The 57,671-nt window shown below is 37.3% G+C and carries 46 protein-coding genes (2 of these 46 cut by a window edge); 16 read left to right on the top strand and 30 right to left on the bottom strand.

Going from position 1 to position 57,671, the window contains the following annotated elements; translation table 11 throughout:
- Window positions 1–453: the 3' portion of a nucleotide-binding protein gene (locus GQR38_RS14260; RefSeq protein WP_010552897.1), read on the top strand. The gene continues 348 nt to the left of window position 1, outside the view; the window shows 453 of its 801 coding nt (coding positions 349–801); its start codon lies off the left edge, out of view; its stop codon occupies window positions 451–453.
- A 56-nt stretch (window positions 454–509) separates the two neighbouring features.
- Window positions 510–890, top strand: a complete 381-nt coding sequence (locus GQR38_RS14255) for a hypothetical protein (RefSeq protein ID WP_010552898.1) — start codon at window positions 510–512, stop codon at window positions 888–890.
- A 226-nt stretch (window positions 891–1,116) separates the two neighbouring features.
- Here GQR38_RS14255 and GQR38_RS14250 read toward each other — a convergent pair whose 3' ends face one another.
- The gene (locus GQR38_RS14250; RefSeq protein WP_002959229.1) at window positions 1,117–1,617 is read right to left on the bottom strand and encodes a lactoylglutathione lyase family protein; all 501 of its coding nucleotides are present in this window, start codon (window positions 1,615–1,617) and stop codon (window positions 1,117–1,119) included.
- 114 nt (window positions 1,618–1,731) lie between these two features.
- Here GQR38_RS14250 and GQR38_RS14245 point away from each other — a divergent pair, with 114 nt between their 5' ends.
- Window positions 1,732–2,607, top strand: a complete 876-nt coding sequence (locus GQR38_RS14245; RefSeq protein WP_165721996.1) for a LysR family transcriptional regulator — start codon at window positions 1,732–1,734, stop codon at window positions 2,605–2,607.
- 61 nt (window positions 2,608–2,668) lie between these two features.
- Here GQR38_RS14245 and GQR38_RS14240 read toward each other — a convergent pair whose 3' ends face one another.
- Both GQR38_RS14240 and GQR38_RS14235 read right to left on the bottom strand, forming a co-directional pair.
- Window positions 2,669–3,346 (bottom strand): haloacid dehalogenase type II, encoded by a 678-nt coding sequence (locus GQR38_RS14240; RefSeq protein ID WP_024591580.1) that lies wholly within the window; start codon window positions 3,344–3,346, stop codon window positions 2,669–2,671.
- Between the two features lie 80 nt (window positions 3,347–3,426).
- Window positions 3,427–4,203: a class III extradiol ring-cleavage dioxygenase gene (locus GQR38_RS14235; protein ID WP_165721997.1), complete on the bottom strand. Its 777-nt coding sequence runs from the start codon at window positions 4,201–4,203 to the stop codon at window positions 3,427–3,429.
- A gap of 106 nt (window positions 4,204–4,309) precedes the next feature.
- On the opposite strand from GQR38_RS14235, the gene GQR38_RS14230 reads away from it, so the two are divergent.
- Complete coding sequence (locus GQR38_RS14230) at window positions 4,310–5,212, top strand: LysR family transcriptional regulator (protein ID WP_165721998.1); 903 nt, start codon at window positions 4,310–4,312, stop codon at window positions 5,210–5,212.
- Window positions 5,213–5,249: 37 nt separating this feature from the next.
- Here GQR38_RS14230 and GQR38_RS14225 read toward each other — a convergent pair whose 3' ends face one another.
- Window positions 5,250–6,131, bottom strand: a complete 882-nt coding sequence (locus GQR38_RS14225) for a LysR family transcriptional regulator (protein WP_165721999.1) — start codon at window positions 6,129–6,131, stop codon at window positions 5,250–5,252.
- Window positions 6,132–6,221: 90 nt separating this feature from the next.
- Between GQR38_RS14225 and GQR38_RS14220 the strand changes: the two genes are divergently transcribed.
- A complete protein-coding gene (locus GQR38_RS14220) occupies window positions 6,222–6,650 on the top strand; it encodes a PACE efflux transporter (protein ID WP_165722000.1) in 429 nt (142 codons plus the stop codon).
- A gap of 460 nt (window positions 6,651–7,110) precedes the next feature.
- Here GQR38_RS14220 and GQR38_RS14215 read toward each other — a convergent pair whose 3' ends face one another.
- Together GQR38_RS14215 and GQR38_RS14210 are read right to left on the bottom strand one after the other, a co-directional pair.
- Window positions 7,111–8,277: an aldo/keto reductase gene (locus GQR38_RS14215; protein ID WP_010552904.1), complete on the bottom strand. Its 1,167-nt coding sequence runs from the start codon at window positions 8,275–8,277 to the stop codon at window positions 7,111–7,113.
- Window positions 8,278–8,627: 350 nt separating this feature from the next.
- Window positions 8,628–9,866, bottom strand: a complete 1,239-nt coding sequence (locus GQR38_RS14210; RefSeq protein WP_165722001.1) for an NADH:flavin oxidoreductase/NADH oxidase family protein — start codon at window positions 9,864–9,866, stop codon at window positions 8,628–8,630.
- A gap of 100 nt (window positions 9,867–9,966) precedes the next feature.
- On the opposite strand from GQR38_RS14210, the gene GQR38_RS14205 reads away from it, so the two are divergent.
- Entirely contained in the window at window positions 9,967–10,374 is a 408-nt protein-coding gene (locus GQR38_RS14205; protein ID WP_165722002.1) for a MerR family transcriptional regulator, read from the top strand.
- Between the two features lie 412 nt (window positions 10,375–10,786).
- Here GQR38_RS14205 and GQR38_RS14200 read toward each other — a convergent pair whose 3' ends face one another.
- The 5 genes from GQR38_RS14200 to GQR38_RS14180 all read right to left on the bottom strand — a co-directional run bounded on the left by GQR38_RS14200 (window position 10,787) and on the right by GQR38_RS14180 (window position 19,746).
- On the bottom strand, window positions 10,787–10,978 hold the full coding sequence (locus tag GQR38_RS14200) for a DUF3185 family protein (RefSeq protein ID WP_007583678.1): 192 nt from the start codon (window positions 10,976–10,978) through the stop codon (window positions 10,787–10,789).
- Window positions 10,979–11,039: 61 nt separating this feature from the next.
- Complete coding sequence (gene rmuC / locus GQR38_RS14195) at window positions 11,040–12,506, bottom strand: DNA recombination protein RmuC (RefSeq protein WP_165722003.1); 1,467 nt, start codon at window positions 12,504–12,506, stop codon at window positions 11,040–11,042.
- A 1,450-nt stretch (window positions 12,507–13,956) separates the two neighbouring features.
- Window positions 13,957–17,103: a DEAD/DEAH box helicase gene (locus tag GQR38_RS14190; RefSeq protein WP_010552907.1), complete on the bottom strand. Its 3,147-nt coding sequence runs from the start codon at window positions 17,101–17,103 to the stop codon at window positions 13,957–13,959.
- A 426-nt stretch (window positions 17,104–17,529) separates the two neighbouring features.
- On the bottom strand, window positions 17,530–18,492 hold the full coding sequence (locus tag GQR38_RS14185) for a transcriptional regulator (RefSeq protein ID WP_165722004.1): 963 nt from the start codon (window positions 18,490–18,492) through the stop codon (window positions 17,530–17,532).
- 15 nt (window positions 18,493–18,507) lie between these two features.
- Entirely contained in the window at window positions 18,508–19,746 is a 1,239-nt protein-coding gene (locus GQR38_RS14180) for an AAA family ATPase (protein WP_007583176.1), read from the bottom strand.
- Window positions 19,747–20,518: 772 nt separating this feature from the next.
- Here GQR38_RS14180 and GQR38_RS14175 point away from each other — a divergent pair.
- Window positions 20,519–21,733, top strand: coding sequence for a hypothetical protein (locus GQR38_RS14175; protein ID WP_024591590.1), 1,215 nt, complete (start codon window positions 20,519–20,521; stop codon window positions 21,731–21,733).
- 69 nt (window positions 21,734–21,802) lie between these two features.
- Here GQR38_RS14175 and GQR38_RS14170 read toward each other — a convergent pair whose 3' ends face one another.
- Window positions 21,803–22,678, bottom strand: a complete 876-nt coding sequence (locus GQR38_RS14170) for a DNA replication terminus site-binding protein (RefSeq protein ID WP_165722005.1) — start codon at window positions 22,676–22,678, stop codon at window positions 21,803–21,805.
- 1,004 nt (window positions 22,679–23,682) lie between these two features.
- Between GQR38_RS14170 and GQR38_RS14165 the strand changes: the two genes are divergently transcribed.
- Window positions 23,683–25,032 carry a 3-deoxy-7-phosphoheptulonate synthase class II gene (locus GQR38_RS14165; RefSeq protein WP_008167282.1) on the top strand — a complete coding sequence of 450 codons (1,350 nt, stop codon included), beginning with the start codon at window positions 23,683–23,685 and terminating at the stop codon, window positions 25,030–25,032.
- Between the two features lie 59 nt (window positions 25,033–25,091).
- On the opposite strand, the gene GQR38_RS14160 is transcribed toward GQR38_RS14165, so the two are convergent.
- Window positions 25,092–25,901, bottom strand: coding sequence for a pyruvate, water dikinase regulatory protein (locus GQR38_RS14160; protein ID WP_007583184.1), 810 nt, complete (start codon window positions 25,899–25,901; stop codon window positions 25,092–25,094).
- Window positions 25,902–26,058: 157 nt separating this feature from the next.
- Here GQR38_RS14160 and ppsA point away from each other — a divergent pair, with 157 nt between their 5' ends.
- Both ppsA and GQR38_RS14150 read left to right on the top strand, forming a co-directional pair.
- Entirely contained in the window at window positions 26,059–28,434 is a 2,376-nt protein-coding gene (gene ppsA / locus GQR38_RS14155) for a phosphoenolpyruvate synthase (protein ID WP_165722006.1), read from the top strand.
- Between the two features lie 737 nt (window positions 28,435–29,171).
- Complete coding sequence (locus GQR38_RS14150; RefSeq protein ID WP_165722007.1) at window positions 29,172–32,219, top strand: FAD-binding and (Fe-S)-binding domain-containing protein; 3,048 nt, start codon at window positions 29,172–29,174, stop codon at window positions 32,217–32,219.
- A 184-nt stretch (window positions 32,220–32,403) separates the two neighbouring features.
- Here the strand turns inward: GQR38_RS14150 and GQR38_RS14145 are convergent, their stop codons facing one another.
- Together GQR38_RS14145 and GQR38_RS14140 are read right to left on the bottom strand one after the other, a co-directional pair.
- Entirely contained in the window at window positions 32,404–33,597 is a 1,194-nt protein-coding gene (locus GQR38_RS14145; protein ID WP_002962135.1) for a cation:proton antiporter, read from the bottom strand.
- The gene (locus tag GQR38_RS14140; protein WP_007583195.1) at window positions 33,597–34,808 is read right to left on the bottom strand and encodes a tyrosine-type recombinase/integrase; all 1,212 of its coding nucleotides are present in this window, start codon (window positions 34,806–34,808) and stop codon (window positions 33,597–33,599) included. The genes GQR38_RS14145 and GQR38_RS14140 overlap by 1 nt, the downstream gene beginning before the upstream one ends.
- Window positions 34,809–34,957: 149 nt before the next feature.
- On the opposite strand from GQR38_RS14140, the gene GQR38_RS14135 reads away from it, so the two are divergent.
- Complete coding sequence (locus GQR38_RS14135; protein WP_165722008.1) at window positions 34,958–35,521, top strand: YSC84-related protein; 564 nt, start codon at window positions 34,958–34,960, stop codon at window positions 35,519–35,521.
- Window positions 35,522–35,643: 122 nt separating this feature from the next.
- On the opposite strand, the gene GQR38_RS14130 is transcribed toward GQR38_RS14135, so the two are convergent.
- The 6 genes from GQR38_RS14130 to GQR38_RS14105 all read right to left on the bottom strand — a co-directional run bounded on the left by GQR38_RS14130 (window position 35,644) and on the right by GQR38_RS14105 (window position 42,813).
- The gene (locus GQR38_RS14130; protein ID WP_165722009.1) at window positions 35,644–36,582 is read right to left on the bottom strand and encodes a DUF2971 domain-containing protein; all 939 of its coding nucleotides are present in this window, start codon (window positions 36,580–36,582) and stop codon (window positions 35,644–35,646) included.
- Between the two features lie 52 nt (window positions 36,583–36,634).
- A complete protein-coding gene (locus GQR38_RS14125) occupies window positions 36,635–37,684 on the bottom strand; it encodes a patatin-like phospholipase family protein (RefSeq protein WP_165722010.1) in 1,050 nt (349 codons plus the stop codon).
- Window positions 37,685–37,822: 138 nt separating this feature from the next.
- Window positions 37,823–39,229 carry an alanine/glycine:cation symporter family protein gene (locus tag GQR38_RS14120; protein WP_076924661.1) on the bottom strand — a complete coding sequence of 469 codons (1,407 nt, stop codon included), beginning with the start codon at window positions 39,227–39,229 and terminating at the stop codon, window positions 37,823–37,825.
- Window positions 39,230–39,642: 413 nt separating this feature from the next.
- Window positions 39,643–40,656, bottom strand: coding sequence for a patatin family protein (locus GQR38_RS14115; protein WP_165722011.1), 1,014 nt, complete (start codon window positions 40,654–40,656; stop codon window positions 39,643–39,645).
- 282 nt (window positions 40,657–40,938) lie between these two features.
- The gene (locus tag GQR38_RS14110; protein WP_165722012.1) at window positions 40,939–41,928 is read right to left on the bottom strand and encodes an LLM class flavin-dependent oxidoreductase; all 990 of its coding nucleotides are present in this window, start codon (window positions 41,926–41,928) and stop codon (window positions 40,939–40,941) included.
- Between the two features lie 141 nt (window positions 41,929–42,069).
- Complete coding sequence (locus GQR38_RS14105) at window positions 42,070–42,813, bottom strand: siderophore-interacting protein (protein WP_165722013.1); 744 nt, start codon at window positions 42,811–42,813, stop codon at window positions 42,070–42,072.
- Window positions 42,814–43,372: 559 nt separating this feature from the next.
- On the opposite strand from GQR38_RS14105, the gene GQR38_RS14100 reads away from it, so the two are divergent.
- The 3 genes from GQR38_RS14100 (at window position 43,373) to GQR38_RS14090 (ending at window position 45,534) form a co-directional block, all read left to right on the top strand.
- Window positions 43,373–43,792, top strand: a complete 420-nt coding sequence (locus tag GQR38_RS14100; RefSeq protein ID WP_007583213.1) for a MarR family transcriptional regulator — start codon at window positions 43,373–43,375, stop codon at window positions 43,790–43,792.
- Window positions 43,793–43,873: 81 nt separating this feature from the next.
- Window positions 43,874–44,287 carry a S24 family peptidase gene (locus tag GQR38_RS14095; protein ID WP_165722014.1) on the top strand — a complete coding sequence of 138 codons (414 nt, stop codon included), beginning with the start codon at window positions 43,874–43,876 and terminating at the stop codon, window positions 44,285–44,287.
- Window positions 44,275–45,534, top strand: coding sequence for a Y-family DNA polymerase (locus GQR38_RS14090; protein ID WP_165722015.1), 1,260 nt, complete (start codon window positions 44,275–44,277; stop codon window positions 45,532–45,534). The genes GQR38_RS14095 and GQR38_RS14090 overlap by 13 nt, the downstream gene beginning before the upstream one ends.
- Before the next feature lie 20 nt (window positions 45,535–45,554).
- Here the strand turns inward: GQR38_RS14090 and GQR38_RS14085 are convergent, their stop codons facing one another.
- The 5 genes from GQR38_RS14085 to GQR38_RS14065 all read right to left on the bottom strand — a co-directional run bounded on the left by GQR38_RS14085 (window position 45,555) and on the right by GQR38_RS14065 (window position 47,752).
- Complete coding sequence (locus GQR38_RS14085) at window positions 45,555–46,016, bottom strand: hypothetical protein (protein WP_165722016.1); 462 nt, start codon at window positions 46,014–46,016, stop codon at window positions 45,555–45,557.
- Window positions 46,017–46,463: 447 nt separating this feature from the next.
- The gene (locus GQR38_RS14080; protein ID WP_007583221.1) at window positions 46,464–46,982 is read right to left on the bottom strand and encodes a DUF4240 domain-containing protein; all 519 of its coding nucleotides are present in this window, start codon (window positions 46,980–46,982) and stop codon (window positions 46,464–46,466) included.
- Complete coding sequence (locus GQR38_RS14075) at window positions 46,982–47,173, bottom strand: YwbE family protein (RefSeq protein ID WP_007583223.1); 192 nt, start codon at window positions 47,171–47,173, stop codon at window positions 46,982–46,984. Before GQR38_RS14075 ends, GQR38_RS14080 begins: the two co-directional genes overlap by 1 nt.
- 68 nt (window positions 47,174–47,241) lie before the next feature.
- The gene (locus GQR38_RS14070; protein WP_007583225.1) at window positions 47,242–47,523 is read right to left on the bottom strand and encodes a hypothetical protein; all 282 of its coding nucleotides are present in this window, start codon (window positions 47,521–47,523) and stop codon (window positions 47,242–47,244) included.
- 16 nt (window positions 47,524–47,539) lie between these two features.
- A complete protein-coding gene (locus tag GQR38_RS14065; protein ID WP_007583226.1) occupies window positions 47,540–47,752 on the bottom strand; it encodes a hypothetical protein in 213 nt (70 codons plus the stop codon).
- A gap of 100 nt (window positions 47,753–47,852) precedes the next feature.
- Here GQR38_RS14065 and GQR38_RS14060 point away from each other — a divergent pair, with 100 nt between their 5' ends.
- Window positions 47,853–48,662, top strand: a complete 810-nt coding sequence (locus tag GQR38_RS14060) for an ion transporter (RefSeq protein WP_010552921.1) — start codon at window positions 47,853–47,855, stop codon at window positions 48,660–48,662.
- Window positions 48,663–48,750: 88 nt separating this feature from the next.
- Here the strand turns inward: GQR38_RS14060 and GQR38_RS14055 are convergent, their stop codons facing one another.
- Complete coding sequence (locus GQR38_RS14055) at window positions 48,751–49,875, bottom strand: DUF748 domain-containing protein (RefSeq protein ID WP_165722017.1); 1,125 nt, start codon at window positions 49,873–49,875, stop codon at window positions 48,751–48,753.
- Between the two features lie 486 nt (window positions 49,876–50,361).
- On the opposite strand from GQR38_RS14055, the gene GQR38_RS14050 reads away from it, so the two are divergent.
- The gene (locus GQR38_RS14050) at window positions 50,362–51,525 is read left to right on the top strand and encodes a GGDEF domain-containing protein (protein WP_165722018.1); all 1,164 of its coding nucleotides are present in this window, start codon (window positions 50,362–50,364) and stop codon (window positions 51,523–51,525) included.
- A 233-nt stretch (window positions 51,526–51,758) separates the two neighbouring features.
- Here GQR38_RS14050 and GQR38_RS14045 read toward each other — a convergent pair whose 3' ends face one another.
- From GQR38_RS14045 to GQR38_RS14035, 3 genes are all read right to left on the bottom strand, one after another.
- Window positions 51,759–53,648 carry a bifunctional diguanylate cyclase/phosphodiesterase gene (locus GQR38_RS14045; RefSeq protein ID WP_206006223.1) on the bottom strand — a complete coding sequence of 630 codons (1,890 nt, stop codon included), beginning with the start codon at window positions 53,646–53,648 and terminating at the stop codon, window positions 51,759–51,761.
- A gap of 339 nt (window positions 53,649–53,987) precedes the next feature.
- Window positions 53,988–55,127 carry an aspartate-semialdehyde dehydrogenase gene (gene asd, locus GQR38_RS14040; protein WP_033012476.1) on the bottom strand — a complete coding sequence of 380 codons (1,140 nt, stop codon included), beginning with the start codon at window positions 55,125–55,127 and terminating at the stop codon, window positions 53,988–53,990.
- Window positions 55,128–55,347: 220 nt separating this feature from the next.
- Window positions 55,348–57,671, bottom strand: partial view of a TonB-dependent receptor gene (locus GQR38_RS14035; RefSeq protein ID WP_024593984.1) — the 3' portion only. Its footprint extends 379 nt past the window's final position; only the last 2,324 of its 2,703 coding nucleotides appear in the window; its start codon lies beyond the right edge, outside the window; it ends in the stop codon at window positions 55,348–55,350.

Below are 57,671 nucleotides of genomic sequence, written 5' to 3'. Positions count from 1 at the left end.
GTTCCTCGTAACAAACGGAAAGTGTTTATTGTTCATGGACATAACAACGAAGTAAAACAAGAAGTAAGTCGCTTTGTCGAGCAACTTGGTTTAGAAGCTATTATCCTGCATGAGCAAGCTAACGCAGGAATGACAATTATTGAAAAAATTGAACATTATTCAAATGATGCTGATTTTGCTCTTGTTTTATATACTCCATGTGATTTAGGGAGAGCTATAACAGAGCCAAACCCTCCAAAAAATAGAGCACGACAAAATGTAGTGTTTGAACATGGTTACCTTATTGCGAAGCTTGGTCGAGAAAATGTCTGCCCTTTAGTTAAAGGGGCTCTTGAAACTCCAAATGATATAAGTGGTGTTTTATATGTCACTATTGATGATCCTGGTGCATGGAAAAACCAAGTAGCAAAAGAGTTAGTTCAATGTGGCTACACTTTAAAATCATTTTTCTAATAAGTATCAAAGACTAACGCTTACACAGGCGCTAGGCACTGGAGAAGGTTTAATAGATGGAACCAAATTATTCAGAATATTCTATTACTGAATTGCAAGAAGCTATCACGTCTATTGATAGGGCTTTGTACCCTGAACGCTTTGAGCTATTAAAAGCCGAACTATTAAATAGAGACGAGGAAGAGCATAATGCTTCTCAATTAGTAAGTCTTTCATCAAAGGACTTACTTATTAAGCTCAGCAATGCATTTTTTGTAATTCCGTTGATGATCTATGTAGGAGTAGATGCACTTAATAGCGGTGAAATACTCCTTAAAGGAGCAGCTATATCAAAAAATGAAAACTTTATATTATTTACATTAAGCGTAATGTTTTGTTTTTTAATCTCAGCGGTACTTACATGTAGCCTGTTTGTGGATAAGAGCAAAAGTTCCTGACAAATACATTATGTCGTTCATAAATTCACTAGGACACAGTTCGATTGGTAGTGTTTTTCTCGAGGTTGATAATATTTTCAACTCAGGGCAAAACATGCTGCACAAGCTAAGCAAAAACAAGTTATAGAGAATAAGAAGACGGTGAAGTGTATTTAAAAACTCTATAACTGAAACAAAAAGGCCGCAGTAATAAATACTGCGGTCTTTGTTTTTAGCTAAGTGCTATTTAGTAAGCGCCTGCGCTGTAAATAAGCTCGTAGCTGTGGCTGTAAATCTCAAGGATGTTACCAAACGGGTCTTCCATGTAGATCATGCGATACGGCTTTTCACCCGGGTAGTAATAACGAGGGGCTTCCATACGTTTTTTACCGCCAGCTTCTACAATACGCTCAGCTAAACCTTCTACATCAGGGTCTTGAACACAAAAATGGAAGATGCCTGTTTTCCAATATTCAAAATTGTCTTTTGGGTTTTCTTGGTTTTTAAATTCGAAAATTTCGACACCAATACGATCCCCTGTAGATAGGTGCGCTATTTTGAATTTTTCCCACTTTTCGCCAAATACTTCTGTGCACATTTCGCCGATTGGGCTTTTGTCTTCGGTAATTAAAGTCGGTTCCATTATGGTGTACCAACCCATAACCTTAGTGTAAAACTCGACTGCTTTTTCAACGTCGGGAACCGAAATACCAATGTGCGAAAAACTACGTGGATATGTATGACTCATAATGCTTCCTCTTTAACTTGTGACTTATCTTGTGACTAGTTGATGGAGTTAGTTTACGAATCGACCAACATTAAGTAAAATTATCATTAATCATCATTTTGAGTACGTTTTGTAATGATAAATCCAACATGGTTAAATACGTTTTGTACTTTGGTTGAGGTAAATCATTTTACCCAAACAGCTGAGCGCCTTTATATGACCCAATCTGGTGTAAGCCAGCACATTAAAAAGCTAGAGCAACAAGTTAACTGCGCTTTGCTTGAGCGCCATGGTAAGCAGTTTTCGCTCACCCCTCAGGGTCAAAACTTATATCAGCAGGGTAGCCAACTTATCAAAGACTGGCAGTTTTTAGAGCAGCAATTAAAAGATGATTCACCGTACAGCGGAGCGGTAAAGATTCAATCTCCGGGCAGTTGTGGTTTAAAGTTTTATAATCAATTATTAGCACTGCAATCTGAGCATAAAGAGCTGATTATTGATTACCGCTTTGCGCCCAATGTAAGTGTTGAACAAGCTGTAGCAAACCATAGTGCCGACATCGGGTTTTTAACTCAAGCTCCAACATTTAGCGAACTAACCAGCCATAAAATAAGCCAAGAGCCACTACTACTTGTAACGCCTGCAGGTATAAACATGCCTAATTGGCAAACCCTGTGTGAGCTAGGGTTTATTGCTCATCCCGATGCAAGCCATCATGCGCAGCTACTACTAAGCGAAAACTACAGTGAGTTTGAGCATATTGACCAAATAAGACGTACGGGATTTTCTAACCAAATTAGTTTAATACTAGAACCTGTAAGCTTAGGACTGGGTTTTACGGTATTACCTGCTCATGCTGTTGGCGCATTCAATAAGCCCGCGCTTATTAAAACGCATCATTTAGAATGTCCGGTTAGTGAATCTATTTATGTGTGCCATCATCGAAATAGGCCGTTGGCAAAACGTATGAATACAGTAATTGAGCTAATAAAGGCGGGAGTAAATAGTTAAAACGTAAACCCCCTTTACACCCACGGCACTTAATACCATAAGCAAAAGGGGGTACAGAAAATTAGTTAACGCTTTCTAATTTTGCTTTTAAATCGAGTAAATCGGTTGCAATAGTATTTGGCTGTATTTCCCACGGATCGAAGATTGAGTCTTTAGATCGTTGAATCCACGCCGCGCGCATGCCGTGCGATATGGCACCGGTTACATCAAACGGGTTGCTTGATACAAGCCACGTGTTTGCGCCTGTTGAATTGGTTTCGCGTAAAAAGTGGCTATAAACCCCAGGGTTTGGTTTAAAGGTTTTAACGTCGTCGGCACTTACTACCCCTTCAAAAAGCTCACTAATGCCAGCGGTTTCTAATAAGGTATGAACTGCGTCGGCAGCGCCGTTTGAAAATGCAAACAAACGGTAATCCTTCGCTTTTAATTGCTCAAGGCCTGCTTTTACATCGTCGAACGCAGGAAGCGTTTTATAAAGCTCTAGCAGTTGCCCTTTTTGATCTTCACTTAGCTCGGTTTTGTGCGCTAAGCAGGCGTAATCGAGAGCGTGTTTTGTACATAGCGAAAAGGGAATATAATTTTGCATTAATCCACGTCTAAATGAATACTCTAATTGCTTTTCGCGCCATGTATTTGAAAATGCTTGGGCGTTATCGCCAATCATGTCGTCGAGTAAGGACAGTACGCCGTGAGTGTTTATTAGCGTACCGTATACGTCAAATGCAAGTGTAGTTGCCATGTTTGCTCCGCAATAAAATAAATTAAGTTGGTTTTAGAGTACTTGCTTACAGCTTAACTTAATTTGAACGAACGCTCAAATTAATAAAACTTATAAGCATCGAGTGCTAAAATATCCATTTCTATATCTTCATGTATTTTTTTTGCTTTACCGTCACTACTTCCAAGCGCTGCAAAAAGAGGTAAAAAGTGCTCCTGGGTAGGGTGATTAAATAAAGCATGGGGTGCTTCATTTAAATAGTTAAGTAACGCTTGGGTGTTTTGCGCTATTAATTTTTGCTCAACCCAATGAGTAAACTCATTAACCATTTGAACACGATTAGGTGTAGCAGGGCTTTTAAATATTTCACGTAGATTGTGACTAATACCGCCGGAGCCAATAATTAATACGTTATCGCTGCGCAGTGGTGCAAGTAACTGCCCGTATTTATACATCGCCTGAGCGCCTAAACGCGTGTTAATAGACACCTGAACAATGGGAATATTAGCTGTTGGGTACATTAAGCGCAGCGGGATCCACACACCATGATCCCACCCTTGATCTGCATTTTTCACCGTTTTAATCCCCGCTTTGTAAAAGTACTCACTAATAGTATTAGCAAGCTTAGGGTCTCCTGGTGCGGGGTATTGAATTTCATACAGGGGCTTGGGGAAGTTATAAAAGTCGTGAATAGTATGCGGCGCATCTCCTGATGTAATAACTATATCGTGCTCTTCATCAAAGTGGGCAGAAAACACCACAATAGCACGAGGCTTACTAAGCGTTTGACCTAATGATGCAAAAAAATCTGACGTAGCCGATTGCTGAACAGCCATCATTGGCGAGCCGTGAGATATAAATAAAGCAGGCTGAGTCATACTAAAACCTTAAACAAATAAACGTGTTATAAACACTATATAAGTTTCTAATTTGACGATAAATATGATACTTATTTATACATTATCAACAAAGCATTGTTAAAAAATGGATAAGCTCACCACCATGAAGACCTTTTTAGCCGTTGTGCAAGAAGGCTCGTTTTCAAAAGCGGCCGATAAACTCGATATTTCGCCGCAGTTAGTCAGCAAATATATTTCTGCATTGGAAGATAATCTACGCACGCGTTTATTACATCGTACAACGCGAAAAGTAAGTGTTACAGAGGCTGGAAATCAATATTATCAGCGTTGTCAGCAGGTGGTTATTGATATTGAAGACATGGAAAACTCACTAAACAACTTAAGCGAAAATGTATCGGGTGTGCTTAGTATTAGTGCGCCTATGTCGTTTGGTACTAAGCATTTAGCAGGTTTGTTGGTTGATTTTCAAAAGCAGTATCCAAATTTAAAGTTAGATTTACGGCTCACAGACCAATATGTAGATATAGTAGAGCAGGGTATTGATATTGCTCTGCGCATTGGTGTATTAAAAAACTCAACATTGATAGCTAAAAAAATTGCACCTATACACCTAGCGGTGTTTGCATCACCCGACTATTTAGAACGCCATGGCACGCCACAAACGCTTTTAGATTTACAGTCACATAATTATTTACGCTATTCCCACAGTGAGCCCACAAAACGACTATTTGGAGTTAATGAGTTAAAAAGCGAACTAAAGCTTGAAAGTAACTTTGTGGCTAACAATGGTGATTTGCTACTAAATACAGCCATTGCGGGTGGTGGTATTGCTATGCAGCCAACATTTATAGCAGGGGAAGCACTGGCTCAAGGTAAAGTAGTGCGCATTTTAAAAGACTATGAACCCGAGCCAATGGGGCTTTACATGGTGTATGCAAACAGACAGTTTTTACCCAGTAAAGTACGTGCGTTTGTTGATTTTGCAAGTGGCTATTATGGCGATACACCTTACTGGGATTTAGCGTAATAAAAAGTAAACCGCCTAACAGGCATTATATAAAAAGCTAAATTTTTAAAAAATTCCGTAGTAAATTTCTTAGTACTTTAAACACCTCTTGATTACTGTGTTGCTGATGCTGTAATACATCAACATTAGCCAACCAACCCATTTCTTCAAACTCAAGAGGAAGTTTAACCAGCTCCCCACTTTGTACTGCATCTACAGCTACATGGTTTGGTAATAAGCACCACCCGTTACCTTGTATTGCTAGCTCGAGTAATACAAAGTAATTATCGGCATACCAAATCTCTGGGCTAATTTTTAGCTGAAAGCTACTTGTTTGCGTATTGCGAGAACGAAGAAGAAGTTGTCGATGTAGCCGAAGGCCATCCATATTTTCACATCTGATCCCCGCTAAAGGGTGCGATTTAGCAACATATAAATCAAATTTTACTGATCCAATACATTCATAGTCTAAGTAGCTCGGTATATTTAATTCACTAAAAATAATACCCGTTATAGGCTTTTCGCTGTTTAGCATGTCAATTATGTCATGGCTGGATGCACTTAAAAACTCAAGCGATACGTAAGGATACTTACTTTGCAGCTTGCTAATAATACTCGCGATAGTTTTAAACGGGATCCCTTCGTCAAGTGCGATAGTGATTTCGGTTGGTGTTTTTTCATTTAGTGCTAATGCAGAGTTTGTTAATCGCTGGTATTGATTAAGCACGGCTTTAGCCTGGGGGAGTAACTGTTTACCGGCTTCGGTTAATTGTGGATAGCGCCCTGTGCGCTCAAATAATGTCGCATTACAGTCTATTTCTAAATTAATAATATGCTGGCTTATTACCGACTGCGCTTTACTTAAACCGCGCGCAGCAGCTGAAAACGATCCAGCTTCAACGGTAGCCACAAATGCTTGAAGCTGTTCAATACTAAACATATCGCTTTTCCCGATACTAAGTAACTAACACATATCTTTATAATGAATGAAAATACAGCCATCGTCATCAACTTAAGAAGTTATTTATATATGAACACAGCAGAACGTATTTTTCAGGCGCTAATATTTGAGATGATAGCATTATCTTTTATTGTACCTGCATCAGTTTATTTTGGTGGGTTTGCAACAGGAAAAATGGCAATAGTAGGTATTGGTTTATCAATCTTCGCCATGCTTTGGAATTACATTTATAACATAGTGTTTGATAAAATAGTTGGGCATAACCGAATCGAGCGAGGTTTAGTAACTCGCATTACGCATGCATGTGGCTTTGAGCTGGGTATGTTAGTAATAACGCTGCCAATACTTGCTTGGTATTTAAATATTACATGGCTAGCCGCTACAGCATTAGAAGCTGGCTTTTTAGTTTTTATACTTATATACACGTATATTTTTAATGTGTTGTACGATAAGTACCAACCTTACAAAAAATGGGTTAATAAATCGCAATGTGCTTGATATTTTTAAGTTTATAAAAGCAAAGTTGTGGGGTATTGAGATCGTTTTGGCAAAAGCGCAATGGCAATAAATAACGGTAAATGTGGTTTTTAATTAAACCAATTAGCACTGCTCAATTGACTAAGTAGTGCTAATTTACTATTTGTACAATTTACCGGCTAACTGTAATGGGGGTTTACAGTAACTTTTTGCTTTATATATTTAGCTCTTTCAATATGTTCCACACGCTCTCACCACTAGGATGAAGTGCAGCATGATACCGATACACTTAATATGTAATAGGCACGTAATAATGCTTTTGACTACCTAATAACTAAGTTTAAAAACTTCGTTTTCAAACGCCAGCAAGCTGCGCTTATATAAATGCCCAACAAACAATATACTTACTACTAAGCGTTGCTTAAAAAATAACCACACTGACTATAGCTAGGTGTGCCAAGCAAATGGCACACCTATTTTGTTATGCAGGTATGGGGGCGTTTTCTGCAATAAGCTGTTTAGATTTCAATTCACTCCAAAATTCGCTTGGTATGGTAACTTTCATTGAGGCTACATTAGCTTTAATTTGATCTGCCGTGCGTGCGCCAGGAATAATTGAGGATACCGTTGAAGGCGCCTCTGCGAATTGCAGTGCAGCTGTTTTAATATCAATCCCATGTTTAGATGCAATGTCGCTTATTGCATTAAACTTTTGCTGCATAGGCCCAGGAATTTTAGGTGAATAATTAAAGCGATTACGACCGGCTAAAAAACCACCATTAAGCGGAGCACCAATGACTGCTGAAACACCTCGTTTATCAAGCATAGGAAAGGTTTTATCAAGTGCCTGCTTATGATCTAAAATTGAATATTGCAGCGCTAGTAAGCAAATATCAGGGTCTGACATATCAAGCGCTTTATAAATAGCATGAGGTGTATTTACTCCAAAACCCCAGCCTTTAATTATTCCTTCATCACGCATTTTAGTTAACTCAGGAATAGCCCCTTTTGCTGCCTGATCAAAATACTTAAGCCAATCATCTCCCATATCACTATTTTGCGGTGATAAATCGTGAATATAAACAATATCGAGTGAAGCTACTCCAATACGATGCAACGTGTCTTCTATTGAACGGCGCGTACCTGATGCAGAGTAATCATATTTATAATGAAAAGGTGAGTGATCAGCCCAATGCCAACTATTTTCTAGAGGCTCTGCTGAAGGGGTAAGAAGGCGACCTACTTTTGAGGATAAAACATAATCTTCACGCTTTTTGTTTCGAAGTAAATCACCGAAGCGCCTTTCACTTAAACTCAAGCCGTAAAAAGGTGACGTATCAAAATGACGAATACCAGAATCCCATGCTGCATTTAGCATTGTTAAAATTTCTGCATCGCTTGATATAGTATTAAAGCCATTCCCAGCGGCAAGACCGCCTAAGCCCATTCTTGATTCAGGCCGGTAATGCTTAGCGTTAGTAACATCGTTTGTGGGCAGAGCAGCGCTTTTATCTATTGCTCCTTTAGTTTGCATAACACTGCCGTTAGACATTTTTACCTTTAGTTGTTCAGCCAAAGCTGAAGCACTAAAAATAGAGCCTAAACTTAAAGCAGCGCCTGCTTTAATAAAATTTCTGCGAGATACCATGTAACTATTCTCCTTGAGTAAGGTTAAATATCTACGCTATAACCTAGTATAAATACCAACCAAATTCAAGCGAACAAAAAGCAATAAACATCAACATTATCAATAAGATGATTAAATTAACGAGCGCTGAACACGTACTTTAATTAACATTTAGGAATGATTATTTTCTTTACTCGTACAGTACTTTAAAGTGCACAAAATAGTGCACTTTAATAGCTTGATAAAAAAGCAAACTTCCAAATTGGTGCACGCCTTAATACTCATTTATACAACATAAAAATGGTTACATTTATTCATGTGTACAAATTAGTAAACAAAACCTAATAAATAAAAAATATGAATACTAAAGCTTAGTTAATCTCACTAGCAAAGCGATTGCGGTAACGCTTAGTTAATTTAACCGAACGTAGTTGGTCGCTGATTAAAGTAAATATTGGTGAAGCATTTGTTTTTACAGGTTTGCCTTGGCCTACACGGCGTATTTGCCTTTTTACCAGTGCCATAGTGGCAAGCCCTGCTAAGGTTTTATCTTGCCAAGTAACACTGGGTAATACGGCTAGTTGCAGTGGCTCGTTTTGCCATTTGTTTACTAAATTTGGTTGGTATGCAAGCGCAGTGGCAATACCCACGAGGGCCACTCCACTTTCAATCACGTTGTTGGCTATAGATAAGCGACTAATGCCGCCGGTGGTCATTATTGGGATTGATGAGCGGTGGCTAATCGCTTTTGCAAACTCTAAAAAGTATGCTTCGCGGGCAAGTGTGCGTTCGTCACCTGTTTTACCTTGCATTGCAGGTGCTTCGTAGCTACCACCCGATAACTCCACAAAATCAACATTGAGTTCATTCAATAAATCCACTACAACTTGCGCGTCACTGGGTTCAAACCCACCTCGCTGAAAATCAGCAGAGTTTAACTTTACCGAAACCGAAAGGGTGGGGGAACAAACCGCTTTAATACTGCGGGTTATTTCGAGAAGTAAACGGGCTCTATTTTGTAAACTTCCCCCCCATTTATCGTTGCGCTTATTGGTAAGTGGCGATAAAAACTGGGCAAGTAAATAGCCATGCGCTGCATGTATTTGTACGCCATTAAAACCGGCTTTTTCGGCTTGTAGTGCAGTTTGTGTAAAGCGGGTAATAACATCGTCAATGTCGGTTTGCGTCATTGCCTTTGGTACGCCAAATAAGTGCGAGTGCTTACCCATATTAAGTGCAACACTTGACGCTGATAGAGCCTTTCCACCCATTTTTTTAAATACTTGCCTACCAGGGTGATTAATTTGCATCACCACTTTGCAATTATTTTGCTTTGATAAACGAGCAAGCTCTGCAAAGGCAGTAATATCGGTACTTTGCTCAAGCACAAGGCCACCAGGGCCTGTCATCGCTAAATGATCAACCATTACATTGCCAGTAATAATTAGCCCTGTACCGCCTTTAGCCCATGCGCTATAAACGTTTTTAAGTGCTTGGGAGGGCGTTTGGTCCTCTTGTGCTAGGTTTTCTTCCATAGCGGCTTTGGCAATACGATTTTTTAATACTAAACCACTTGGCAAGGTAAAGGAGGTAAACACAGGGTTGCGCATAATTATTGGCTAATTAAATTGACATTAAAACAACTATAACCTTAAAGTTAGCTTGAAGGTCAACCTACTAAGTTTATGTAAAGTGGAGTTATTATTAGTTATGAAAATAGGCGAACTTGCAAAACTTACCAACATACCTGCCAGCACTATTCGTTTTTACGAAAGCAAAGGGTTATTAACACCAACCACTCGCAGTGCTAATGGTTATAGGCTGTACACCCAACAAAACTTGGAAAAACTGCAATTAATTAAATTTTCACAAAGCTTGGGTTTTTCACTCAACGAAATACCTTTATTACGTAACGAAAACGGCGAGCTAAACCACACAATAATAATCGAGCGTTTAGAAAAAAAACAAAAAGAAGCTGACATTTTGATTGAGCAAATGCAGAAAAAGTCACAGCGTATTGGCAGTTTAACTGCGTTACTAAACTCTTATTGGGATAAAGGCGAATGCCTACCAGAAAGTAAATTAAATGAATTACTAGAAGTAATTGATTACAAATAAACTAATACAGCTTATTCAGGGCCTGTTTATCTTTTGAGGTTAAATTTGCAGCAGTATGTTTGGTATTTAGGCAAGGCAGAGTCTATGTAGTGTGGTTATTCCCCATAAACAGACGATAACGTAGTATAAATGCCAAACATGCGCTGCCCTGGTAATACCCCCTAAGGGTTCTGCCTAGGGGCAATTTACTCTTTGTTGCCTACATGGATGTAGGTAAGGGGCGAGAGCAGGACGCGGAAGCTTTGCTCGGTTTTTACTTATTATTACATGGATGTAAGCCATTAGAATAACGCAGGAGCAGTTATCGAGCCCACTAAATTACAAACCTCGCGCCGCGATTAAATAGCCCCTAGATTGAACAAATTTTATCCTGAAAGGTCAACAAGCCCCAGTAAGCTGTATTTTATTTATGTTACTTAAGCTTTTTAATGCCAATTAACACACAGATGGCACCGCCAATAATACCCGCCCATGCTTCTATTGGTGTATCACCACTAAATGCACGGCTTAGCTGCGAAGCCGCCGCATCATACACGTCATATCCCCACATAATTAAAGCGATACCTATAACGATTAAAACAATACCTATAATCTTATTATTCATAAACACCTCTGGTTTCTAACGTACATTATTTAACATACTTAATTGAAAACACTTAATAAATCTAATCAAGCTCTAGCTGCGCACGTTCAACGCTCTCACTAGGTAACTCTTTTTGTACCGATACACCAAGCTCTTTAAACTCTGATGCTTGTTTAATTAAATTACCTTTACCACGGTATAATTGCGAGAACGCTTTGTCGTAACTTTCTTTCGCTTTATCAAGCTGCTTACCTACGCCTTCCATACTTAATAAAAAACCATTGAGCTTGTTATAAAAACGCTCAGCCCGATTTGCCAGCTCTTTTGAGTATTTGGTTTGCTCTTCAAAACGCCAAAGCTGTTTAACAATATTTAAACTAGTAAGCAGGGTAGTAGGTGTAGCTACCAGTATATTTTTTTCGATTGCTTGTTGGTAAATATCACTTTGATATTTAAGTGCTTCTACAAAAGCTGATTCTATTGGTACAAACATAACCACAACTTCAGGCGAATTAAGCCCTGGTAAACGGTCGTACGATTTACTCGCAAGCTCATTAATACGTGCTGTAACGGCGTTTACATGCTCTTTAATTGCTTGATTAGCATCTAGCTCATTTTCAGCGTTCACATAGCGTGTATAAGCATTTAATGATGTTTTAGCATCAATGACTAAGTGGCGGCCTTGTGGTAAGTAAACAACTACATCAGGGCGTAAGCGGCCATCTTCAGTGTTAAACGACACTTCGCGCTTATAATCAACGCCAGCACGTAAGCCAGCGCTATCTAAGACGTTTTCGAGCATGAGTTCGCCCCAATTACCTTGGGTTTTCTTTTGCCCTTGTAACGCGTTGCTGAGCTTGTCGGCTTGATCTGTTATAGCTTGGCTTTTAGCTTGCAAATGCAATAGCTCGGTTTTAAGCGCGGTTCGTTGTTTTATGTCTTCAACATGTATTGATTCCATTTTTTCTCTAAAGCCTTTTAGCTCGCCTTGAACCGGTTTTAATAATTGTTCAATGCTTTCTTGATTTAAGGTTTTAAAGCTTTGTGATTTTTCTTCTAGAATCTTATTGGCTAGGTTTTCAAATTCTTTTTTGAGCATATTTTTACTTTGCTCAATTTGCGCGAGTTGCTCGGTAAAGCTTTGTTGTTTTTGCTCGAGGGTGGTGCGCATATTATTATATTCAACATCGCGTTGATTATATTGCTCACGAAGCGCTGCAAGCTCGCCTTCGGCTTTACGCCAAAAGTGATTGTATTGAATGCTTTGTTTTTCTTGTTCGCTAAAACGCGTTTTAAAATACTGGGCTTCATCGCGCTGTTCTTGGTGAGTATGTTCTAGCAGTTCGTGATCTTCTTGCAAGGCACTATATTGCAGCTCTTTATTATCAAATTGATTTTGTAATAGGGAAAGCTGTTGCTGCTGTTCGCTTATTTGTAGATGTAGCTTTTTGCGAAGCTGTGTTGATACAACGCCGTAAAATACAACGCCTAACGCAACACCAGCACCGGCGCTTAGCCAATCAATATTAGTGAGTACTTGAGTGAGCATAAAATAAACTTATAAAATTTAGAGACATGCCATCATAACCAATAACACGCAATAGAAGTAGGGGAGCAAAGAAATTACAGACATAAAAAAACCAGCTCAAAATAAGCTGGTCAAATATTACTAAATTAAGTAATCAAAGGGAAAATCAACATGTGCCCGAGTAAGCTGCAACTTAAATACATAATCACCAAAATAACTAATATTACTGGGTGAGGCTATATAACAACAGGCATTAGAGTAGACCGGAAAACAAAATAATTAATTCAAATTAATTTACGAAAGATCATTTATTTTTATTCGGGTTGATTTAAACAAATCAAATTATGGGCATAAAAAAAGCCAGTTCAAAATGAACTGGCTTAATCATTACTAAAATTAGTAATCAAATAGGGGGAAATCAACATAAAACCTGTATTAACTGCAATTAATCAACAAGCATAATAGTAGACGCCGCTCTTTGAATTAAGTTCATAAAAAGATCAAAACTTTTAAAATAAAAATTGAATGCTAAATTTAGGCATAAAAAAAGCCAACTCAAAATGGGCTGGCTCAATCATTACTAAAATTAGTAACTAAATGGGGGGAATCAACATGAAAACTTGTATTAACTGCAATTAATCAACAAGCATAATAATAGACGCCACTTTTTTAATTAAGTTCATAAAAAAATAAAAACTTTTAAAATAAGTACTGCACACTAAATTTTGGACATAAAAAAAGCCAACTCAAAATGGGCTGGCTCAATCATTACTAAAATTAGTAACTAAATGGGGGGAATCAACATGAAAACTTGTATTAACTGCAATTAATCAACAAGCATAATAATAGACGCCACTTTTTTAATTAAGTTCATAAAAAAATAAAAACTTTTAAAATAAGTACTGCACACTAAATTTTGGACATAAAAAAAGCCAACTCAAAATGGGCTGGCTCAATCATTACTAAAATTAGTAACTAAATGGGGGGAATCAACATGAAAACTTGTATTAACTGCAATTAATCAACAAGCATAATAATAGACGCCACTTTTTTAATTAAGTTCATAAAAAAATAAAAACTTTTAAAATAAGTACTGCACACTAAATTTTGGACATAAAAAAAGCCAACTCAAAATGGGCTGGCTCAATCATTACTAAAATTAGTAACTAAATGGGGGGAATCAACATGAAAACTTGTATTAACTGCAATTAATCAACAAGCATAATAGTAGACGTCCGTTTTTTAATTAAGTTCATAAAAAAGTAAAAACTTTTAAAATAAGTGCAGCACACTAAATTTTAGGCATAAAAAAAGCCAACTCAAAATGGGCTGGCTTAATCATTACTAAAATTAGTAACTAAATGGGGAATCAACATGATGCTTGTGCTAACTGCAATTAACCAACAAGCATAATAGTAGACGTCCGCTTTTTAATTAAGTTCATAAAAAGATCAAAACTTTTTAAATCAATTTAGTTTTTAATTAGCGATAACATTTGTTGTTCATCAAACTTTGTAAAGCTCATTGATTTATCAGTAAATAACGCATCTACAAGGGCTTGTTTATCTTGTTGCATTTTAAATACTTTTTGCTCTATTGAATTACTCATTATGAGCTTATACACAAATACAGGGTTAGTTTGGCCAATACGGTAAGCTCTATCAGTCGCTTGCTTTTCTACAGCAGGGTTCCACCATGGATCAAAGTGAATAACTGTATCGGCTTGTGTAAGGTTAAGGCCTGTACCGCCGGCTTTTAAGCTAATTAAAAACACAGATGTTTTACCACTGGTAAACTCGTCGATTACTTTATCTCGGTGGCGCGTTTGGCCCGTAAGCATACTAAAGTTAATGTTTATTTCTTCAAGGCGTTGGGCTATTAAATCAAGTGCCGATGTGAACTGACTAAATATAATAATTTTACGACCGAGACTTAACATAAGCGGTAAGTGTGTTGTTAACCATTCAAGCTTAGCTGAGCCTGCTTGAGTGTCTGGATCTATTAATTTAGGGTGGCAACAAATTTGCCTTAACTTTAAAAGTGCCTCTAAAAATGCAAGTTTACTTTTTTGTGCGCCTTGTTCGGCAAATAAGTCTATTAGCTTCTCTTCTAATGAACGTGTAATACCTTGATACATTTCTTTTTGCTTAGGCTCAAACTCAAACTCTTTAGTTAGCTCTGTTTTTTCAGGCAGCTCTTGCGCTACTTGTGCTTTAGTGCGGCGCATTATAAAAGGCATAATTAACGCTTTTAACTGCTCAGCTCTCTCCATATCAGCTTCACGCTCAATAGGCGTTTGAAAGTGCTGCTTAAAGTGGGCTTGAGACCCAAGTAACGATGGCATAGCAAAATCGAGTAACGATTTAAGCTCAAGTAAATTATTCTCGATTGGAGTACCACTTAAACAAAGTTTAAAGTCGGCATTTAAGCGTTTAACTAATCGCGAAACCTGTGCGGTATCGTTTTTAATGTATTGTGCTTCGTCGAGGATTATATTTTCAAAATATAATGGCGAATAATATGCAATATCACGCTTTAAAAGTGGATATGTAGTAAGTATACACTGCGCTTGCGCTAAGTGCTGTAAAGGATCGTTACGGTTTGAACCAAAAATAGTGGTGACTTTTAAGCTTTTAGCAAACTTAATAATTTCGTTTTTCCAGTTACTCACCAAACTAGTTGGACACACTATAAGTGTAGGGCCCGCTTGCGGGCGGTTAAATGTACTGGCTAAAAATGCAATAACTTGCAAGGTTTTACCCAGGCCCATGTCATCAGCTAAAATACCACCTAATTGGTGACGTTTTAAAAAGCTAAGCCAGTCAACACCTTGCTGTTGGTACTCACGAAGTGTTACTGAGTCATTTAAGCCATGTAATGAAACCTTAGTAATTGCTTTATCGGGACTATTTAGCTCTTGTAAGTATAGCTCTAATGAGTCGTCGTGAAGCTCTACGTTTATAGCAGTGTGCTTTACTAATTCAGGTAAATACGAAAGCGGAATATTAAATTCGTCTCGTGTTTTTACAAATTCAAAACGCTCTTTAAATTCATTTAATAAGTTAATTGCTGACTTATTAATAACCCCAAATTCACGACCAAGCGGATAGTAGTAAAATAGTTCACTTTGGCGATTTAATGACTGATATAGCGGGTCAGTATTAGTAAACAACAGCGATGCCTTAGCATCACATAGCAATACTTTGCAGTGCATTTGATGCCCTGCTGCGCGGTGTACATGTAAACTAACTTCACACTGCGGATTAGGACTCGTTACTTTACTTACACTTACTTGCCAACCGCGTTGCTTAAAGCCAGGGAATACTTCGTATATTAGCCAATGCAAATGGATTGAAGACTGCTTTGTAAATACCAGTTCACTTTGTAAACCCCCTTTACAAAATTCAAATCCTAAGTTAATTAGCTCGTTAGTTACAGTATTTTCAAATGCACTATTAATCGTACTTGCAGGTGCAGCACCTGCTAAATAGTTTTTATTTTTATACTTAAATAACAACGAAAGAGATAAACCTTGATCGCCCATAGTTACTTTTAAAACAGCATTACTAGAGATTTTAGGCAATGTTGGCTGTAAATTAGTAGGGTGGGGTATTACACCTGCACCAAAGTTATCGGCAAGCTGCTTGTATATTCTATCAAAGTTAGCGTCATGCAAAGCAGGCATAGTTTGTAAATGTGCTATTTCGTCTGCACTCAATGGGGTGCGAAGACGGCCCGCTTTTAAATGATCTAAATCGAGGTAAGTAGGTGGTGTTGTTTTTAATAAAGCCCAGTTTTGTGTTTGCTCAAGCTTAATAACTAATTGTGAGAGATCTTTATCTTGCTCCCAACTAAAACTTAATGCTTGGCCCGATTGCGCCTTAATTGGCACTCGAGAACGCTGGAAAAACAGGCGTTCTGTAGCTATCAACTGTTGTAAGGCACTAAAACCCCACTGGCCTTTTAGCTCAATACTTCCCACTGCATTTTGTGAGCGTATCCAACTAAATAATCTAAAATCACTTTCGAGTAAGTCACTCGGCGTTACAAAACTATTTAACTGCTGCTCGGTCAGGTTTCGACCTAGCGTGTAATTCTTTTTAGTCTCAACATTCGCTATTTTAGGTGTTAAGAATACTTTGTTATTTTCAATATCTAATACAAATAATAATACTTGCGATGGCGTGTTTTGATCACCACTTTTAAGTGCGCTTAATTCGCTAAACCAGTCATTAATAAAGTAATCTTCACCATATTCACCAGAGTGCTCTATTTTGAGCTTAAATAAAATAGCAGCTAAGTGTCGGCATTTAGTTTTTGCATTACACGTACAATGCGTATCAACAGAATAACCAGTTGGTACTTTACTGATCTCAATACGTTGATTAAACGATGATCCATTATCCACTTGTACAGTAGAGTCGACTACAGAAAAATTAGGGGTGTGTTCTAGCCAAGTAATTTGACCTTTCTTGTAATATTCTTTTCCTTTATCTAAAACATTTTCACGGAAAAGTTTTTTAATAAAGCGTTCAGACAGAGGAAACTGGGTAGCCTGCTCATTTTTAATTTCTTCAAAAATAGCCATTAAATCATTTTTTGATAAGTTAGCAGACATGTCACTCTAAGCATTAAATTTTAAAAATAATCCTGCCAGTATATGCCTTATGTGCTCTGAGCTAAAGCACTATTAACAAGATATAAACTGGTTGGAGCTGATAACTTAGTAAAAAATCGGTTTGTAAGTAAAAATAAGCATCCAATTTTACAAAATAATATTTAAAACAACTGCAATGGTAGAAGTTACATATAGTTAGAAACATAAAAGTAGGCATTACAGATCACGATTTTACTAACAATAATAATAAATGAAGGAATGTAGCTAAAAAGAGGAGATTAGTTAGTAAAAAAGTGATCTTGAAGAAGGAATATGATTATTTAAAGAGGAAATAGGCCAGTAAAGATCAGATTTTTACTAACAAAACAATCTGCCAGATCACTATTTAACTAAGTAAATATGCCTGACAGATCATTATTTAACTAACTAATTAAAGGCACTTAATAACTTAGTTAATTGCTCTAAGCGCTTGTCTGTCATTACTTTATTATCAATTTTGATAGAGACATCACCGCTTTTTAAATTGCGTTGAACCGATATAAAGTTATTTTCTAGTACAGCTTCGCGCTTAACAGCTACTTGTGGCTCTGAAGTTAGGCATTTAGTGATCGCCATTGCACGCTTGTCGTCGCTTGTAATCGCATTTAACTCTTCATCACTAGCAAGGGCACTAACAAGTTGATTAAACGCCTCTTCGTCTCGCTCCTTTGCGTTAACAAGCTTTTTAGCGACTTCGCGACCTACGTGATTAGCAGTAGGGTAAAGCGCAATGACATCAGCAGGAATTTGCTCATAAGCTTTAATTGCATCTGCAATTGCAGTATGCGATACACCTTCTACCGCGGCAATCTCTCTGTAAGATCCTTTTTTACCTTGCTCAATAAGTTCATTTTTAGTTTGTTGGTATGCTTGGCCAAGCTCCCATAAACTAGGAGCAATGTATTGATCTGAAGATACCGCTAAAATTTTTGCATCTTGATCAGTAAAATCGCTTGAACTAAGTACTAAATAATCTGCGTTACCTAAAATACAGGCCATACGACGACGTGAACCTGCCAGAACTAAACTTTTGTCACCTTGATCCCAAAGTAGGGCAGGATGTTGATTTCGGCCATCCTCACGAATTGCAGGAAGAATGTCTGATACTGACTTTTCGTTTAGAAGTGCTTGTACACGACGATTTTTGCCATATACACCAGTGGTAGATTCAATATCAGCATGTGCGATCACTTTACAAACAAGCGTAATTTGACGAGCAGGGTCACTCGGTGCAGGCATTCTAATTACATCGCCAGCATTCGCTTGTTCTAGTAATGCATCAAGACTACTGCTGCCTACAGCAGTTGCAAATGGATCTAAGCGGGTGTCATTTTTACGTTTTTTAGCCATTTTTATTTAACATCCTTACTTAGGGGTATTGAGTGTTGATTGAGTTGACTGCCAATTTGAACGAATAAGCATTTCTAGCTCATCGACCACATCTTTAATATTTTCTTGAGCGCGCATTAATGACTCACGACTTGCTAAGCTGTCTGATGCTTTTTGATCAAAAATAGTGTTGAAAGACGATGAACTAGCGGTAATCGCGGAGCTGTGATTGATTGGGTAGCTCATTACTTGGCGACCAAATGCACTACGAACATCTTTAACGATATCGCGCTGTGAGTGATTACCTTTCACATAGTTGGTCACTAAAAATTGCATAAAGTCCCAGCCCTCATGGCCAAGTGCTGCAACTGTATGGTAAATCTCACCTAGTCGTTTTAAATATTTGTTATTAGCATCAAAATCTACAGCTTCCGGATGAACAGGAATAAGCATCGCAGTAGAGGCCATTAATGCATTATAAAACATAAAGTTAAGGGTAGGTGCTGTGTCAATTAAGATAATATCAAACTCGTCTTTAACGGGATCAATTACTTTCTCAAGTAACTTGTGGTAATGGCGAGTTTGCTCATAATTTGAGGTATCTTTGAGCAATGTTGCCGTTTCGTGCTCAAAGTAAAAGTCATCCATACCCGATGGTAATACACGAATATTTGGGATATGCGTTGGTAAAAATGAGTTAGACACAAATTCAGGCCATGTTTCACCCTCGTCTAAATCTATGCAATCACGCATTAAATCACCAACAGTAATCGGATCGTGCTCACTTGAAGGAAAAAAGCTTGAAGAAGAGCCTTGTGGGTCTAAATCTATAATACCAATGCGATAACGTTTAATATTTGTAGTTGCAAGCGCTGCCGCTATATTAACCATACTGGTAGTTTTACCGCAGCCGCCTTTGAGAGAATTAATTACAATAACTTGCAGTTTGTCATCACCAGTACGATGATCTGGTTTAATGTCCATAATATCGGCCATAGCAAAAATATTTACTAATGTGTAAGCATAGTGACCGTTAGCACCGCGTTTTATGTTTAAATCATCGAAGTCGCCATTATCATGACGTCTTTTTAAAGTACGATTATTACAACCTAATAAATCAGCAGCTGCTTTTTGTGTATACGTTCTTAATTCTTTTTCTTCTGATTTAAGATGGGCACGGTAGTGCTGAATACGTCCTTCTAATGATTTTTCAGCAACTTCAGCTGTGGCTTTCAAAAGCCGATAGGTACTTAATGCGTTATTGTTGATAGACATACTTTCTTCCTCAAAGTTAGGCAGTTAGTATAATGTCCATTCAAATAGCTGTAAACAACTATTTAAGACGACATGCATTTTAAAAACAAGACATCTAAAAATATTTTTACACCTTTAATATTGCTTAGTATAAATAAAGAAGTTTAAAGGTGGTTAAATATATAGGTAATAAAGGTTAAGGGTGTAAAAAAAGCACATAACATTATGATTTATATGAATAATATTTAAAAAAGCAGATCAGGTTTATACTTGGTTAAGATCAGATCTTTATCTACCTGCGGATCAGCTTTTTACTAAGGTCTATTTTAAATATAGAGTTATGCACAGGTTACGCATGAAGTTATGAACAAAAAGAGCCCTGCAGATCAGTTTTTTACTAAGTAAATTATAAAGTTATGCACTAGTCGCAACATCAAAATACGCTTTTAATTAGTATAGATCTGATCTGTACTTGGTACAGATCAGATCTATTCTAACTCGATAAGGCTTTATCCACAGGGGAATATATTTTTTGGTGTATTTGTCGTGCTTAATTTTAAAATTAAGCCATTGTAATGGACAAAATAACAGCTGAGTTAGTAAAAATTAGATTTGTGATAGTCCACTTAGTATAAATATGATCTGAAATCGTAAGTAATGTACATCACTTAGTATAATAGTGATCCAAACGTTTTATTTAAAGTCAGATCACTTTTATACTAACTTAAACATTTAACTTTTGTTGCTTAATGTGTTGTTATTAGCTGTCGCAATAAAAATGGAAATAAGAACAATGAGCCGAAAGGTCAACATCTCGGTAGATAACTTGCCCGATACACTTAGGGGCCAAATCCACGGGGTGGAAAGTGCAATAGATAACGAAAGTTTAGCACTATTTACAGACAACAAAGACGTGCGAATTTCTATTGAAAACGCAGCACATGGATTACGTGCATATTCAAACACGTTTAATCACTATGATTTGTGGGGACGCTTTGTTCGCTCGGGCTATAAAAAATTGCCACTTGAAGAAGCGCCTAAAAAAACAATTATTACGCGTAAAATATCTGAAAAAGTAGATGGTATTTTGTACGATGGCGAAATAAAAATAACGCCAGCTGTTGTAAGTACACGCAAAGATGGCGAAGATGTTGAATACCTTGTTTGGCCATCAGATAGAGAAGAAAAAGTAGAGCGAGCACTTATTCGTTTAGCTTCTAAAGGCAAAATAGTTAAAATTAATTTTAAATCCGGTATTCAATACGCGGTTGTTTTTTCTATGAACGAATTAGCACAAGAACTCAAAGCGGTAGGGCAGTCAATGCCATATCCTGCAATAAAAGAGTCACTTGAAGCATTGCAAGGTTCTAAACTTTCATTTAAATATTCGGCAACAGATACTAAAAATTCTGATATAGATGATTCGTTTTACGAGTCAAACATGAACTTTTTATCGTCACTGCATTTTAGTGGCAAAAAAGGTCAGGGTGGCAATGTAAAATGTGTTGCCTGTTTAAATGCATTTGTTCATAACATGATTGATAACCTTGAATACAAAGGGTATTACTTTAATAGCGCTCAAGAATTAAAACGTGGATTATCGCGTTGGATGATGCTTCGTTTGTATCACCTTTGGCGTTATGCAGCACCAGGTAAAACGTACCATTTTAGATTACTTTCTATTATGGAAAAATACGGATCTATTTATTCAACTGATGATATTACCGAAAATAAATTAAAAGCACTTCGTCGTGATATGACCACCACAATGAAAGATTTGATTGAAAAAGGTGCAATATCAGAATACAGCATTACAAATGTTAAAGATGACAAAACCGGTAACATTATCGATTACACATACGAAATGCACCCGTCTGATCAGTTTTGCGATGAAATACTTACATTGAACAAACACAATAAACGCATTGAAATCCAAGGCGGTAAACGCATTGTTGAAAATGCCGTACTGATTGATGAAGATAAAATTGAAGAAATAGTAGAAAAATAATAACCGTTATTTTAAATACTGTACGGATAACTAAAAAGGCCACACTATGTGGCCTTTTTAACATAATGACTACCGCTCAACCTGTTCTAAATATAACCTATCAACCAAAAAATCATACTCGCGCTTACGAGGGTGAGTTTCGGGTTTTTGATAATCAGGTAATATACCTAATTTTACGTCTGGTTCTGGATTAATTAGAATAAAGGGTAATGCAGCACTCACATGATAGCGATTTTGCGCCGTATATCTCACATTGACCTGTGGACTCACTCGAGTAGGGCGGCGAATTCTAAGTTTTTCCTTTTCGCCTAAACTAGCAACCCGTAATTGTTCTTGAGCTACAAGTGATTGCCATTTTTTTTGATCTATCATTCTTGGATTTCGATAACTGGCCGATTTGTCGAGCATTTCGAGAGCCATTTTTTTAGTCAGCGTTTTAGTTGCGTGTTTGTGCATCCAAGTAAACCTAACCGAAAATGGCGATTCGCTTTCACTATGAATTTTACGATATGCAGCAAGCGTTATTAAATTTGGTATAGCATTGTGAACTGCTTCAAATCGAGCATCGTTGCTATCAATAGCTAAAATACATTCTTTAAACGTAGTTTTAGCTTTATTTACTTGAGCTATACGATTATTTAAAGCTTGTTTATCTGCATTTTTAATGACGAGCAAACCAGGGTGTCTTTTTAAAACACGACTGCTTAATCCTGATTTTTTATACATGTCTGAAAAAGAGTTTAGGATTGCTTTTTGAGCAGGTACTCCAGTGATTTTAGAAACAAGTATAGATTCTGGAACTTTACTCTCATCGAGACTACTTACATCTGGTAATTGATAATATTCCGCTTTGGAGAATTCACACTCTTTTAGTTCTTCAATCAACCTCAAAGTTAATTCGTTCATTAAATCAAACTGACTTCTAATTTGTACCTTAGTTACCATTACACACCTCAAAGAACACATCTTACTAGCCTTATATTATTACATGCACTTTGCTTTGTCTAAATAAATAACAAATAGTACTCGGTGCTTATAGTAATATTATACTTAAATTAAGTATGATGTGTTCTTTGTAGTGGGGATATATAAATGAAGAAAGATTGAAACTCCTTACTAATTCATATGACATTGGAGTTTTTACTTTGTCGTATATAAAAAGGCTAATACGCCAAGTGCTAGATTATCTACGTAGTAGGTGGTAAAACTAAGTTTAGAAAAATGAGTTAAGCGGAGTTATATAATTTTCATATATTTATCTAACCGTCTTAGCATTCATTATTATTTATAATTACTGACTAATATTACACCGTGTTGGGAGTACGGTGATCAGCCTAAAGGTTACAATGACTACAAATGCTTTTTGATATCAGTTCCCCTTTAAAGGTACTTCTAGCAGTAGGGGCTTTAATCATGATTAATTGTAAATTAGCACTATCACTTTGAAGAGAAAACTTAATGGCCTACCACGCCTTTAAGTTGTGGCACTTGTGAATATAGTCCTGCATACGAGTGCTATCCTAGACTATGCGTCTAGGATTTAAAGCGCAGATAAATGATTACCACAAACGCTCTTATCATACATTAAGGTCTGCACATAGCATTTGATAGCTTTTAATTAATTACCCGCGTAAAGTTAAGGTTACAGAAGCTGCCGTTTAAGTATGATGTGTTCCTATCTAAATTACGTATAACATACCCTTATGTACTATTTATTCTCAATGCGTTAAAATTGTAAATAGTTAGCTCTAAACTCATGTATTTAAACACTTTAGTTTCTTCGAAATAAAACTAAAGTGTATGTTATATAACCATCTAGGTTAAGTAAGATTACTATTATACTTAACTCATAACTAAATAATTGGAAAATAGTGAATTTAGTCCTTGAACATAGGGGCCTGCATACGTTAATTTCTTCTTATCAGGTAATGTAGGAATGAGGAAAAATTATGCAATCGTGGAACCCAAATAGCTGGAGAGAGCTGCCAATACTGCAGCAGCCACAGTACCCGGATCAAGAAATACTTAAATCAGTAGAAAGCCAATTAAAAACGGCACCACCTTTAGTTTTTGCTGAAGAAACAAGAAGCCTATTCAAACAACTTGAAGATGTGTGCGAAGGGCGTGCTTTTTTACTTCAAGGTGGTGACTGTGCAGAATCATTTAGCGATTTTAATGCCGCTAACATTCGCGATACATTCAAAACAATCTTACAGATGGCTGTTGTTTTAACTTACGGCGGTAAATGCCCTGTAGTTAAAATAGCGCGCATGGCTGGTCAATACGCTAAACCTCGTTCAGCAGACTTAGAAACAATTAATGGCGTGTCTTTACCATCTTACCGTGGCGACATTATTAATAATATCGAGTTTACAGAAGAAGCACGTATACCCGATCCACAACGCTTAATGACTGCATACCATCATAGTGCCGCTACGTTAAACTTATTACGTGCTTTTGCACAAGGTGGCCTTGCCGATCTTCACCAGGTAAACCGTTGGAACATGGGCTTTGTTGCTGCAAATCCACTTAAAGAAAAATACCAACAACTTGCTGATAAAATTCAAGACGCACTAGAGTTTATGGAAGTGTGCGGAATTAACTCTACAATTGCGCCAAGCTTAAAGGAAACCGATTTATACACTTCTCACGAAGCGTTACTACTTGGTTACGAAGAGGCGCTTACTCGTCGCGACCACTTATCTGGTGATTGGTACGATTGTTCTGCTCACTTTGTTTGGATTGGTGAACGTACTCGTCAACTAGACCATGCACATATTGAATTTTTTAAAGGCATTAAAAACCCAATTGGTGTTAAAGTTGGCCCAGGTATGGACCCAGATGACCTAATTCGTTTAATTGATGCATTAAACCCAGATAACATTCCTGGTCGTTTAACGCTAATTACGCGTATGGGTGCAGATATACTTCCTGAAAAACTTCCAGCACTAGTAAGAAGAGTTCAACAAGAAGGCCGTAAAGTAATTTGGAGCTCAGATCCAATGCACGGTAACACTGAAAAAGCGACATCAGGTTACAAAACACGTAACTTCGACAATATTATGCGCGAGATCAGTCAGTTCTTCGCTGTACACAAAGCTGAAGGTTCATACGCAGGTGGTGTTCACCTAGAAATGACAGGCCAGCACGTTACAGAGTGTACTGGCGGTGCTTACGGTTTATCTGACGATGACCTAGCACAGCGTTACAAAACGCAGTGTGATCCACGCCTTAATGCCGACCAAGTATTAGAGTTAGGCTTTTTAGTAGCTGATTTACTAAAAGACGCACGTAAATAATATTTATTGATACAAAAAAACCGCTTAGTTGCGGTTTTTTTATTTCTTTGATGAGTAAGTTAGTACTTACGTCGCTCCAAGTCTGTTTCTATCAATATTTTTGCAGATATTTCTTCAACAGAATGATGCGTAGAATTAAAGTAAGCAATTTTATGACGCTTATACAACATTTCCACTTCGCGGACCTCAATACGACACTGTTTAATTGAAGCATACTTAGAGTTCGCCATACGTCGATGCCTTATAGCCGCAAGCCTCTCAGGGTCAATCGTCAGTCCAAATAACTTATGTTTATAAGGGACTAAACATTTAGGCAAACCTTCATTATCTAAATCTTCTTCTGTAATAGGATAGTTAGCTGCTTTAATGCCGTACTGCAGTGCTAAGTATAAGCTTGTCGGTGTTTTACCACTTCTGCTAACACCAATTAAAATGATGTCTGCTTCAGAAAAGTTTTTAATATTTCCGCCATCATCATTCATAAGTGCATAGTTAACCGCATCAATTCTAAAATCATAACTTTTTTCGTGGATAGAATGCGTACGATGCATTTTAGGAACTGGGGCTACATTGAGTTCTTTTTCTATTTTTTCGCTATATGTAGTTAAAAAGTCATACGTGACTGCATCAGCCGATTTTATAATTTCACTTAAATTGTGGTTAACAAAAGTAAAAAAAACAAATGGCTTTTCGCCTGTTTTTGCAGCGGTTGCATTAATTAATGCTTTAATTTCGTGCGCTTTCTCTTCAGTTTCTACAAATGGAATTGTTTTATGATTAAAATCGATAGGAAACAACGACAAAGTCGCATGCCCAAATACCTCTGAAGTAATAGCGGTTCCATCTGATATATAAAAAGCAGTTCTCATAATTAACCTTTTTATTGCGTTTAAATCCCTAAAATGGGTTTCTCACGGTTTACGTGAGGACTATTGCCAGTGTAGAATGATGATGACCTTTATAAAAGGTTTTCTTTCTTAACTCTCACAGTTAGACCTACAATTTGTTTTTTTTGGAGAAAGATCCGTGCAAGAATACGTTCTCTGGTATCAAGAGCTTGGTATGCAAGATGTTCCTCGAGTTGGCGGTAAAAACGCTTCACTTGGTGAAATGATTTCAAACCTAGCAAACGCTGGTGTACAAGTACCGGGTGGTTTCGCAACTACCGCAGATGCTTTTAATGAGTTTTTAGATCAATCAGGACTCACAGCAAAAATTCACAACATTCTAGATACACTCGATGTTGATGATGTAAATACACTCGCTAAAGTCGGTGCCGACATCCGCCAATGGATAATCGACACACCATTCCAACCAAACCTAGATCAAGCCATTCGCGACGCATATAGCCAACTCCATGGCGATACTGCAGCAGATGTATCATTCGCAGTACGTTCATCAGCTACTGCTGAAGATATGCCAGATGCATCATTCGCAGGCCAGCAAGAAACTTTCCTTAACGTTGTTGGTATCGATTCAGTCATGGTCGCTATTAAACACGTATTTGCTTCATTATTTAACGACCGTGCAATCTCATATCGTGTTCACCAAGGTTACGATCACCGTGGTGTGGCCCTATCAGCGGGTATTCAGCGCATGGTACGTTCAGATAAGTCAGCATCTGGCGTAATGTTTAGCATTGATACAGAGTCTGGTTTTGAAGACGTTGTATTTATTACATCAAGCTACGGCTTAGGTGAAATGGTTGTACAGGGCGCAGTTAACCCTGATGAGTTTTATGTTCATAAACCAACACTCCTTAAAAATAAACCTTCAGTAGTACGTCGTAACATTGGCTCTAAAGCCATTCAAATGATTTACTCAGAAGATAAAGCACACGGTAAGCAAGTAGACATCGTTGATGTTGCCCCTGAGCTTTCAAATAAATTTTCGATTACAGATGAAGAAGTGCAAGAACTTGCCAAGCAAGCTGTAATCATCGAAAAACATTACGGTCGTCCTATGGACATCGAATGGGCAAAAGACGGTAACGACGGCAAACTATATATAGTTCAAGCACGTCCAGAAACTGTACGCTCAAACGAAGACTCTAACGTAATGGAACGCTTTCAATTAAATGGTACAAGCAACGTTGTTGTTGAAGGCCGTGCAATTGGTCATAAAATTGGTAGCGGTGTTGTTCGTGTTCTTGATTCAATCAAAGAAATGGATCAGGTACAAGTAGGCGATATTTTAGTTACCGATATGACCGACCCTGATTGGGAACCAATCATGAAACGTGCAGCAGCGATTGTTACAAATCGTGGTGGACGTACGTGTCACGCGGCAATCATTGCACGCGAACTTGGTATTCCGGCAGTGGTAGGGTGTGGCAACGCAACTGATTTAATTAAAGCGGGCCAAGAAGTAACAGTATCGTGCGCCGAAGGCGATACCGGCTTTATTTACGAAGGTATTTTAGATTTTGAAATACTAACGTCACGCGTTGATAAAATGCCAGAACTACCAATGAAAGTTATGATGAACGTGGGTAACCCCGATCGTGCATTTGACTTTGCACGCTTACCGCATGCAGGTGTTGGCCTTGCGCGAGTTGAATTTATTATCAACCGTATGATTGGCGTTCATCCTAAAGCGTTATTAAATTTTGATGCTCAAACAGATGTATTAAAAGCAGAAATTACTGACATGATTGCCGGTTACGAATCACCAGTAGAGTTTTACATAACAAAACTGGTTGAAGGTATTTCTACTCTAGGGTGTGCATTTGCACCAGAGCGTGTAATTGTTCGTATGTCTGATTTTAAATCTAACGAATACGCAAACCTAGTTGGCGGTCAGCAATACGAGCCAGAAGAAGAAAACCCAATGATTGGTTTTCGTGGTGCCGCACGTTATATCTCTGAAGACTTCCGCGATTGTTTTGCATTAGAATGTGAAGCTATAAAACGCGTAAGAAATGACATGGATATGGCTAACATAGAAATCATGATCCCATTCGTACGTACCCTTGAAGAAGGCAAACGCGTAATTGAATTACTAGAAGAACATGGCCTTAAACGCGGCGATAATGGTCTTAAAGTAATCATGATGTGTGAGCTACCTTCAAATGCATTACTTGCAGATGAATTTTTAGAAATGTTTGATGGTTTTTCTATCGGCTCTAACGATTTAACACAGTTAACGCTTGGTCTTGACCGTGATTCTGGTTTAATCGCACATTTATTTGATGAGCGTGACCCTGCAATTAAAAAGCTACTTTCTATGGCAATTAAAACAGCTAAAGCAAAAGGAAAGTACGTAGGTATTTGTGGCCAAGGGCCTTCAGATCACGAAGACTTTGCAGCATGGTTAGTAGAGCAGGGTATTGACTCTGTTTCACTAAATCCAGATACAGTAATAGAAACATGGTTATACCTAGCTAAAAAATTAGCAAAGTGATAAATATGTAGGCTATAAAAATGCCAGCAATGTATTGCTGGCATTTTTTTATGCTCAATTAAAAGTAAATTAACGGGCTAATTTTTTATCTAAATAAGCACATGATTTAGTTAACGTCTTTTGACAAAGTGATAAATAATGTCGCGCTTTAGGGTAGTAAAACGAAAAACACAATAAACCCGCCATAAAAAATATAAGTGAAGGCTAAGGGCGTGTTGATCTTTGTGGATTGAAATTTGTTCAATCTAGGGGCGATTAAATCGCGGCGCGAGGTTTGTAACCTAGTGGGCTAAGTAAAAACCGAGCAAAGCTTCCGCGTCCTGCTCACGCCCCTTACCTACATCCATGTAGGCAACAAAGAGTTAATCGTCCCTAGAAAGAACCCATTGGGCAGCGCATGTTTGGTATTTATGCTGCGTTATCGCCTATTTATGGGGAGTAACCACACTACATAGGCTCTGCCTTGCCTAAAAACCAAACATACTGCTGCAAATTCAACAACGAAAGGTCAACACGCCCTAGGTACAACCGCAAAAAATAATCCTAGCAAAATAAATAACACGCCACTGATCTGTAATAGTAATTTTTTCATATAACACACCTCATTACTTGTTAACTTGAGTATAATTTAAGCTGCATTAAAATCGACTAAAAGAGTGTTACAAACTGTAAAATCTTCAATTTCTATTCGCCATCACCATGATATAATTAGTCAAATGCCCTAAAATATCGCCGTCATGATAGCAACAATTACACAGCAAGATGCCGCGACAGAACTTGTCGCAAACTACCTAAATACCATTGCAAACCAAGGTTTTACCGGAGATACCGACGCAAGTTATGCAACGCGTATTACCGCTTCAACCGATAACAGTGTGTATCAGCAAATACCGCAAGGTGTTATTTTTCCAAAAAGTGAAAAAGATATTCAGCTCGCATTGCAAACAGCATCTCGCGACCCGTTTTTATCATTAACTTTTGGTCCTCGTGGCGGTGGAACAGGCACTAACGGACAATCGTTAACACCTGGTATTGTTGTAGATTTGTCTCGCTATATGCGCGAAATCCTCGAAATAAATGTAGAAGAAGGCTGGGTACGCGTTCAAACCGGCGTAATAAAAGATCAACTTAATGACTTTTTAAAACCTTATGGCTTTTTCTTCTCACCCGATTTATCTACCAGTAACAGGGCAACTATTGGTGGCATGATAAGTACTGACGCATCGGGGCAAGGCTCGTTAGTTTACGGTAAAACGAGCGATCATGTTTTAGGGCTAACAACTTATTTAGTTGATGGCACACCTATGTGCACCTCCCCAATAGACATCGACAAAGCACAAATTATAGCGAATCAAGACTCACTAATTGGTAGTTTATATAAAACAGTTTTAGATATATCAGTTAATGAACGCGCTGCTATTTTAGCTAAGTTTCCACGGTTAAATCGTTTTTTAACCGGCTACGACCTAGAGCATGTACTAAGTGATGACTTACTTACCTTTGACATGAGCCGACTAATAACGGGTTCAGAAGGCTCATTAGGTATAGTAACTGAAGCAAAATTAAACCTAACGCATATTGCCGAATTCAAAACGCTTATTAATATTAAGTATGATAGTTTTGACTCAGCACTTCGTCATTCACCATTTTTAGTCGATGCACGTGCAACATCGGTAGAAACCGTTGATAGCAAAGTTTTAAACTTAGCGCGTGAAGATATCATTTGGAATTTAGTATCGGACTTAATAACCGACGTACCAAATAAAGATATGCAAGGCCTTAACATGGTCGAGTTTAATGCAGTATCAAACGATGATATAAAAGACAAAGTAGACACGCTTTGTAAGCTTCTAGATGAATGCGTAAAAAATCAAACTAATGGCGTTATTGGTTATCAGTTAACCAGTGATAAAAGCGATATACTAAAAATTTACGCAATGCGTAAAAAGTCAGTGGGTTTATTAGGTAATGTAAAAGGCAGCCAAAAACCTCTCGCCTTTGCAGAAGACACCGCTGTACCGCCTGAAAATTTAGCAGATTATATTGTCGAATTTAGAGCATTACTCGACAGTCATAATTTACAGTATGGTATGTTTGGCCATGTTGATGCGGGCGTTTTACACGTACGCCCAGCACTTGATATGTGTGACCCAGAACAAGAAAAACTACTTAGAACTATTTCAGATCAGGTCGTAAAACTAACCGCTAAGTACGGCGGTTTAATGTGGGGCGAGCACGGTAAAGGTTACCGTAGTGAATATAGCCCTGAGTTTTTTGGTGAGCATTTATATACGCAACTTCGAAAAATAAAAACAGCTTTCGATCCTAACAATCGCATTAACCCCGGTAAAATATGTACTCCTATCGATAGTGAAGACTCACTAGTTAGTGTAGATGGACAAAAGAGATCGCACTTCGATAAGCAAATATCAATAGAAGTTAAAACCAGTTTTAACAATGCAATGACCTGTAATGGTAATGGCATATGCTTTAATTACGATGAAAATTCACCTATGTGTCCATCGTATAAAGTAACTGGCGATCGCCGTAATTCACCAAAAGGACGCGCAAGTTTAATGCGCGAATGGCTTCGTCTACAAGAGTCAAAAAATGTAGATTTGCTCGAAGTAGAAAAACAACTTAACAAAGGTGAAGTCATTACCTGGTGGGAACGTTTTGTTCATAGCCGCGAAAAACGAAAAGGTATTTACGACTTTTCTCACGAAGTAAAGGCGTCAATGGATGAATGTTTAGCGTGTAAGGCATGTACAACTGCATGCCCAATTAAAGTAGATGTACCCACTTTTCGTTCGCGCTTTTTAAATTATTATCATAGTTATTATGCACGCCCGCTAAAAGATTACCTTGTTGGTAACATAGAAAATAGCGCGCCATTAATGGCAAAGTTCGCTAAAGTTATAAATCCAATTGTTAAAACATCATTAGTTAGTAATGTTATTAAAAAAACGGTTGGCTATGTTGATACACCACAGTTAAGTATTCCTGCACTTTCAAAGCGTGTTACTAAAATACAAAAATTCGATTTTGACTTATTAAATAAATTAAATGCAGAGCAACAAAGTGAATATGTATTAATAGTACAAGACCCATTTACGAGCTTTTACGAAGCCGAATTAGTAGAAAGTTTTATTACTTTAATAACCCAACTTGGCAAAAAACCAATGCTATTACCTTTTAAACCAAATGGTAAACCGCAACACGTAAAAGGTTTTTTGCATGAATTTAAAGTTACAGCTAAAAATGCAGCCGAGTTTTTAAATAAATTAAATGATATTAATGCACCGTTAGTCGGTTTAGATGCGTCACTCGTTATGTGTTATCGCGATGAATATAATACAATTTTAGAAAATAACCGTGGCGAATTTAATGTGCAGCTTGCTCATGAATGGCTAGAAACACAATCGTTTAAATCACTAAGCGCAAAGCAAAATACCGATACCGAATTTACATTACTGAGTCATTGTACTGAAACAACTGCGCTGCCAAAAGCAGCAAATGTATGGCAAACAATTTTCAATGATATTGGTTTAACATTAAAAACAACAAATACAGGTTGTTGTGGAATGGCGGGAACTTATGGCCACGAAGCACAAAATCAAGATAACTCACGTGCGCTTTACGAAATGAGCTGGAAACCAATTGTAGATAAAAATAAACCTGAGCAACTTTTATCTACGGGATTTTCTTGTCGTAGCCAAGTTAAACGTTTTGAAAAGTTTAAACCAAAACACCCAATTGAATTACTAGCACAGGTTCTTAAATAACTTTATAAAATAAGAGTGCTTAAATAAGATCACTTATATAAGAGTACTTAAATATTTTTATCTAAATACAAATTAGTAAATTATTTATTAAATAAAAAAAGGCGCAACGATTAACTTCATCAGTGATGAAAATAACCGTTACGCCTTTTTTAATACGTATTCTTAATTTACCTAGTTTAAATAATTATTTTTTAACAAAACTATCAGCAATAGGTTTAGTGCTAATACCATGTATAAATACACTAAACAGAATAGTCGTCATTGCTATTGTCGCTATTTGATATTTGTTTTCTATTTGCGTATCTATCACCATCAATGTAAAAACAATTGATGCTAATCCTCTTGGCCCAAACCACGCAAATGTAAAACGCTCTTTAATACTCAATGCCGTAAACTGCAGAGACAGCATAACTGGAATTATTCTAATCAATGTTGTACTTAACAAAGCGTAAATTATAATTTCAGTATTTAATTTAGGAATAACTAAGTAAGCACAAACAAACCCGAACAAGCACCAAATCATTAACGATGTGAAATCTGCTATGTGCTCTGAGTCTTCAATTAATTCTGTTCTAACTTCTTCGGTCGAAAATTTATCAAATAACAAGCCTGCAATAAACACCGCAATAAAACCACTGCCATGAAAATACTGAGTGACAGAAAATACAGCCATTGCAAAACCGAGTAATAAAAATGGACTGGTATTTTGTGCAAAGTAATGACGTTTCATTGCAAAGTTTAAACTCGGTATAAAAACAGCAATACTTGTAATAGCTATTAATAAAGCCAAGCCAAGCTCTCGTCCAAACACACTTAATGTTTGTGTTGCGGTAATAGCTGAATCAGGATTTTTAGCGAGTAATATAAATATTAAAAATATGGGTACGCATAATCCATCGTTCAAACCACTTTCAGTATTTATTCCTTCGCGTATTTTTTCAGGTACTTGTGTACTTGCTAATAGCCCTTTACTTAAAGCTGCATCGGTAGGCGTTAAAATAATAGCGAGCAAAGCCGCTTGAATAAGTGAAAGCTCAGCAAAGAAAAATAAAGCAACAGCAATACCGAGTAACAAAGTTAAGGGTAGGGCAACAAACAACAGTAAACTAGGATACTGAAAACTATGCCTTAATACACTTAGCTTTGATTTAGCTGCATCAGAAAATAAAAATATACTTAGCGTAAGCTCTATAAATGGTAATAAAAGATCAACGCCTTCTTTTATTTTATGCCCTTCGTTGGGTAGCATTGAAGCTAAACATATTCCGCCAACAACAAAAAACATTGGGCCTGTTACTTCTGTTTTTTCTAACTGGCGAAGTGTTAAAGAATAAATTAAAAATAATCCGCCTATAAATGCTATTACTAAATACTCCATTAAATTTTCCTTTTAAGTCCTGATTTTGCTCGCTCTTTAATATTTGTTTGAATATAAATTTGATCGGTAGTCGCAATTTTAGAATGACCTAAATCTTCTGATAAATGTTTGAGCGGTCTGGTTTGTGCATCATGTGTTGCACCAGTATGACGAAGCCAATGCGCAGTTGCAGCGCCAAGTTGTTCAGCATCATCTTTAAAACCATCATCAAGTAATGATTGCTGTGCATAATCAAAACTTTGTTGTACTAAACGCCTAATTTGCCTTACGGTCATACCACCTTGCCCGCGAATTTTATGAACCAAGGGATCTGATTCATCAACACGGGGAAGGGCAGGTAAACCTCTGTATAGTCTATAACGTTTTAAATATTCAACAAAATCATCGCTTAAGGTTACATCTCGTAATTTATTACCTTTTCCCATTATCCGTAAAAACCAAAAACCATCATTATCTTGCCAAAAATGAGACATCACCGGCGACCATTGTGGGCGCTCAGATAATTCTGAAATTCGTAAATAAAGACCTTTTAAGCAGGCAAGCGTAAATAAGTTTCGCTCTAAATCAGGGTTATGTTCGCATAAATCACGCGTTACACCAAAAACGTATTCCCATTGAATATCGCTTAATGTGTCTGGAATTTGAATTTGTGATTGAACAACTAAGTACGGACTATTTTTTTTAACAACAGGGACAAAGTTAGCAAATGTTTTTTCTTCTAGTAAGGCAAACTTATAAAACACATTTAATGCTGTAAACATAGACGATAAAGTTTGCTGACTAGCAATGGATTCTTTAAGCATAAAAGGGCGCCAATTTTGGTTTAATCGACGAATTCCTTGTTCATCTTTATAACGCCATTGCACTGAAGTTGCAGCCCATGCTTTATCGGGTTCAACCATAAAATCAACGTAAGCTTCAATATCTTCACGTTTTAAATCGAATACTGATTTTTCTGCGATTAACCATGACCATAAATAAAAGCGTTCAAGCTCATTTCGAAAACGACTATAAGTAGCTTCTGATTTTCGGCCATAAACATATAAAAACTGATACAAGAATGTCAGATCGGCTTTTGATTCAGTTACAGTCAAGCCAATTTCCTGTATAAAGGATGCAAGTTCTGGGTATTCTGAATTGAGAGTACCGTCATCTAGATGGGCAATTTGATATCTTAATTGTTTTAACGTATCAACCAAAGCAACAAGCATAATGTATAAATATTCAATTAAATAATAGACTTACAGAATAACGTTAAAGTCCGATACTGTCTAGTATTGGACATAGTAAAGCTCTAATTATTTTAATACCGTGATTATTCTATGGTTGTTGGTTGCTATATCTTATTAAGGAAAACATTATGAAAAAACTAATTATACTAAGCGTACTTACTTTAACAGTTGCATTAACTGGGTGTGCTACTACAGGTAGTGCATCACCAAGCGAAAAACGTTCACTTGTACAAAGTATGAAAGCAAACACATTAGATAAATTATACGCTGAAAAACCTGACGTTAAAAAACAAATTGCTAACTCTGCTGGTTACGCTATTTTTGATAACGCGAACGTAAATGTTGTTTTAGCCAGTTTTGGTGGCGGTTACGGCGTAGTTAAAAATAACCTTACTGGTAAATCGACTTACATGAATATGGGTGAAGCCGGTTTAGGACTTGGTTTAGGTGTAAAAGATTTTAACGTTGTAATGGTTTTTCATAACCAAGCTGCACTAAATAGATTTATTGAACATGGTTGGGCTTTTGGCGGAAACGCTGATGCAGCAGCTAAATATGAAGATAAAGGCGGTGCATTGGTTGCCGAAGCGATTGCAGATCAAGTAACTGTATATTCTGTAACCGAAAATGGCCTTGCACTACAAGCTGTATTAAAAGGAACTAAGTTTTGGGTTGATTCAGAGCTTAATTAACCACCAAATTACTCTCCTAAAAGCGAGCTGCTTTGTATAATCACGCTCGCTTTATTAAAACCAGTGCAATTTAACATAACGTAATTTATGGGCGGTAATGCACCTTGCTATAATAAAGCTTTTCACATGAGTTTTTCATATTTCAATTTAAATAGATTGCTGTCAAGTTTGCATCTATAGACATCTGTAAACTTTTGTTCAAAGCTATTATAAAATCTTCCTCTATTTCCTGTTGCTAACTTAGTCCCCTCTATTATTACTTCTTTCATTTTCTGTACATCTGAATTTACTCCTAAGTAAATTTTAGATATTTTACTTGGATTAATTTTAATTAAGAACATCACTTGATAAGCTTCGTAATTTCGCCAAACCGAATTCCATTTTGAAAGGCTACTTTCGCAAGCCCCTGCAAGATAAAACAGGTTAGATAGATCATTAATTTCTTCTCTTAAATCACCTTTATAACCCAGTGACCTCAGCTTATCTTTGGTTTCATTTGAATTTCCAAGTGTTATAACTTTATTGCAGTTTGTAAATGGTAGTGCAAACCTATATTCTTCCTCGTGCTTCCAAGATTCATGTTTACTAAAGAAATAATGTTTCGAAAAATTATTAATCTCTTCATCCGAAAAATCATTTATAGTTTTGCTATAGCTTCGTTCTCTATTATAAATAACATTGTCACTCAGGTAAGCTTCAATAGCATTAGTTTTATCTATATCAAAAATAGAAAATGCATCTTCTTCATCAACTTCAAACTCAACTAATATACCTTTACTATTGGTTGCATAGTTACCCCACATTGGCATACTTTCTTTATTTTTGCTTAAAGACACATAGCCATATAAATCTAAATATGGGTTTATATCTCTGTGCGACTTAAATTCTCTCCCACAAATTTTTACAGTCTCTTGAGTTACATCTTTTATTCTATTTAAATCTATTTCTGTAGATAAAACTTCAAAAGGGTCATTTTGACTGTTGTTTTGACTTAGTCTGAGTGTAGGTTCTTTTAAAAATGCCATAGCGGCATCAGTAGATAAATATTTGTATAGTTTCATAAAATTTCCTTTTTAATTTCCTTATTTATAACATGTAACTAAATAAATAATCCTATCCCATTATATCTATAGTACTAAATGATTTATTTTCTAAATTTTTATCAAACGCCTCAGCCAATTTTTCAGTTTCACTAAAAACAGTATTCCAATATTTAATACGTGTATCTGCATCAAGATCGGTAAAGTCGTTTCTGTCTGGGATTTTTCCGTAAGGTAAGCTTGCTACAAATTCTTTTGATGGGGTGATCATCACTACGTTATCGTAATTAAGTGGTGACACTTTACGTTTTAAATTTTTATCGAACCACCCTGCTTTTGGCTCTGAATTAAAATGCGGATATAAAATAAGTCCTGAGTTATTAATTTTTAAATCAAAGTGGTAATCAATTATTCCGCCATCGCGATATATTCCTTCCGGCGAGCCTGCAATATTTTTTATGCCTTGCATAACAAGTGGTATTGAACCCGATGCAAGTAACGCGTCTTTTAAATTATTTTGAGTAAGCGCTATGTTTTGCGTTTTAAAATTGTAGCTGTCGGTAATTGATAAGTCACTTGTTGCTGGGCCAAATATAAAGCGCTCATACTGCGCGCCTAATAATTTTCGGTTAACGCGGTTTAACATATAACTTTTTGACAAGCCCATAAGTTGTATAAATTTATTTTCGCTGGCAATAAAGCCATTCGATTTTGCTACTATAAAGTGCGCTTTAAATGTTGGGTTATTTATAATTTCGGTTACGCCGTTATCGCCAAAAACATCTTCAAGTAATGCGCGCGCTTTTATTGTTATTTCACTAGGTGTTGGTTTATTACTTGAATATCGAGTTTGCGAATACGATTTTGCTAAGCGCTCAATCGCAGCAACAGGATCGTTTTGTGCAAAACACGCAGAGCGAAAAGCGCCAGCAGATGATCCAATTAAATTAAGTGGTTGGGTACGGTTTTTAAAAAATTCACCAAAAATATATTTATCTAAGCCAAATAATGTAAACCATTTAGGACCGCCACTTGCACCTAAAAAAGAGGTGAAAAGTTCAGGTTTAAAGCCCTGTTCGTTAATAATTTTAGCCGCTGTTTTCCCTGCGTGAATCTCGATCATCTAAAAAATTGTGCCTTTTATTTTGGTTGCTTTAGTTATTTTCATAATACTTAAAGTGAATGTTTATGCAAAATGAAAAGCGGCTTTATGTTGCCATAAAACCGCTTTTTATAGTTAAGTGTGCTTAAAATACGTGAGTTAGTCCCAAATGCCGTCTTCGCATTTGCCCTGTACTTTTACATCTTTTACTTTAAATTCGGGCTCTAAACCTTTGTCTCTTTGTGCGTGGTAATCGCTCGTAACAGACAAAATAGTCGGCGTTAACAGTATAATAGCGATAACGTTAACCACTGTCATTAACCCTAAGGCAATATCGGCTAAATCCCAGACTTCTTTTAATGTGGCCGACGCGCCCCACAACATCATTGATAAATAAAGCAAAGTGTAAATGCCGCGCCCTACTTTGTTGTCGAGCTTAAATAAGTGCAAGTTGCTCTCTGCATAGGCGTAGTTTGCCACCACCGATGTAAAAGCAAATAAGGTAATAGCAGCTGCGACAAAGTAAACACCACCTTGTGCTAAATGAGCGGTCATCGCGCTTTGTGTTAGACGAATGCCTTCCATTTCGCCGCTAATGTCTATATCGGCTAATAAAATGATCACCGCGGTACAGCTACACAGTACTATTGTATCGAAAAATACGCCTAGCATTTGTATGTAACCTTGCGTTACAGGGTGATTAGGAATTGGGCTGGCACTTGCTGAAGCATGCGGGACACTACCTGCACCGGCCTCATTAGAATATAAACCACGTTGAATACCGTTTTTAATGGCTGCGCCCATTGCACCCGCTCCGGCTTCTTGTAAACCAAACGCCGATAAAAATATATCTTTAAGCATGGCGGGTACTTGCGTGAAATTTATAATCGTAATAATAACGGCGGCAAGTACAAACACAATGCCCATTATTGGCACAACACGCTCTGCAAATCGGGCAATTGCTTTAAAGCCACCGAGTATAATTGAGCCGGCTAGTACGGTAATAACAAGACCTGAATAAAATGTAGGAACTTCAAACGCGTAGTTAAGCGCGTCGGTAATTGTGTTAGTTTGCATTGCGCTAAACGTAAAGCCGTAACCTAAAAATAAACATGCGGCAAACACAATTGCGAATGCTCGGCTACCCAAACCTTGTTGAATATAATACGCAGGGCCGCCTCTAAACTCGCCGCCACTATCGCGCACTTTATATACTTGCCCAAGTACGCTTTCGGCAAAGCCTGTAGCCATACCCAATATGGCTATTACCCACATCCAAAATATAGCGCCGCTGCCACCAAGTGAAATTGCCACTGCCACTCCGGCTAAATTACCGGTACCTACTCGTGCGCAAAGCCCTGTACACAACGCTTGGAATGAGGAAATATCGTCTTTTTTACATTTGCTGCTGCCTTTTAAAAGGCTAAACATATGTTTAAATTTAAGTATTTGAATTGCTTTTAGTCGTACCGAAAACCATATACCTGTAAACAAAAGTATATAAATAAGTACCTGACCTTCTCCCCATAAAAGGTTGTTTACACTTTTGACGACGGTATCGAACATTACTAATCCCTTTTTATTTATACTTTTACTTTATGTTAGCACCGACTTTAAACTCTGCATGTAGCGCTACTCAACTTTAAAACTCCGGCAGCTCATTATGCATTAAACATAATAGTGTTTAAGTTTGGCTCTACCCGATAGTTAAGTGTGTATTGGTGTTTAATAATCTGTAAGTAAGCACATTCAACATTGAATTTTATTTCTATAAATATGAATAATAAATCACACCTACACTTTATATTGATTAGTTAAAAAATCAATAATATCTTTTTAAGATTCAGTATTTTGTTTTGCGCATAGGTGCGGGATGCAATAGTTTTTATTTTGATGCAATAAGGTTTAGGCGTAATGAGGATTAAGAATGGCAAAAAAATAGCGCATAAAGTTATGCGCTTTTTTGTAATCATATTTAATTAGTTATAGCTGTATTGTGTAGGTGCACTGTAATGGTTGTTGCTGTTAATCTGTAAATTTTGCATTGCTAAGTATGAGCGACCGGCATCTAAGCCTAATTTATGATCAAAACGTAAATCGTTATTTGAACTACCTAATAATTTGCTATGCAGTTTTTCGTCTGCAAAAATTTGTATTATTTCCACATCACTTGGTGGATTTGCAATAAACTCAAGCTCATCTAAATACGCTTTCTCGTGCTGTATCAAGTAGTCCAATGTTTTTGGACAATAGCCTGATGCTATAGCAAATGTTCTTAGCTTTTGTACCCATGCAGATTGCGCTTGAAAATTAGCGTCAACCGTTCTTATTACCACAATTTTACGAGCACCTCGGTTGTAAGCTTCACGCACTGGTAATGGAGCGGCTAAACCGCCGTCTAGATAAAAATCGCTCTGTACTTGCTCTTCAGCAAGGTGTATTTCGTTCGCTGCTTTTGCATTTAACCAAGGTGTTAACTTTACACCTTGTTTGTATAAAAACGGGAGTGCGCTAGAAGCCTTTAACAAATCACGCCATTGGCCACTCTCACCTGTTGGCGATAAGTAATATGCTTTTCTGTCTCGTGCATTAGTGGCTGTTATAAGTAGCTCACGCGCGCCTAAACTCGTTTTAGCTGTTTTAAAATCTATGGCTCTTTTTACCTCAGTGGTTTTGTCAAAGTACCAATCTAAATCAACTATGTGTTTACCCACTAATCCGCGACCAAGCTGAAAAAAACGTTTGTTACGCGAAAGCCCTCTAATTAGGCGTTTTGCATAGCCTTTTTGACGCGCTAAGTAACTAGTTAAGTTTTGCGAACCTGCAGAGGTGCCAATGAATAAATCGAATGGGTCATATTCTTGCTCTAACCACGCATCAAGTACGCCAGCTGTAAAGATCCCTCGCTGCCCGCCACCTTCAGCAATCAGTGCAACTTTTGGTTGCGCTGTTTTGTTAACTGAATTAGCTGTTGCGCTATTTAGAGACTTCACGGTGAACCTACCTTTATTTAATGATGTTTGGTTTAATACACACATTATAAAAAATAAAAGTGATATCTTAAAATTGATTGTTTAAATCAGTTCGATTGAAAAAACAGAACGGTATGTAAAGCAAAATATATACTAAAAATAGCAATCAAATTTACTTTGAATATTTAAATAACAAATACAGACATCACTTAAAGTTAATAAAATGAGTTAAAAAAGTTTAACTTTTGATGATGTCTGTATGTTAACAAGCCCAGAGTGTACGCTTGCTTAACTAACTATATTTTAGTGTTTTATTTCCATTAAAATTTCGAGTGCACGGTGGCGTTTTTCACTATCGAATACATCATTGGTAAATATAAACTCATCAACTTCTAGCTGTTTCGCTATCATCTCTAACTTGTGTTTAATACTTACATGTCCGCCTACTACGCTTAGACTTAAAAAGTTCTCTACATGAGCGCGTTCTTGTTCGCTCCACAACCCATCCATGCTTTCAACAGGTGGTTTTAGCCACAGCTCGTTACCACGTATGAGTTCGAGCACACGTTGTTTAGAAGTAGTCGACAAGTATTGCGCTTCATCGTCGGTGTCTGCTGCCACTAAAGGCAGTGCAAGCATTACGTATGGCTTATCAAGTACGCTTGATGCTTTAAATTCGCGCTTATACAACGCTATTGCATCGTGCACAAAGCGCGGTGCAAAATGCCCTGCAAATACATACGGTAGCCCTTTTTGCGCCGCTAACTGCGCGCTAAATAAACTCGAGCCTAATAACCAAATAGGAACGTTTGTGTTCTCACCCGGTATAGCACGTATAGCATGCGTGCCATTGTAAGGACCTAACAATGTTTGCAGCTCAGTTACTTCACCCGGGAAGTTTTCTGCGCGGCTCATATCGTTGTTTAGTGCACGACTCGTTACTTGGTCACTGCCGGGGGCACGCCCTAGTCCTAAATCTATTCGCCCTGGATATAAGCTCTCTAACGTACCAAATTGTTCAGCAACAACTAATGGGGAGTGGTTTGGCAGCATAATACCGCCCGATCCAACGCGTATCTTTTTGGTATTACCTGCAATGTGTCCAACCAAAATAGAAGTGGCAGCACAAATTATTCCTGGCATATTATGATGCTCAGCAAGCCAAAAACGGTTAAAGCCAAGTTCATCTGCACGTTGGGCGTATTTAGTACTTTTATGAAGAGTGTTAGTAACGCTGTCCCCTTTGATCATGGGGGCAAGTTCTAATAACGAAAAAGGAATGGAATTTAACAAAATAGCAGCTCCTAAAAATGCATGCTAATAATGGATTACATCATTAGCATAAAACACTTAAATGGGTCTGCTATTAGGTCAATTCAAGTTACGCAGAGGTATTAAAGCAAAATAGGTATATGTTATTTTGCTCTAAGGTATTCAGGCAAGCTGTCCATCACGTTGGCGCTGCTTTTTATAGCCTTCTGAATCTACGCCTTTTTTCCAATAACCTGAGGAAACAATATTACTGCGCGGTATATTAAATTGCTCTGTTAGCAGTGTTTTTACCCTACGTACAAGCCCAGCCTCCAATGCCATAAATACAATGGGAGGCTCTGCTGTAATGTGCAAATTTTGAAGCGCGCTAAGTAGCGCTTCGTCAGCGTTGTCGGTAACAAGCCAATTAACATTGCGGCTTGTTTCTAAATCAATAATGTCTTTTTCGGTGGGCGCATGTACAAAAGCATCAATTTTTGAAGTTAAAGGTAATTGCTGCGCATACCCTTTTATTGCATTTACCGATGTTAAATCGCCTAGTAATACATAATGCGAATGCTCATAATTATCTAGCTTTTTAGGGCCTGGTCCTGCAATACCTAGCTCGTCGCCTACTTTTGCAATTTTAGCCCAGTCAGTTGCAGGGCCTTGGTGCATATTTATAACAAAATCAAGCGTTAGCGCGCCTGTTTGTGCATCTACATGCCTTATTGTATATGACCGTATACAGGCTGTTTTTAAGTTAAAATCTACTTCACCATTTTTTGGAAATAGTACTTTTACATAGTTACCAATGTACTGTGAGGTTAAGTCTTTAAAATCATCAGAGCCTACAACAATACGCTGTAGGTGGGGTGTGATTTGCTGTGTACTTAATACGTTGGCTTTGCGAACTTGTTTACTCATGTATTACCTCGTTTTACAAAACTTAGACTTTAATACCAACCTGCATAAATCTTTGATCAATTTAACGAATTAAATTGCACTATAACGTTGTTAAAATTTTTATTTAGAACGACTAGGATCTGTTGATCTTTCAAGATTAAATTTGCAGCAGCCTGTTTGGTATTTAGGCAAGGCAGAGACTATGCAGTGTGGTTATTCCCCATAAATGGGCGATAACGTAGCATTAATGCCAAACAGGCGCTGCCCAAAGGGTTCTTCCTAGGGGCTACTTACTCTTTGTTGCTCGGTTTTTACTTAGCCCACTAGGTTACAAATCTCGCGCCGCGATTAAATAGCCCCTAGTTTGAACAAATTTTAATCCGCAAAGAACAACAGACCCTAGATACAAAAATTTTGCCTAGTTCTAGCGTAATTTTCTTAACGTTAAATAGACCCCATATATAAGCAGATTGGTATAATAATTGGCTGCTAGAAAAAGCAGGTATTGCACAACGCCCCATTGGTTGATAAAATCAACTATAGCAAATTAATTGACTTTGTCAACTATATTGAGAGTTCTATGAATACACCTTTATCAAATACGCTGTTTGAACTAATGCAAAATTACCGTGTCACAATTCGTGAAGCAATTAACGCAGGCGAACTGGGTATTAATGCTATGCACGTACGCTGCATACATATTATCGCGAACGTAAATAACTGTACGGCTAACGATATTGTTACTAAAACGCAGCGCGATAAAGCGCAAATAGCACGTTTAATTAAAGATCTTATTGGCTTAAATTTAATTAATAAACAGGCGAGTGAGCACGATAAACGCTGCTTTATTTTGTCGCTCACAGAGCAAGGTAAAGTTCTTTTTGATAAGTTATTAGCATCAGAGCAGAAAATAAATAATCAAATGTGTAAAAACTTAAATCCTCAACAAATCAAAGACTTTTTAGATACCGCACAACAAATGATCAAAAACATGGATTGATCAGTTATACATTTCTTGGCATAACTTACACAAAACGCATATACTGTACACTTATACAGTATATGCGTTTTAGGTTGTGTTATGTTTGTCATTCCCATTTATATAGAAGCAGGCGTGTGTGGTTTTGAATCCCCCGCAGCGCAGTACACCGAGCTAGGTGTAACCCTTGATGAGCTTTTAATAAAGCATCCAGATGCTACGTTTATTGGTATTGCATCGGGTAACTCTATGCAAGAAGTCGGAATTTTTGAAGGGGACTTATTAGTTATCGACCGTGCAGAGCCTGCAGAAAATGGTGACGTTATTGTTGCTAACTTAAATGGTCTTTTTGTATGCAAACTACTTGATAAAACCAATGCACGGCTGCTTTCTGCTTCTTCTTTACATAAGCCTGTACAACTAACCTCTACAGACGAGTTTCAGCTAGAAGGCGTAGTAACGCTATCAATAAGAATGCACAGGCAAAGCCCAGAGTTACTAAAATGTATGCCTTAGTTGATGCTGTGTCGTTTTATGCCAGTGCCGAAAAAGTATTCGACCCTGCTATTCGATCCAAACCCGTGGTTGTACTTACCAATAACGATGGCTGTGTATGCGCTATTTGCCCTATTGCTCGGCGCTTAAATATTCCTAAATTTGGCCCCTACTTTAAAGTTAAGCATTTACTTGAGCAAAACAACGTTGTTATTCGCTCTAGTAATTACGAGCTTTATGCTGATTTAAGCGACAAGATGATGAATGTTATTGGCCGCTTTTGCGATACACAACACATATACAGTATTGATGAATCGTTTTTGCACTTTAATGGCTACACATCATTAATTAAAGACTGGCATGAATACGGCCATACAATAAGGCGCACAGTATGGCGCGAAACAAAGCTTCCTGTGGGTGTTGGTTTTGGCCCGACCCCTACTTTAGCAAAAGCCGCTAACCACGCTGCTAAAAAGCTCAGTGGTTTTAATGGTGTAGCAGTAATAAATAGCGAACAAACTCGCCAAGCTATTTTACAAAGAATGAGCTGCGAAGATGTGTGGGGAATAGGCCGACGACTAGCTAGAAAGCTTAAAATAATGAATATACACACCGCTTGGGATCTTGCTCAGCAAAACCCTAAAGCAATGCGCCGTGCATTTAGTGTGGTTGTTGAACGTACAGTAAGCGAGCTTAACGGGATAACATGTTTAAACTGGGATGATGTACGACAAGACAAGCGGGAAATTTATTCGACCCGTAGTTTTGGAGAGCGCATATGCGAGCCAACAGCCCTTAAAACGGCGCTAATTAACCATGTAACCACAGTGGCTAATAAACTAAGAGCGCAACGCTCGCTTACTCACCAGCTTTATATTTTTGCAGCCAGTGGCGCGCACGAAAACAGATATTATAAAAAGTCGTTTGTGTATAAGTTCCCCTCACCCACTAACGACACCTGCGTGATGGCTAATGCTGTATCTGAGGTGTTTAATAATATTTACCAACCGGGGATCCGATTTTATAAGTGTGGTGTGGGCGCGGTAGAGCTAATATCAGAACAGTTTCAGCAAAATGACTTATTTAATAAGAGCCCTGATAATCCAAAGCTTATGCAATGCCTAGATACAATTAACAATCGATACGGAAAAGGGATGCTCAGCCTTGCAAGCAGTAAATTAAATGACCGATGGCACATGAACCGTGATTTTTTATCGCCGCAGTACACTACGCGTTGGCGCGATATCCCTAAAATATACTGCGAATGATTTACTACTTACTAGATGCTTTATTTGCTCTCGTCTGCTTTTTTAAATGTGCACTCTACACTAGGTTCGCTTAATGTATATTTTAGTGTGTTATCAGCTAAGAATTTGATACTTTGACTGATTGTTTTTTCGTTTGCAGGGTTTTCACAACGGCTCATTCTTAAACCGTTTTCAAGGCCATCACTTTTATATTTAATCGTACTGGTTATAAAACAAAAGTTTGGTTTTTTAATAGTGCGAGTACCATTGTGGAGCGATCCAAATACAATTTGTTCTCCAAGTTTAAAACCTGCACTTAAATCACTTTCGTCTGTCAAACTCAAATCGCTATTAACGCATAACCCTGAATTGGTCGACACAACTTCGTATGTCCCCAATTTTGACTTTAAAAACGGTATAAATCGTGTTTTATTACTCGGCTCAGAAAAAGCATTTGCACTTGTAAAAGCGACAGTTAATAAAGCGAGTGTTAAATATTTCATTTCGTGGGTGTATCCTCGTGAGTCAGCGTGTTAAATAATAGCAAAATGCCTAATCACTTAGCTTTTATAACTTTTAACAACTATAACAGAGATTTACTATAAAAGGAGAGAAGTCGTATTACAGGAGCGAGCGCGTGAGTAGGACGCGGAAGCTTTGCTCGGTTTTTATTATTCTTACATGGATGTAAGCCATTAGAATAATGCAGGAGCAGTTGTCGAGCCCACTAGTTTACAAATGTCGCGCCGCGATTAAATCCTTCTTGGATTGAACAAATTCAACCACCAAAGGTAAACATGCCCTAGATACTCATTACAAACCATTTTGTTGTTAAGCACTTTATTTAATACGTACTTAAACAACAAAACGATTTATACCAATGCGCCTAATTGTAAGGGTCAATTGAACTCATTAGATTATTTAACTAGTTATACGAATTGGTATTTATTTTATTGCCAGTACTTTGCAAATAATAAAGGGTAGCTTTGCTTTAAAAACTTAGGTTTGTCTTTAAAACGTTTACCTTTGGGCTCATCACTGCCAGAAGGGATAAACGGCAATTCGTCTTCGTTACGTTCTTCAAATAATAAACCGGCTATTAAGTCGTACTCATCAATGTACGGATAAGGCTGCTCGTTTAAGTAATAAACAGGTGTACACTGCGCTATAGAATCAGCATTTTCTAAGGCGTTTTCGAATACAGTTTTACCGCGCGAAATTAACCAACATCTAAATTCGCTAAAGCCGTAATCGTCGTTACATCCAGCCATCACAAAAGCGGCACCAAATAAATCCCAAGTAAAACACTTGCGCATATGTATGCCAAAATGCTTATCAAAATCAATAAGGTGTTGATCGCTTAAATCATTAAGTTTAGTTTTTAGGTTATCGCTCACACTTTGCGGATCGAGCCCTAAATCAGGCGTTGTTACTAATTCCCAAAAAGCCTGTTCTGTTAACGCTGCCATTATAAAATCTCTTTTACTCGGCCAACTTGACCATCTTCTAAACGTACTTTAATGCCGTGTGGGTGATTTGGTGATTTTGTTAAAAGGCGCTCAACAACACCCTCAGTTAATGTGCCGCTGCGTTGATCTTCTTTTAATACAATATTTACTGTGGTACCTGGTGAAATTTGCGAACGCGTAGGAACAGCCATAATTTAAACCCTAAAAATAATTTATCTAATTATAACGTCCATGTGCTATCAAACCAACAAAAGCTCTGTTAATTGGCGGAAAATGAAATATGTGCTGGTTTTGCGTTCAACTTAATACTCGTAAGCTCTTTGAGTATTATATTTGTTAATTCGTTAAGTTGCGGTTTTGCACTTTCAAGGGCTATATCATCATTAAAATAGCACTGTACTTTTAACGTATTAGCCTCGTTATTTAAATCAATGGTATGCGTTAGATAATCAAAACCAATTACGCTTTCTTTTATTGCCTCGCATGCATTAGTAAGTGCTAGTCGAATGTGCTTATCGCGCTGCTTTTGAGTTTTAGTCATAAATATAAAGGGTTACTTATTTAGTTTCTGCTTGTTGCTGTTTTTTAAACTCTTCGTAGTTAGAGTCTTGTTTATCTAGGCATTCGTAATATTCTTTGTCGGCTTTATAGTTACATTCATCAAGGCGCGCCGATTGAACTTCATGAAAACGCGCGTCAGAGCTACAACCAGCTAAAACACATAATCCAACAATAAGTAATGCGCTACTTTTTAGTTTATTGATAAACATTAAATTTCCTTACACTTTCTATATCGAAAAAGCGTTAAATTATTACAATATTATTGTATATTAGCGCCATAAAATCTTAATCTCCAAAGGATCTATTTCTATGATGTCGCAGTTACAAAAGTTGTTTCAGCGTATAGACAAAAGCAAGATATTTCAATCATTTGTTATAGCTGTAATTATTGTTTCTGCCCTGACAGTCGGTGCGCACACTTACTCACTACATCCTACCGTAGAACTTGCTCTAAATTGGATGGACGTTGGCATTACCGCATTCTTTTTAATTGAACTAGTAATCCGCTTTATTGCAAGTAAAGGCATAAAACACTTTTTTTCTAAAGGATGGAATATATTCGACACCATCATAGTATTGGGCAGTTTATATCCTGCTGCTGGTTCTACTATGTTAATTGCTCGTTTACTGCGCATATTTAGAGTACTGCGATTGGTATCGATGATCCCTGAGCTGCGCTTATTAGTTAACTCATTGCTTAAAGCCATTCCGCAAATGGGTTATATAGCCCTATTAATGTTTGTTATTTTTTATATATACGCTGCAATGGGCAGCATGATGTTTGCTGAAATAAACCCCGTACTTTGGCAAGACGTCTCAATCTCAATGCTTACCTTGTTTAGGGTGGCAACATTTGAAGATTGGACCGACATAATGTACGAAACAATGGCGGTGTATGAATTAAGCTGGATTTATTACCTTACGTTTATATTTTTAACTGCATTTGTATTTTTAAACATGATGGTAGGTGCAATACTTGAGGTAATGAGTGAGGAGCACCGCAAAGCACGAGAAGAGCTCGCAGACGACAGCTCATTACCTGCAACGCAAGGGCAAGTAAACGAACTAAAATCCCAAATTGCTGAGCTTAAAGAGCTATTGAGTAACCGCAAAAACTAATCTGATAAGAGTACTAAAGCACCCACTTAAAGTTTAAAAAGTGGGTGCAGCTTAGGCATTTAACTCAAACATGCATTCCCAAAGTGCTTTAATTCCCCTCGTTATCAGGTTTGTTATCCGTATCTTCAAAAGAAATGATGTTATCTACTTTCATCTTAAACGCATCAAAAAAAGCATTTTTTAAAACCGAAGTAACTGCTTGGAAAGTCGAAACATCCGCATTGTCTAATTGCCCTTCTATAGGAATGCGTGCAGCAACAAGTTTAGACTCATTGTTTTCGAGGATAGAGCCCAGTAAATCAACACTTCCTTCAAATATGGCTGTAAATATGCCGTCGTCATCTTTTTCTATATCTTCGCGCCACGAAAAAACACGCAAGTTTTGAACGCCCGCTTTTACATAACCATTTAAGTTATTATCTTTAGCCACAAGTTCCATAGCGCCATCAATGCCTCCCGCTTCAATATCAAACGGTGTATACACTTTAAATACAGTGTCTAAATTTTTAACTGAAAAGCGCTGTACCTCTGCATTAAAATCAAAATTAGCTTGCTTGCTAAAAGGGTCTAATTTGCCATTAAGCTTCAAAGCTGCCTCGCCCATTAATGCTCCTTCAACATTTAAAGTTGTTACAAGTGTTTTTGATAAGTTTTGAGCATTCGTAATATTTTCAATTTTGGCGTTAATATTTGATATAAAAGTGGGTTTTTCACCGCTATTGGTTGAGTTAACTAAGGTTAACTTTCCTTGCTCAATTGTTAAGGTATCAATAGAAAACAGTACTAAGTTATTGGCGAGCCCTACCCAGGTAGTTTCGTCTTTTACTTGTTTATTTTGCTCAGAAGCATTGGGGTCTTTATCGTAAATAACTATTTCAGGACGCGTAAAGGCCATGTTTGTTACTAAATTACCCTTTAAAAGGGCTGACCACGCGAGTGAAAAATCAAGAGTTTGAATGCTCAATAAAGGCTTAGGAGCTGAAGTTGCATCAACAGCGTAAATTTCAACGTCGTCAATTGCGTAGGCACCGCGATATAAAAACAAATCTACATCACCAACATGTCCCGTAACACCTTGCGTATGCTTTAACTGATAATTTACGTAATACTGAACTACATAAGGCGCGGCTATTCGCGTTATTATAAGCAATACAATCAGCGCTATTACACCTTTAAAATATTTGGCGTGAAATGTTGTAGATGAAAAATGCATTCTAACTTCCTTTGCTAAAAACGAGGGCCTATTGACCTTTAAGGATTAAACTCTGTTCTATGTAGGGCACGTATGTTTGGCATTTATGCTGCGTTATCGCCTATTTATGAAGAACAACCACACAACATAGACTCAACCTTGCCTAAAAACCAAACGTACGGCTGCACATTTAACCTCAAAGATAAACAGGCTCTAATTAGTTAAACTTTTTAATTAAGTACATAAATAAACGTGTAAAAATTACTAATATTTGTAACTTAAGTACCTGTTAGGTATAAAATTACAAATAGAGCAAAGCCATATAAGCTTAAAACTCTAAACTACAATCACTACAGCAAAGGATATACCACTATTCAAATACACCGCTTAATGAAGTGATTACCATGCTTATCTATCTATAGTTTTGCCAACTAATAACCTGCATTGATTCGAATAAATCGCTTTCATCTACTAAAGTAAAATTAACGCAAACAAGAATAAAAATACATGAACCCTGTTTTTTATATATTAGTTACTCTCTTTTTAACCAGTGTTATTTGGTCTGTCATATTTTTAATGTCGTGGTTTACGTTAGGTAAAAAGCAATATGCCATGCTTTGGACAATCGCATTCGCACTCTCTGCATGCCAATGGGCAACAATATTAGCAGAACCATTATTTGACTCTCACACACTATATTGGATGTTAGGAAGCAGCTTCTCAGTAGGCTCTGTGCTACTTGGTACATGGGGGCATTGCATTAGGGTAAATTCGAGTATAAAAATTCGCTATTTAATCATCTCGGCAATAGTAACTCTTGCTACTGTTTATTATTTTACAGCCATAAATATGCATGTTGGCTTATTTATGTCGTTGTATGTGTATTACGATGTGATCTTACTGATACTAAGTGCGGTTATTATTTTCAGGCATAAGCAAAAATCACTCCCTGCTGAAATAGGCGCTAGTATTACTTATTCGCTATGTGGATTACTTTTATTTGTTGCAGCAAGCATAGCATTACTGCAAGGCAGCCAAGTGAATGAAGAATATATAGCGCTATATACATTAATTAACTTTATGACTGTCCCCGCTGCTCATGTCGGCATGGCCGTATTTATGATATTCATAATGGCGTCTGATTTAGCCGAAAAAATGAACCATCTTGCAATGACTGATGTACTTACGGGCTGCTTAAATAGGCGTGGGTTTTATAATAAAAGCCAAGAGCAACTAAAAGATAAACTTAATAATTATAAGTACGTAAGCTTAATTTATTGGGATATAGATAAATTTAAAAAAATAAACGATGAGTTTGGACATGCAGGAGGTGATGTGGTGTTAGTAGAAGCGGCGAAAATAATGCAAGACTGCATAAATCCAGATGATTTGTTTGGCCGAATTGGTGGCGAAGAATTTACCTTATTAATAGCACGTAACGACGAGCCTACAGCTAAAGCATTCCCCGAAAAACTAAGAAACGCACTCGCCAGTAGTCCGATTCATTTTAATGATAAAGTAATTAATGTTACGGCAAGTTTTGGCGTAATAAATATTAAATACAATAAAACCGCAATTGAAAGCGCAATAAATGAGGCAGATAAAGCACTCTATCATGCTAAAAATGGAGGGCGTAATCAGGTAGTTCATATAAGCGAATTAAGTCAATAAAAGTTCATTATTACTAAGGCCTACCTATCTTTTTAGGTTGAATTTTCGGCAGCATCTTTAGGCAAATAGCATTAAAAAAACGAGGCGGATTGCTCCGTTTTAAGTTATTTTCATATGAATGTAAGCTAATAGAATAACACAAAAGAAGTTACCGCTCGCAGCGAGCCAGAAACGCACGGCACGCTTAAATCGAACCTAGATAAAACAAACTTTGTGCCTGAAAAGTCAGCGCTCTAACTAATAAGTTTAAGCGCATCGGCAAATCTAACTGGTTTACTGAATATAAAACCTTGATACTTATCAATTTGTAAGCTTTGTAATAACGTTAGCTGAGCGGGGTTTTCTACGCCCTCCGCTATTACTTGGCATCCAATCATATGCGACATGTTAGTTACCGCAGATACAATACTTTTATCTTTTGAGCATTCACAAATGTTATCAATATAAGATTTGTCTATTTTAATGTAATCAACTGACAGCTCTTTTAAAACCGATATAGAAGAAAACCCAGTACCAAAGTCATCAATAGAAATACGCACACCGGTATTTTTTATGGCCGTAATCACTTTTGACAAATACGGTAAATTTTTGATCATGACTGTTTCTGTTATTTCTAAATGCACATTGTATGGTTTAACAGCATATCTATTTAGAAGAGCAACTAAAAAATCTAAAAAATTATGGTTTTCTAGTTGCAACACCGACACATTAATCGACAATCCAATCTTACTATTCACAGCGTTTAACTTACTTAAACTCGCGATGGCTTGCTCTAGTACAAATTCACCTAATATATTAATTTTTCCATATCGCTCTGCAATATCTATAAATTCTGAAGGGGGAATAAATTCATCATTAAACTGCCAACGAAGTAGTACTTCAAACGTGGTTATTTCATTTGTACTTATATCAACAATAGGTTGATAACACAGATGAAAGTCACCTTTTTCTACGCACTCTTTAATTGAGCTGCGAAGTACTTCTTCTCTTTTAAGCGATTCATGCATTCGCTCGTCAAATACCGATATTTCATTACGGCTTTTCTTACCTTCATACATAGCAACATCAGCGTATTTAATCGCGTCTTCAAGGTTAAAATTTTCACGCGTAAAATACAGCCCAACTTTAAAAGAAGGGTTTACTTGATAGCTATCCATGCTTACTGTTTTCGTTAAAGTTTTAACTAATCTAAAAACACAGTCAAAAAGTTCGTCTTCGGTGTTACTACGAGAATAAAAAATAAACTCATCCCCTCCCCAACGACAAGCAATAAAATCGCCCTGAGTTTGTGTTTCAACTAATCGTTTACCTGTTTGGGCCAGAACAAAGTCACCAAAATCGTGACCGTATTTATCGTTGATGATTTTAAAGTCATCCATATCTAAAAATAAAACGGCTTTAATATCATCATTTTGATTGGCTAAATCAAGTTCAACATTAGAAACAAAGCTCCCCCTGTTAAACAATTTAGTTAAATTATCTTTTTGCTCTAAAAGGATTATTTGTTCGGTACGAAGTTGCACTTCGTTTTCTAAGTTTTCAATAAATTGATCTAACTTAAGTTCATTATTAATTGATGACTTTACATCTTTAGCAGAACGTACAGCGGTAACAAAACACAAAATAAACCATAAAACGAGCCCTAAAATACCTAGTACATTCTCATCTTCAATAGGCTGTAAAAGTAATAAAATACTAAAAGGAACCAGTAAACAGGTTATATACGACAAGGAGGAACGAATATCAGAAGCTAAAACATTTACACCGCCACCAGCAAGGGAGCTAAAAACAACGAGTGATACAAATTTTTCCTGCATTGGCATATTTTCATAAAACAAAATGGGGAAAGCGGCCCATGTTAAAGCCGTTAATAATAAACCTATAAAATACAGATGATATTTAAAAGCATGGGTGTTGTTAACAAATACATGGCTGGCTATTCGAAGTAATGAAATAAATGATAACGTAAAAAGCCAGTAAAGTTTTTCTTGCGAGGCGCTGTGGTTAATACTGCTAAAAATAAGAAAACAAGAAACAACCGTGTTTATAGCAATTGCAGAACTAAAATAGGAGCTAACAAATGCTAATCGCTTATTGGCAAAGTTATTTATATGAGAGGTCATTAATGTTACTTGAATAGGCTGTTGCACAATGTAAACAGTTTACTTAAGTTCAATAATAAACAAAAGTGAACATTCATAAAAAAGTATTGTTTTAGCCTCTTAAGCGGTTTTATAAGCCATTAAACTAAAAAGGGCTGGCAAATTGCCAACCCCTTTTGTTAATACTGATTATATATTATACCAATTCGCTTAATTAAGTGATCTATTTTGAGGGAAGAAAAATCGTGTCGATAACAAGGCAAAAATTTCGTTATATAGTTGCTCTATATCAGAAATATTTAACGTAGTTAGCGTCAGATTTACCCCCTCAAATTGATTAAGTATTATTGCGAATTGGTATTACTCACCATCAACAATTATGCGTAGCATACGACGAAGTGGCTCTGCCGCTCCCCACAAAAGCTGATCGCCTACTGTAAATGCGCTGATGTATTTTGGCCCCATCGCTAATTTACGAATACGGCCAACAGGAATTGTTAAAGTGCCTGTTACTTTAACGGGTGTTAAGTCTGTTGCGCTAATTTCACGCTCGTTAGGAATAACCTTAACCCACTCGTTATGAGACGCTAAAATTTCTTCAATTTTTTCTACGCTAATATCTTCACGTAATTTAATGGTCATCGCTTGTGAATGACAACGCATAGCGCCAATACGTACACATAAACCATCAATTGGCACTGGTTGCTTTGAAGAACCTAAAATTTTGTTCGCTTCAACCTGTGCTTTCCATTCTTCTTTAGACTGACCACTTGGCATAGGTACGTCAATCCAAGGGATTAAACTGCCCGCTAATGGCACACCAAACTGGTCTTGTGGTAAGTCTTTTGACGCCATTGTTTCACTTACTATTTTATCAATTTCTAAAATAGCAGAGCTTGGGTTATCTAGTTTATCTGCAACACTTGCATGAATAGCGCCCATTTGTGCAATAAGCTCTTTCATATTTCGTGCACCAGCGCCCGACGCCGCTTGGTAAGTCATTGGGCTTACCCATTCAATTAGGTCTTGCTCAAATAAACCACCTAATGCAAGTAGCATCAGCGATACAGTACAGTTACCGCCCACAAAGGTTTTAACGCCTTGCTCTAAGCCTTGTTCAATAACATCTTTGTTTACGGGATCAAGCACTATAATGCTGTCCTCACTCATACGCAGCGCTGAAGCTGCATCAATCCAGTAACCATCCCAACCCGACTCTCGAAGTTTTGGATATACCGCATTGGTGTAGTCACCGCCTTGGCAAGTAACAATAATATCCATTTTAGCAAGTTCGCTAATGTCACTTGCATCTAGTAATGGTTTTGCGTCGCCTGCTATATCTGGGCCTAGTTGACCCGCTTGTGAGGTGGTGAAAAAGGTGGTGTCGATATGGGCAAAATCACTTTGCTGCTGCATACGTTCTAATAACACAGAGCCAACCATGCCACGCCAACCGACTAATCCTACTTTTTTCATTGTTTGTTCCACTGTTTGATTCATAAAAGATGCCTTAATACATTAAAAATTAAATTCATTGCGTGAGATTTAATTTTCATTAACGCTAAACTAACACTGGCTGAAAGCTAAAACTAGCGAATAAAACAGAACTTAAATATTTTTCATACTGAGCATAAACACAAAAAAGCTCTGTATTAAAATACAGAGCTAATAGATAGTGAAGTTTATTATTTCATTCCTTGAGTTTTATTTTAAATAAAGCTTAAAACTCATAGCTATAACTTAAACTAAACTCAGTGCCGGTGTCTTGTCCCCAAAGGGTAAGACCTTCTTGTTCAATTTCTTTTTCTTGACCAAGCATATTCTTAACCTTAAAATTAACTTTAGAGTTAAAGTTAGGGAAGTAAGAATAAACTAAATCAACTGAATGAAACGACTTTTCTTCTGCATCTTCATTACCACGTGTACCAGGTACAATTATACGAGGACCAAACACATTATAAATTAATGAAGTAGAATGAAATCCATCATCCGAGTCATAGCCCATTTGTAAGTTTGCAACCCACTCAGAATGACCAACTAAACGACGCTCATTGTTAGTTACAATATTCGATACAGTATCGGCCTCAAGTGCTTCTTTAAGCTGTGTTTCAAACAGTGAGTCAACACCGTCTGAATCATTAATCCCCAAATTAACACTTGAGTCAGATAGCGTGACGTTGCCTGACAAAAATGCTGAAGACCAATCTTTATTTATAAAGCCAAAGTCAGTTAAAAAATCAACTTCAATACCCGACAATTTACCAGACTGAGCATTTGCTGTTAATAACTGTGGAGATGCTCCCCCTACGCCCGCAAGCTCAACCATTTCAATTGGGTTTTCAATGTCTTTATAAAATAATGCAACAGAAAGATTATTACCTGATGGCATATACCATTCAAACCTAAAATCAACATTTTTTAAATTAGAACTTTGTAAACTAGGAGAGCCTCTCACCAGAAACTCAGTTAACGGGTCAACAAAGAAAGAAGAGCTTACATCACGTAGATCAGGGCGAATGGTTGTTTCACTTAAATTTAAGCGAAATTGCATTTCTTCATCCATGATGTACGTAACAGCTAAAGAAGGAAAAAAGTTATCTTCATTAATAGCTACATCTTGGATTTCTTGTAGTGTATTTTCAAAGAAATTAGTATGCGCTTCATAACCGACTGATACTTGCGAAAAATCTTCCCATCGAACGCCACCAGTAAAACGCCAAGTGTTTTGATAGAAGTAATCGGCCATAAAATAATAAGCATCTAATTTATGCGCTGCACTGTACTTATCACCATCAGTGGTCCCGTCATCAAAAATACCTGAGCCAGTTACACTTGCATAAAAAGCGTCATTCGCCGTGTTTTCATCAGCAAAAATATCGCTTACGTTAGAACCGAACGAGTACTCATCGCTTATACCACGGTGCGTAATGCCAAACTTCACGTTACTTGCATCACGTTTTTTTTCTGAAAAATCGCCGCCTATTTTTAACTCAAGCTCATAGCCGTCACCATAAAAAGGCATACCCATATTCCAACCAAATGTTTCAACATCGTCGTGTAATACTTGATACTCACGGGTGATATTTGTTGCAGCTACATCTTGTAATTGTTCAGATTCAAGCACGCCATCAACTAAGTTTTGCTGATAAACAACATCTAAACCACCTGGTGCATTACGGTTTGCTCGACTTAAACCGCCATACCAATCAAAAAATAAATTATTTAGCTCTGGAAAGTTGTGCGTCCCCTTAAGCTGAGTCGAAAACATTTCGCGCTCTTCGTACGTAATATCTACTCGGCGTAATTCGGTGACACCTTCTTCGGTTTCATTTGCATCAAAGTAATCGCGGTTACGTACGCGGTCACTCATGTCATGAAGTGCAATATTAGTAAGCTCAAACTTATGGTTTGAATTTAACTCATATCCTAAATTTAATGTGCCGCTCCAACGTACATTTTGCTCAGTCGATGTACCATCGTAATACTGGGCAAAACATTTGTCTTCACAGCCTAAGCTACCAAGGCTTGAGCCGCTTTGCTCTTGAACTACTTCCCACTCGTTATCGTAAGATACGGCTGCAAGCACACCAAAAGTACCGGCCTCACTTTCAAATCTATCACCTAAGGCAATAGAGAAGTTCATGGCAGGGTCAACATCCTTTTCTGAAATACCTACATCCCAATCAAGCGATTGAATCAGGTTTTTACGCTCAGCTAACGTAGTGTTTATATTGCCCTCAAGACCAGCATCACTGGTAAGCGCAGTAGTAAACACATCCGATAATGCTCGCGAACCATCATCTCGACCCATCCAGTCATCATCACCGCCACTGTAAAAGTAACCTGTATCGCTATTAGAAGTATTGTACGATGTACCCACTTGTACTTTTAATAAAAAGTCAGAAGGAATTGATTTAGTCCGAATATTTACATTACCACCACCAAAATGCGCTGGCATATCCGGTGAAAATGACTTTTGTACACTCAAGCTTTCAATAATTTCAGATGGAAATAAATCCAAAGGAACCACTGAGCGAGTAGGAT

Origin of the sequence: Pseudoalteromonas sp. c7(2019) (assembly GCF_011378625.1) — a bacterium.
Lineage (GTDB): Bacteria > Pseudomonadota > Gammaproteobacteria > Enterobacterales > Alteromonadaceae > Pseudoalteromonas > Pseudoalteromonas arctica.
The sequence above is the reverse complement of the archived record's forward strand: the minus strand, read 5'-3'. Positions and strand labels throughout refer to the sequence as shown.

Excerpts from the sequence above, each read along its gene's own strand:
- GQR38_RS14255 (WP_010552898.1), top strand. The coding sequence starts at position 510 with ATGGAACCAAATTATTCAGAATATTCTATTACTGAATTGCAAGAAGCT.
- GQR38_RS14250 (WP_002959229.1), bottom strand. The coding sequence starts at position 1,617 with ATGAGTCATACATATCCACGTAGTTTTTCGCACATTGGTATTTCGGTT.
- GQR38_RS14245 (WP_165721996.1), top strand. The coding sequence starts at position 1,732 with ATGATAAATCCAACATGGTTAAATACGTTTTGTACTTTGGTTGAGGTA.
- GQR38_RS14240 (WP_024591580.1), bottom strand. The coding sequence starts at position 3,346 with ATGGCAACTACACTTGCATTTGACGTATACGGTACGCTAATAAACACT.
- GQR38_RS14235 (WP_165721997.1), bottom strand. The coding sequence starts at position 4,203 with ATGACTCAGCCTGCTTTATTTATATCTCACGGCTCGCCAATGATGGCT.
- GQR38_RS14230 (WP_165721998.1), top strand. The coding sequence starts at position 4,310 with ATGGATAAGCTCACCACCATGAAGACCTTTTTAGCCGTTGTGCAAGAA.
- GQR38_RS14225 (WP_165721999.1), bottom strand. The coding sequence starts at position 6,131 with ATGTTTAGTATTGAACAGCTTCAAGCATTTGTGGCTACCGTTGAAGCT.
- GQR38_RS14220 (WP_165722000.1), top strand. The coding sequence starts at position 6,222 with ATGAACACAGCAGAACGTATTTTTCAGGCGCTAATATTTGAGATGATA.
- GQR38_RS14215 (WP_010552904.1), bottom strand. The coding sequence starts at position 8,277 with ATGGTATCTCGCAGAAATTTTATTAAAGCAGGCGCTGCTTTAAGTTTA.
- GQR38_RS14210 (WP_165722001.1), bottom strand. The coding sequence starts at position 9,866 with ATGCGCAACCCTGTGTTTACCTCCTTTACCTTGCCAAGTGGTTTAGTA.
- GQR38_RS14205 (WP_165722002.1), top strand. The coding sequence starts at position 9,967 with ATGAAAATAGGCGAACTTGCAAAACTTACCAACATACCTGCCAGCACT.
- GQR38_RS14200 (WP_007583678.1), bottom strand. The coding sequence starts at position 10,978 with ATGAATAATAAGATTATAGGTATTGTTTTAATCGTTATAGGTATCGCT.
- rmuC (WP_165722003.1), bottom strand. The coding sequence starts at position 12,506 with ATGCTCACTCAAGTACTCACTAATATTGATTGGCTAAGCGCCGGTGCT.
- GQR38_RS14190 (WP_010552907.1), bottom strand. The coding sequence starts at position 17,103 with ATGTCTGCTAACTTATCAAAAAATGATTTAATGGCTATTTTTGAAGAA.
- GQR38_RS14185 (WP_165722004.1), bottom strand. The coding sequence starts at position 18,492 with ATGGCTAAAAAACGTAAAAATGACACCCGCTTAGATCCATTTGCAACT.
- GQR38_RS14180 (WP_007583176.1), bottom strand. The coding sequence starts at position 19,746 with ATGTCTATCAACAATAACGCATTAAGTACCTATCGGCTTTTGAAAGCC.
- GQR38_RS14175 (WP_024591590.1), top strand. The coding sequence starts at position 20,519 with ATGAGCCGAAAGGTCAACATCTCGGTAGATAACTTGCCCGATACACTT.
- GQR38_RS14170 (WP_165722005.1), bottom strand. The coding sequence starts at position 22,678 with ATGGTAACTAAGGTACAAATTAGAAGTCAGTTTGATTTAATGAACGAA.
- GQR38_RS14165 (WP_008167282.1), top strand. The coding sequence starts at position 23,683 with ATGCAATCGTGGAACCCAAATAGCTGGAGAGAGCTGCCAATACTGCAG.
- GQR38_RS14160 (WP_007583184.1), bottom strand. The coding sequence starts at position 25,901 with ATGAGAACTGCTTTTTATATATCAGATGGAACCGCTATTACTTCAGAG.
- GQR38_RS14150 (WP_165722007.1), top strand. The coding sequence starts at position 29,172 with ATGATAGCAACAATTACACAGCAAGATGCCGCGACAGAACTTGTCGCA.
- GQR38_RS14145 (WP_002962135.1), bottom strand. The coding sequence starts at position 33,597 with ATGGAGTATTTAGTAATAGCATTTATAGGCGGATTATTTTTAATTTAT.
- GQR38_RS14140 (WP_007583195.1), bottom strand. The coding sequence starts at position 34,808 with ATGCTTGTTGCTTTGGTTGATACGTTAAAACAATTAAGATATCAAATT.
- GQR38_RS14135 (WP_165722008.1), top strand. The coding sequence starts at position 34,958 with ATGAAAAAACTAATTATACTAAGCGTACTTACTTTAACAGTTGCATTA.
- GQR38_RS14130 (WP_165722009.1), bottom strand. The coding sequence starts at position 36,582 with ATGAAACTATACAAATATTTATCTACTGATGCCGCTATGGCATTTTTA.
- GQR38_RS14125 (WP_165722010.1), bottom strand. The coding sequence starts at position 37,684 with ATGATCGAGATTCACGCAGGGAAAACAGCGGCTAAAATTATTAACGAA.
- GQR38_RS14120 (WP_076924661.1), bottom strand. The coding sequence starts at position 39,229 with ATGTTCGATACCGTCGTCAAAAGTGTAAACAACCTTTTATGGGGAGAA.
- GQR38_RS14105 (WP_165722013.1), bottom strand. The coding sequence starts at position 42,813 with ATGAGTAAACAAGTTCGCAAAGCCAACGTATTAAGTACACAGCAAATC.
- GQR38_RS14100 (WP_007583213.1), top strand. The coding sequence starts at position 43,373 with ATGAATACACCTTTATCAAATACGCTGTTTGAACTAATGCAAAATTAC.
- GQR38_RS14095 (WP_165722014.1), top strand. The coding sequence starts at position 43,874 with ATGTTTGTCATTCCCATTTATATAGAAGCAGGCGTGTGTGGTTTTGAA.
- GQR38_RS14090 (WP_165722015.1), top strand. The coding sequence starts at position 44,275 with ATGTATGCCTTAGTTGATGCTGTGTCGTTTTATGCCAGTGCCGAAAAA.
- GQR38_RS14085 (WP_165722016.1), bottom strand. The coding sequence starts at position 46,016 with ATGAAATATTTAACACTCGCTTTATTAACTGTCGCTTTTACAAGTGCA.
- GQR38_RS14080 (WP_007583221.1), bottom strand. The coding sequence starts at position 46,982 with ATGGCAGCGTTAACAGAACAGGCTTTTTGGGAATTAGTAACAACGCCT.
- GQR38_RS14075 (WP_007583223.1), bottom strand. The coding sequence starts at position 47,173 with ATGGCTGTTCCTACGCGTTCGCAAATTTCACCAGGTACCACAGTAAAT.
- GQR38_RS14070 (WP_007583225.1), bottom strand. The coding sequence starts at position 47,523 with ATGACTAAAACTCAAAAGCAGCGCGATAAGCACATTCGACTAGCACTT.
- GQR38_RS14065 (WP_007583226.1), bottom strand. The coding sequence starts at position 47,752 with ATGTTTATCAATAAACTAAAAAGTAGCGCATTACTTATTGTTGGATTA.
- GQR38_RS14060 (WP_010552921.1), top strand. The coding sequence starts at position 47,853 with ATGATGTCGCAGTTACAAAAGTTGTTTCAGCGTATAGACAAAAGCAAG.
- GQR38_RS14055 (WP_165722017.1), bottom strand. The coding sequence starts at position 49,875 with ATGCATTTTTCATCTACAACATTTCACGCCAAATATTTTAAAGGTGTA.
- GQR38_RS14050 (WP_165722018.1), top strand. The coding sequence starts at position 50,362 with ATGAACCCTGTTTTTTATATATTAGTTACTCTCTTTTTAACCAGTGTT.
- GQR38_RS14045 (WP_206006223.1), bottom strand. The coding sequence starts at position 53,648 with ATGACCTCTCATATAAATAACTTTGCCAATAAGCGATTAGCATTTGTT.
- asd (WP_033012476.1), bottom strand. The coding sequence starts at position 55,127 with ATGAATCAAACAGTGGAACAAACAATGAAAAAAGTAGGATTAGTCGGT.